This window comes from Mangrovicoccus sp. HB161399 (assembly GCF_013184745.1).
GTDB lineage: Bacteria > Pseudomonadota > Alphaproteobacteria > Rhodobacterales > Rhodobacteraceae > Mangrovicoccus.
Genome location: NZ_JAATVU010000018.1, coordinates 57250 through 113110, shown reverse-complemented (window position 1 = coordinate 113110; position 55861 = coordinate 57250). Strand labels below are relative to the sequence as shown.

Genomic DNA, 55861 nt, shown 5'->3' with positions numbered 1-55861 from the left:
GGGCGCCTCGATCCGCAGATGGCCGGACGCGCCCGGCCCGGCGAACTGCCCGAACGTGTCCTCGACCTCGGCCAGGATCGCCCGGGCGCGGCGGTGGAACTCGGTTCCCTCCGGCGTCGGCGTGACGTGGCGCGTGGTGCGCGCCAGCAGCCTGACCCCGGCCTCGCGCTCGAGCTGGTTGATCGCATGGGTGGCGGTCGAGCGCGCGACCTGCAGCTCGCGTGCCGCGCGGGCGAAGCTGCCGCCTTCGACGATGCGGGCGAAAAGTTCCAGCCGGTCCAGCCTGTCCATGCGGCATTGTTAGCCTCAGCCGAATTGTCATGTCAATCGCCGCCGGATTGTTATGGCTGACCGGTCTGTCTACCTCCCTTCCAAACGAAAGGGACCCAACATGACCCAGGATAACCGAACGGCCATCGTCACCGGCGCCTCGCGCGGGATCGGCGCCGAAATCGCCCGCCAGCTCGCCGCAGACGGCTTTGCCGTGGCGGTCAACTATTCCAGCAGTCCCGAGGCTGCAGAAGCTGTGGCCGCCGGGCTGCGGTCGGCAGGCGGACGGGCGGCGGCAATCCGCGCGGATCTGGCAGACCCGGATGCCCCGCGGGCGCTGTTCGACGCGGCGGAGGAGGCGCTCGGCCCGGTCGGCGTGCTCGTGAACAATGCCGGGGTGATGAAGCTCGCGCCGGTCGCCGCCTCCGACGATGCCCTGCTCGACGTGCATCTCGCGCTCAACCTCGCCGCGCCTCTGCGGCTGATGCGCGAGGCGGCGGGCCGCATGGCGGAAGGCGGGCGGATCGTGAACCTGTCCTCCTCGGTGGTCGGGCTCAACCAGCCGGGCTACGGGGTCTATGCCGCGACCAAGGCCGGGATCGAGGCTCTGACCCGGGTGCTGGCGAAGGAACTGGGGCCGAAGGGCATCACCGTCAACGCCATTGCGCCCGGCCCGGTGGGGACCGAGCTGTTCCTGGAGGGCAAGAGCGAAGAGCTGGTCGGGCGGATCGCGGCCATGTGCCCCTTCGGCCGGCTCGGCACCCCGGACGACATCGCGCAGGTCGTGGGGTTCCTGGCCGGTCCGCAATCCGGCTGGATCAGCGGCCAGGTGATCCGCGCCAATGGCGGGCTGATCTGACCGCAAGGCCGCTGCCGAACCCGCGCGGCAGTCCGGCGACGGCTGCCGCGGCACTGGTTTCCGGGCCGGACGTGTCTACGGAGCGGTACGGCCGCAGGAGATGGTCCCGGCCGGGCGGTGCCGTCGCCATCCCGGAGGGCTCCGGCGGCGGCTCAGCCGGTTCCCTGCCGGAGCGCCGTCCGCCTGCCGCGGCTCAGCCGGTGACCAGGGCCGCGAGCCAGAGCCCGATGCCGAAGGACAGATGCGCCGAGACGGTCTTGGCCATGCCGGGCCAGGGGTTGGCCGCCTTCAGCCCGAAGACGCCGCCGCCCATCGCGGGCTTCATCAGCAGCATCGGTCCGGCCAGGGTGGCGATGCCGAATAGGACCGCCGCGCCGAACGAGCTTTCAAGCCCGAGAAGCGCCAGCATCCAGCCGTAGAGGAGGCCGTAGCCCGCTCCCACGAGATAGTGGAAGGCCCAGCCTGCGGCGTTCTCGTTCGGGCGCGCCGGGCGGGATTTCAACGCGGTGTCGACGAGGCGCCCCTCGGCAAAGCCCAGCACCCAGCGGCCGACCGATCCCCAGCCGGGGGCAGGCTGGCCGAGGGCGCGCAGCACGGCGCGCTGCCAGAGGTCGGAGACCGCCGTCGCGGCGATCCCCCAGAGGAGGAAGACGGCGATCTCAGACATGGGCCAGCGCCCAGTCCCAGTCCGGCGACGCCATCTGCCGCCGCCCGCGCAGCAGCAGCAGCCGGGAATACTTGGCGAAATCGAAGGGCACGTCGGAATTCACGCTCTGGTAGACCGCCCAGAAGCCCCAGCGCACCATCGCCACCCCGACATAAAGATAGGTCCGTGCCACGGTCTCGGTCCGCGCCGCGCCCTCGTACATCTCCAGCAGCGACGCCACCCCGCGGCGGTCGTCGAAGAAGCTCTCGATCCCGAACATGGCGATGTCCCAGTAGGGATCGTTCATCGCCGCATATTCCCAGTCGATGATCCGGATCCGCCCGGCATCGTCGCGCATGTAGTTGGAGATGTAGCTGTCGTTGTAGCAGCCCTTCAGCTCTACCCCCGCGGCCTCGATCGCCCGCGCGGCGCGGCGGCCGTTCCAGATCAGCTGTTCGGCGTCGCGCGGCAGCAGCGCGCCGCAATCCGCGACCTTGGCCGCGAAATCCTCGAATTGCGACAGGCCGGTATTGGCCGCGTCCAGCCGCAGGCTGTCATGCACGCCCTTGTAGGCCGCCATGATCCCGCCCCGCACCCGGTCGTCCTGCACGTCATGCAGCCCGCAGCTGCGGAAGCCTTCCAGGAATTCGTGCACCTCGATCCCGGCGGCCTCGTCGTAATGGATCACCTGCGGACCGACGCCGCGTTCCGCCGCGATCTCGCCCGCGATCTTCGCGGTGGCGCGGTCGATGAACGCCTCGGTGCCGGCGCCGTGGAGCTTGACGAAGAAGGTCTCGCCCGTGGCCTTGTCGACGACGCGCCAGTTGATGTTGGTGATCCCGCCGTTGATGCGGTGGGCCTGCATCTCGCGCCCGGCGAAATGCGGGACGCTGGCGATGGCCTCGTGAATGCCGGTCATGCCCCGCGGACCTCCCTGAGAAGCTGCGCCATGTCGAAGAGCGACAGGTGGAACCGGAACCGGACCAGCCGGTTGCAGGCGTATTTGTAGAGCTCGGGGCCCTTGCGGTCCTCCGACGCCTCGCCTGCCAGCGCCCAGAGCGCCCAGATCGCGTCCTCCAGGAGGGCAAGGAGCTTCATCCGCGCCAGATCCGCCCTTGCCGGCGCGTCGCCGGTCCAGGCGGCGAGCAGCGCGCTGCGATCGTCGTCGTCGACGCAGAGCTCCAGCGACAGCGAGGCGAGGTCGCGCATCGGGTCGCCCATCGCCGCGCGGTCGAAATCCAGGAGTTTCAGCGCGCCGCCGCCATCCAGCATCGCGTTGGAGACCATCAGCTCGCCATGGAGCAGCACCGGTTCCGCCGGGGCCGCGTCGAGCGCATCGCAGATCCGCGCGACCCAGTCGCCGAGCTGCGCCAGGCCGAACCCGGCCGTGGCGGGCAGCGCCAGCATTCCGGGCCGCGCCGCCGCTTCTGCCAGCCGAGAGAAGTCCGCGCGGGGATCGGAGACGGCCGCAACAGCGCCCGCCCCGTGCCAGGCCTTCAGCGCGGCGAGAAGTCCGGGGAGCTTTCCGCCGGTGACGAAATCCGGCACCATCGCCGGGCGCCAGCCGTCGCCGAGCCGCTCCGTGGCCAGCGTCGCCGTGGCCGCGTCCGCGGTCAGCAGCCGCGGGCCGATCCCGGTCTCCGAAGCCAGCGCATGCGCTTCCGCTGCCGCGGCGAAGCCGCCCGGTCCCAGCGCATCGCGGTGGAAGGTCTTGACCGCGGCCGCCGCGCCTTCGAGCGAGGCAAAGCTCACCCGCCCGTCGAGCCCGCAATGCGACGGCATCGCGAGCGGCGGCACCGCTGCGGCTTCGGCCGCGCCGAGGGCCTCCAGCGCCGCGGCATGGCGTGCGCGGGAGTCCAGCGCGAAGGGGTCGACCGCCGCCCTCATGCCGGCACCGGGATGTCGGCGAGCTCCGGGAAGGCGGTTCCGGCGCCCTGCGCGGCCTCGAAGGCCAGCGATGCCCGCAGCAGGTCGATGTCGCTGCCCGCGGGGCCAATCAGCTGCAGCCCGACCGGCGAGGTCCCGGCGAAGCCGCAGGGCAGGGTCGCGCCGGGCTGGCCGGACTGGTTCAGCAGGGCGGTGAAGCCGACATGGTCATGCGGATGCGCGGGATCCGCGCCCGCCGCCTCGGCCGGGTAGTTCGCCACCGGCATGGTCGGCGCCAGCACGAAATCGTAGGCATCGCAGGCGCGGGCGAAGAGCCGCTGCGCCTTGTCGACGGTGGACATGGCAGAGGCGAAGTCCAGCGCGGTCATCGCCTCGCCCGCATCGCAGCAGGCGGTCAGGACGGGCAGCATCTGGTCCCGGCGGTCTTCGGGCAGGGAGGCGCGCTCGCCCGCGGCCTTGACCGAGAAATAGGCCGAAAGCTTGCGCAGGAACGGGAAATCCAGCGCCGCGGGCATCTCCGAGACCTCGGCGCCGAGGCTGCGGAAGGCCTCCGCCGCCCTGCGGATCAGCGCCTCGACCTCCGGCGCCACCGCGGGGCCGTCGCCGACCGAGAGCAGGAGGCCGATGCGCTTGCCCGCCAGATCGAGCGGCGCGAGCGCGGCGGGCATATCGGCGCCGGGCTCGAAGGCCGCCGGGTCGGGCTGCGACAGCACCGACATCAGCAGGACCGCATCGGCGACGGTGCGGGTGATCGGCCCGGCGACGCGGTCGCGGCTATAGGGCAGGTGCGGGATCACGCCCGCAGTAGGCTTCAGTGCCACCAGTCCGCAATGCGAGGCGGGCAGGCGCACCGAGCCGCCGACGTCGCTGCCGATGGCGATGGGCGCGATGCACGCGGCGACGGCGGCGGCGGAGCCCGCCGAGGAGCCGCCGGTATTCAGCGACAGGTCCCAGGGATTGCGCGTCACGCCATGGCCCGAGCTCAGCCCGGAGCCGAGAAAGCCCATGTCCGGCATGGTCGACTTGGCGAAGAGGATCGCCCCGGCCTCGCGCAGCCGCGCCGCGGGCGGGCTGTCTTCGGCATCTGGACCGGCGTCATGGCGCGCGGCGAGCCCGCGCAGCATGCGCATGCCCTTCACCGCGATGGAGTCCTTGACGATGCAGGGCACGCCGTCGAGCGGCCCCATCGGTTCGCCTGCTTTCCAGCGCGCCGCCGCGGCCTCCGCCGCCGCCATCGCGCCCTCGGCGTCGATGTCGTAGAGCGCGTTGATCGCCGGGTTCAGCTCCGCCGCGCGCTCCAGCGTGCAGCGCATCACATCGACCGGCGACAGCGTCCCGGCGCGGTAGGCCTCGATCAGCTCGGTTGCGCTGAGTTTCCACATGGGTCCGACCCTTCCTCTGGTCACGTTCCTGTGCGGCTCTCTGGCCGCTTCGGTCACTTCAGTCCGCGGATGGCAGCGTTGCCTGCCCGCGTTCGTCCTTCAATGCCACGCCGGTGGCGCCGATCTCCAGCGCGCGGCGCGCGAGATAGGCGATCAGGTCCGCCGCGGCGGCGTGCGGCAGCCCGCCATTGCCGTGGATGTTCGACACGCAGTTGCGCGCGGAATCCGTGGTGCCGATGCGGGGCGCGAAGGTCAGGTAGGCGCCGAGGCTGTCGGAGACCGAGAGCCCGGGCCGCTCGCCGATCAGCATCAGGCAGAGCCGCGCGCCCATCGCCTCGGCCACCTCGTCGCCCGCCGCCACGCGGCCCTCGCGGACCAGGGCCACGGGACCGATGGAGAAGCCGGTCAGGGCGGCGGCCACCGCCTCGACCATCGGCGCCGCATGGGCGGCGACGGCCGAGGCCGAGAGCCCGTCGGCGATGACGATGGCCAGGTCCGGCGCGCTCCGCGGGATGCGGGCGAGGCTGTCCGGCGCCAGGCGGCGGCCCAGATCGGGGCGGCGGATATAGGTGTCGCGGTCCGGCGCGCGGCTTTGCAGCTCGATCGCCTCGCGGGGGGCAAGGGCGGCCTTCACCGCCTGCCAGTCCACGGGCAGGCGGATCGCGTCGCGCGCGCGGGCATGGCAGAGCTGGAAGTCGAGCACCGAGGCAAGCGGCGTCGCGCCGCCTTCGGGGTCGAGCCGGACGCGGGCGGGCGTCAGGGCACGCAGGCGGCGGCCGAAGGGATCGAGGTCGCGCGTCATGCCGGGATCCCCATGCGCCGGGCCAGATCGGGCAGGGCGCGCGGGCCGGAGGCCAGCTGCATCTGCGCCAGCCATTCCTCGAATTCCGGGGCCGGGCGCTTGCCCATGGTGCGGCGCAGCCAGGCGGCATCCTCGAAGGCCAGCGTCTGGTAGCTCAGCATCACGTCATCCGCGCCGGGCACGCAGATCACGAAATTCACCCCTGCGACGGCGAGCAGCGTCATCAGCGTGTCCATGTCGTCCTGGTCGGCTTCCACGTGGTTGGTATAGCAGACGTCGACCCCCATCGGCAGGCCGAGCAGCTTGGCGCAGAAATGGTCCTCCAGCCCCGCGCGGATCACCTGCTTGCCGTCATAGAGGTATTCGGGGCCGATGAAGCCGACGACGGTGTTGACGAGGAACGGGTCGAAGGCGCGGGCGACGCCATAGGCGCGGACCTCCAGCGTCTGCTGGTCGACGCCGTGATGCGCATCCGCCGAAAGGGCCGCGCCTTGCCCGGTCTCGAAATACATCACGTTGTCGCCGACCGTGCCCCGGTGCAGGCTGCGCGCGGCGTCATTGGCCTCCTTCAGCACGGCGAGGTCGACACCGAAGCCGCGGTTCGCCGCTTCGGTTCCGGCGATCGACTGGAAGGGCAGGTCCACCGGCGCGCCGGCCTCGATCATCCGCATCGTGTTGGTGACATGGGTCAGCACGCAGCTCTGCACCGGCATGCCGAATTCCAGCCTGAGCCGGTCCAGCGCCTCGACCAGCCGGGTGCAGTTCGGGATGCTGTCCGAGGCCGGGTTGATGCCGATCACTGCGTCGCCCGTGCCCTGCAAGAGCCCGTCGAGCACCGCGACCGCAATTCCCGCCGGATCGTCCGCCGGGTGGTTCGGCTGCAGCCGCGTGGCCAGCCGTCCCTCGAGCCCCAGCGTGGTGCGGAAGCGCGAGACCACGCGGGCCTTCTGCGCGACTCCGATCAGGTCCTGGTTGCGCATCAGCTTCGACACCGCGGCGACCATCTCTGGGGTCAGGCCGGGCGCCGCGGAAGACAGCGCCTCCGCGCCGGCTGACGGGGAGAGCAGCCAGTCGCGGAGGTCGCCGACCGTCATCGCCCCGAGGGGAGCGAAGGCGCGACGGTCATGGGTGTCGAGGATCAGCCGCGTGACCTCGTCGGACTCGTAGGGCACCACGGCCTCGTTGAGGAACTCGGCCAGCGGCAGGTCGGCCAGCGCATAGCGCGCGGCGACGCGGTGCGCCTCGGTCTCGGCGGCGATCCCGGCAAGCTGGTCGCCGGAGCGCGCGGGCGTGGCCGCAGCCATGAGCGCGGCGAGGGTGCCGAAGCGGAAGGTCTCGCCCCCGGCAGTGGCGCTGTAGACGGGCATGTCGGATCCTCAGGCGTTGCGCAGATGGGTGGCCCAGGCCGGGTCGCCGGTGATGGTGCGGAACCGCATGAGTTTCCACATGCCGTATTTGTGGAAGTCGAAGTCGAGCCGCGACACCTTGAGCTGCACCATCGACCACCAGGCCCATTTCACGTCGGCCAGCGCCTTGTGGATGGTCACGCGGGCGACGAGCTGCGGGGTGACCGTGCCGAAATATTCCTCGATCATCTCGGCCTCCTGCTCGGCCGTGAAGAACATCTCGCCGAACCAGATGCCCAGATCGTAGCAGCGGTCGTTCATCGAGGCGTATTCATAGTCGATCAGCATGATCGAGCCGTCCTCGCCGATCATGAAATTGCCCGGCATGGGATCGTTGAAGGAGGGCACGAGGTCGAGCCCGGAGGCCGTCAGCGCCTCGCGCGCCATCTTGTCGTTCAGCCGCACCCAGTCCGCGTCGCGCGGCCAGGGCGAGCCCAGGTCGCGCATCTGCGCCTCGTGCTCGTCGATCATGTCGAAGACCGTCTTGGTCAGGCCGAGCGCAGGCAGCGAATGCATCCGCCGGTAGGTGGCCATCGCCTCCATCCGCAGGTCGCGCGCGGCGAAGTCGCTGTGGGTGGAGGGCCGCCGGTCGGGGATGAAGTCGTTGATCTCGATGCCGTGATGGGCGAGGTCGTCGAAGACCGCCGGGCCAAGTCCGGCCGCGGCCGCCTTCTGCGAGGCGTCGAGCGCGGCCTTGCGGTCGATGAACATCTCGGTGCCGTTGCCCGGCAGCTTCACGAAATAGTCCTTGCCGCAGGCGAGCTTCACCCGCCAGTTCGAGTTGCTGATCCCGCCCGAGACCGGGGCGTAGCCCGCGCCCTCGCCGCCTTTGAAGAGCGCCGCCTCGCGGATCGCGGATTCCAGCGTGTGTTCCTCGGGCGAGACTGCCTGTCCGAGCGTCTTCATGCCATTCCCCCGGCGATCCGGATCTTTTCCTCGAATTGCGGATGATTGAGGCCCAGACGGGCCCGCATGATCCGCCATTCGGAATATTTCAGCCATTCCAGTCCCTTGCGGACCGATTTTGCGCCGGTCACGCGTGCCTCGACGCAATGCATCACGTCATCGACGACCGACCAGAGCCGCGCGCGGGCGAAGGCCGCGGGATCGAACCCGCCCATGTAGAGCGTCGCGGGCGCCACCATGTCGGCCTCGAAATCGGTGATCTCGGCCAGCAGGACGCCCAGGTCGAACATCGGGTCGTTCATGCCCGCGCGGTCGTAATCGACGAGCAGGACGTCGCCGCGCTCGGGTCCGGCCAGCAGGTTCGAGCAGGAGCCGTCATTGCGGCAGGGCACGGTCGGCGCCGCAAGCAGCAGCCCGCGCAGGGGCGCGAGCAGCGACAGCACCCAGCCGATATCCTGCGGCAGGGCAATGCCCGACTCGTGCGCCTCGGCCACGGCGCGGTCGATCGCCGCGAAGGGGTCGAAGCGGTGGGCGAGCGGCGCCGCGCCATGCAGGCGCTTCATCGCGCAGATCGCGGCGGCGGCGAAATCCGGGTCCTGCAGGCGCCACTGGCGGCAGGCGGCCCAGTCGGGGCCCGGATCCTTCATCAGGATCGCGCCGGTCTCCGTGTCCGACCACAGCACTTCCGGCCCGGCGCCGAGACGCCCTGCCTCCGCTGCCAGCTGCATGGCGGCGGCCATGTCGTAGCCTGCGCGCATCTCGGGATGCATCGCCTTGAGGAACAGCCCGCCCCCGGGCGCCGCGATCCTGGCGGAACGGCTGTCGAGGCCCAGATAGCTGGGCGAGGCCAGCGCAGCGGGACCTGGGGCGACCGCCTCAGGCGCAGTTCCGGGGCAGGCCGCGGCGAGCACGGCGGCGAAATCGGTGTCGGAAACCAGCGCTGTCTGCATTACGCCTCCACGGCCTTGTCCAGGTCGCCCGCCGCCGCGTCGATGCGGCGGATCATGCCGAGCAGAACGTCGCCGCCTGCCGCCAGATCCTCGGGCGAGGTGTATTCGTCATGGCGGTGGATGACGCCGCCGACCGACGGCACCGCGACCACGATTGCCGGGCAGCGGGTCAGGACCGGGATGGCGTCATGGCCGCCGATCGTGTCGAGGTCCATCCGCTTCAGCGCGAAGCCGTCGGCCTGTTCCTCCGCGAGCTGGATCAGCCGCGGGTCGAACTTGCCTGCCGGGCGGCGGTCGATGGAGACGATCCCGGCCTCCACGGACGCCTTCGCGGCGAGGCCGGGCAGCGCATCCTTCAGGCCAGTCTCGGCCCAGTCGAGCGTCGTTGGCTCGGGCGCGCGCAGCTCGGCGAAAAGCACCGCCTTGCCCGGCACGATGTTGGGCGAGTTCGGGCTGATGTCGACGCGGGCCACGGAGGTGAACAGCGTATCTGGTGCGGTATCGGCCAGGCGGCGCACCTCGGCGATGATGTAGGCCGCGCCCAGAACGGCGTCGCGGCGGTCCTCCATCGGCGTCGGGCCGGTGTGGTTCTGCTGGCCGGTCACCTCGATCTTCACCTTCAGCGCGCCCCAGTGGCGGCGGAAGGGCGCGATGCGGGCGCCGGATTTCTCCATCTTGTCGTCGCCCTCGATGTGGAACTCGAGATAGACATCGGGAATGCCGACCTTGTCGGTGCCGTCATAGCCGATGCGCTTCAGCTCGTCGCCCACGCTGCGGCCCTCGCGGTCGGTCCGCGCCAGCGCGAAATCCAGCTCCAGCATCTCCGCGAAGACCGAGGAGCCCAGCAGCGACGGCTGGAACCGCGCGCCTTCCTCGTTCATCCAGTCGGCGATGACAAAGTTGCATTGCGGCTCGGTGCCCGTCGCCTCGCATTCCGCGCGGTAGCTTTCCACGGCAGTCAGCGCCGCGATCACGCCGTAGGCGCCGTCGAAGCGTCCGCCCAGCGGCTGGCTGTCGAGATGCGAGCCGACCATGACGGTGCGGGCATTGCCGCCCGCCAGATCGATCCGGCCGAAGACGTTGCCGATGGCGTCGACCAGAACGTCGTAGCCGCGCGCCTTCATCTCGGAGCAGAACCAGTCGCGCGCCGCCTTGTGGTCGTCGGTCAGCGCCATCCGGTCGACCCCGCCCATCGGCGTCGCGCCGAATTCCGAAACCTTCGCCATCAGGCGCTCGAACAGGGCTGCGTCGAAGCCGGCGCGAAGGACAGTATCAGGCATGGGAAGTCTCCGGTGTCGTCAGGACCGCGGGGGCATCCTCGCCCCGGCGCGGGTTCAGGAAGCAGGCGGCCAGGGCTCGGCCGCCGCGGGCGGTGAGGCCCGGATTCTCCGACCGGCAGCGGTCGAAGGCATGCGGGCAGCGGCTGGCGAAGGCGCAGCCGGGGGGCAGGTCGATGGGCGAGGGCGGCTCGCCTTCGAGCAGGCAGTCCTCGGGCAGGTAGCGGCGCGGTTCCAGCGTCGGGGCCGCAGACAGCAGCGCGCGGCTGTAGGGATGGCCCGGATCGAAGAACAGGCGTTCGTTCGGCGCCACCTCGACCGTCTCGCCGAGATACATCACCGCGATGCGCGAGCAGACGCGGCGCACCATCGCAAGGTCGTGCGAGATGAAGATGTAGGTGAAGCCGTGCTGGGCTTGCAGCCGCTCGAAGAGGTCGAGCATCTTGTGCTGCTCGGTCTGGTCGAGCGCCGAGAGGGTTTCGTCCATGATCAGCAGCCGCGGCTCCAGCGTCATGGCGCGGGCGACGTTCAGGCGCTGGCGCTGCCCGGCGGAGAGTCCGTTGGGCAGCTCCTCGTAGAGCGCTTCGGACAGCCCCACTTCGGACATGACCGCGCGGGCGCGCTCGCGGCGTTCCTTGCGGTCGCCGATCCTGTGGATCTTCAGCGGCTCCTCGAGGATCGCGCCGATGGATTTCTGCGGTGGCAGCGAGCCGTAGGGGTCCTGCAGCACCAGCTGGAACTTGCGGCGCAGCTCGCGGATGCGGGCCGGGCGGGCGGAGCCGATGTCTTCGCCCTCGAACAGGATCGTGCCGGCATCGGGGCGTTCCAGCCCCGTGAGCAGCCGCATCAGCGAGGACTTGCCGCAGCCCGACTCGCCCACCAGCCCGAAATTGTCGCCCTGGAAGACGTCGAATTCCACGTTGCGCACCGCCTGCACCACGTTGGTGCCGCCCTGGGCGCGGTTCTTGGCGGTGTAGTGCTTGGCGACGCCGCGCACCGACATGATCGGCCGGGGCTCCCCGCGCTCTTCCTGCGGGGCGGCCTCGGCGGTGTCCCAGAGCTTGGGCAGCTCGCGGATCAGCTGGGCGGTGTAGCCGTGCTGCGGGGCGGAGACCAGCTGCTCCGGCACCTGGCGCTCGACCACGCGGCCCTTGTTGAGCACCAGCACCTCGTCGGAGGCATCGCAGGCCACCGGCAGGGATGAGCAGATGAACAGCACGGCAGTGTCGAAGCGCCCCGTCAGGTCGCGCATCAGCTTGAGGATCTGCGCGGCGACGGTCACGTCGAGCGGCTGGGTGATGTTGTCGGCGATCAGCAGCGCAGGGTCGGAAATCAACGCGTCGACGATCATCGCCCGCTGCATCATGCCGCCCGAATACTGGAACGGGTATTCGTGGAAGCGCTGCGCGGCAGACGGAATGCGCACCGCGTCGAGCAGCTCGATGGCCTTCTGCTTCGCCTGGGCCGCCGGGATCTCGGGGCGCACGGCGCGGAGCTTCTCCACAAGCTGCGCGCCCACCGTCATGGTCGGGTCGAGCGCGCCCGCGGGGTTGCCGCCGACATAGGCTATCTCGCGCCCGGCCAGCTTGCGGGCCGCGGCAGCATCCTTGATCAGGTCGGTGCCGCGGAACTTCGCGCTGCCGCCGGTGACCTTCAGCGGGTCGGCAAGCCAGCTAGCCAGCGTGCGCGCCAGCACGGTCTTGCCGGCGCCGCTTTCGCCGATCACCGACAGGATCTCGCGCGGGCGGAGGCTGAAGGAGACATCCTGCAGGATCGGCTTCATGCCCTCGGGCAGGTCGGCGCCGACCGAAAGGCCCTCGACTTCGAGAACGGGCGCCATGGCCGTGTGGTCGTACATCTCACGCCCCTCCGTAGACTTTGTTGCGGGCCCGCTCCAGCGAGGCGCCCATCAGGTTGATGCTGGTCAGCGTCAGGCAGAGGAAGACGCCGGGCATGGTGGCGACCCACCAGGCATTCAGCAGGTACTTGCGGCCGTCGGCGATGATGTTGCCGAAGGTCGGGGTCGGCGGCTGCACGCCGAGGCCGAGGAAGCCCAGCACGCTTTCGAAGATCATCATCCGGGCGACATCGAGCACGGCGACGAAGGCCATCGGCGGCAGCACCAGCGGCAGCAGCAGCAGGACCATGATCCGGAAATCCGTGGCGCCCAGCACCATCGCGCCGCGGACGTATTCCTTCTTGCGCTCCGCCATGATGGTCGAGCGCATGACCCGGGCATAGACCGGCCAGCCGGCCAGGCCGAGGACGATGATGATCGAGGGGATGGTGGGCCGCGACACGCCGAGGATGGTGATCGCGAGGATGATCATCGGGATCGACAGCTGCGCGTCGGTCAGGCGCATCAGCACGGTGTCGACGGACTTGCCGTAATAGCCCGCAACCAGCCCGATCAGCGCGCCGACGGCCAGCATCAGCACGGTGGTCGTGACGCCGATCAGGATCGAGTAGCGCAGGCCCACCAGCACGCGGGCCAGCATGTCGCGGCCCAGCTGGTCGGTGCCCAGCGGATGCGCCCAGTCCCAGCCCTCGCCCATGAAGAGCGGCGGCGTCATCTTGGCGCGGATGTTCATCTTGGTCGGGTCGATGCCCGACAGTTCGGGATACAGCGCCGCGGCAAGCATCAGGATCGCGAAGACCGCGAGGCCGATCTTGAATTCCGTGGAGGCGAAGGCCATCCGCCAGATGCGCGAGGAGATGGAGCGGCTCTCGGCCTTGGAAAGCTTCGGCGCTGCCATGGTGTCGATGCTGGTCATCAGTATTCGAGCCTCGGATCGATCAGGGTGGACAGGAGGTCGACGACGATGTTGATCAGGACGAAGGCCGCCGCGGTGACGATGGCGATGCCCTGGATCAGCGGGAAGTCGCGCTGCATCACGGCGTTGATGGTCAGGAGGCCGAGTCCCGGATAGTCGAAGATGAACTCGACCACGAGCACGCCGCCCAGCAGCATCGAGAACTGCACGCCGAGGAGGTTCAGGAGCGGCACGGCCGCGTTCTTGGCGCCGTGGCGGAAGATGATCTGGTTGCGGCTGAGCCCGCGGACGCCGGCGATGTCGATGAAGTTCTGGCCCATGATCTGCGCCACCGACACGGTCAGCGAGCGGATGATGAAGGGCGCGATCTCGATGGCCAGCACCAGCGCGGGCAGGATCGTCCAGGCGAAGCCGCCATAGCCGATGGCCGGAAGCAGCTTCAGCTTCACCGACAGGAGCAGCGCCAGCATGATGCCGAGCCAGAAGTTCGGCAGCGAGACGAAGACGGACGAGCAGTAGAGCGCTATGCGGTCGGGCCAGCCGCCGGGATGTAGCCCGCCCCAGACGCCGATCGGGATGGCGATCATCAGCGCGAAGACCATGGCGAGGCAGGCGAGCTGGATGGTCTTGGGCGCGGTCTCGGCGATCAGGTCCCAGACCTCGGCGCGGGCCGAGCGGGTGCTGTCGTCGAAGCTTGCCCCGCCGACCGCGGCGCCGTTGGCCGGGCGGACGAAGGACTGGCCCAGGTCGCCCTGGACGACGCCGGACATGTAGCGGGTGAACTGCACGGGGATCGGGTCGCGCAGGCCCATGTCCGTGGCGATCTGCTCGATCAGCGCCTCGGGGGCCATGCCGCCGGCCATCAGCCGCACGGGGTCGCCGGGCACGACGCGCAGCAGGGTGAAGATCAGCGCGGAGACGAGGAAGATGATCAGCGCGCCCTGGGCAAGCCGGCGCAGCAGGAAACGGAGGATGAACATGGCGGTCCCTTCCGGGGCAGGGGCTGCGGGGCGGCCCGGAGGCCGCCCCTGTCGCGGGGTCAGGCGGCGGAGGTCACCTTGGAGGCGTCCATCAGGCCGTCGGCATAGATGAAGAGCCCGTCATACTCGGAACGCATCGCGTGGATCATCACCGAGGTGAAGAGCGACAGGGCCGGCACCTTGTCCGCCAGAAGCGGCATCAGGTTGGTGGCCAGGACCTCCTTGCGGGCCTCGAGCGAGGGCGCGTTGCGCTCCGCATCCAGCGCCGCGTCGATCTCGGGATCGACGATGCCGCAGATCCGCTTCGACGAGGAGTGGAAATGCGTGCGCAGCACCAGGTCGGGCTCGGGCGAGCCGGCCATCCAGCCGCAGTCGATCATGTGGCCCGGGCCGCCGCCGGGACGGTCGTAGAGCCGCTCGTTCCAGGCCGCGACTTCCATGACGTTCAGCGTCACCGGGAAGCCCTGCTCCTGCAGCAGCGCGGTGATCACCTCGCCGTATTCCTTGGTCTTCGGGTAGAAGCCGGTGGAGGTGATGTATTCCAGCTCCGGCAGGCCCTCGCCGTTCGGATAGCCCGCCTCGGCCAGCAGGCGCTGGCATTCCTCCGGGTCGTATTCCGGGTAGTTGTCGAGCTCGACATAGCCGAACTTGATCGGCGAGATGAAGTTCGAGTTCGGCGCGCCGGCATCGCCCAGCACCTCGAGCAGCAGCTCGCGGTCGATGGCATGGGCCGCGGCCTTGCGCACCAGCGGGTTGTCGAAGGGCGGCTTCGAGCAGCGGAACCACAGGTACTTGTTCTCGACCGAGACCAGCTTCGACAGCTTGATCTCGTCATTGCCGACCAGCGTCTCCAGCTGTTCGGGTTCCAGCCGCTCGATCACGTCGGCCTGGCCGTTCAGCAGCGACAGCATCCGCGTGGTGGCGTCGCCGACGAAGGAATAGACCACGCCCGGCACGGTGACATCGCCTTTCCAGTAGGTCGGGTTGGCTTCCATGACGGTGTCGTTGCCGCGCTGTTCGACGAACTTGAACGGGCCGGTGCCGTTCAGCCGCTGGGTCAGCGCGCCCTTCGGGCCTTCGGCAATGTCCTTGGCGGACATGATCGGCAGATAGGCGGTCAGGAAGTAGAACATATGGGCGCCGTAGCCGCCCTTCGTCGTGTCGACGATCACCGTGTAATCGTCGGGGGTCGTCACCTCGAAGCTGTCGGTCGGGCCGGGATACCACTGGGCCGGACGGTCGGGCTGGGCGCCGTATTCGAAGGTCGCCTTGACGTCCTCGGCGGTGAAGGGCTTGCCGTCATGGAAGGTGATGCCTTCGCGCAGCTTGATCTCGAAGCGGTGGGCGTCGAGCAGGTTCAGCTCGGTGGCCAGCTCCATTTCCATCGCCTGCGGGTCCTCGGGACGCATCGGCGCGCGCGCCAGGTAGCCCATGACGAAGCCCTGGATGGTGGTCTGGGACAGCGTGGTATGCGCGGTCGGGTCCCAGTTGCCGGTGATGTTCTCGGCCGACAGGAAAGTCATCGGCTTGGTCACGTCGGCGCGCGCGGTGCCGATGAAGAAGTCGGGATTGACGCGGTTCATGAGGACGCCCGCGCCCGCCATGCCGGCATAGTTCAGGAAGGACCGTCTGTTCAGCACTTTAACTCTCCTGTCGGGAACTGTTTTCTTGCTTGGTGTCGTGTCAGGCGGGCACGGCGGCGCGGGTCTGCGCCAGCCGGTCCAGCATCTTGCCGTGAAGTTCGGGCGTGGCCGAGGCCAGCACGTCGCCGCGCGAGTCCAGCCCCAGCGGCTGGCCGTCCCAGTCGGTGATCACGCCGCCCGCGCCCTCGATCACCTGCACCAGCGGCAGGTAGTCATAGGGCTGCAGGCCGATCTCCAGCACCAGGTCGCAATGGCCCGAGGCCAGCAGCCCGTAGTTGTAGCAGTCGCCGCCGAAGCGCAGCAGCCGCACCGAGCGGCGCAGCAGGTCGTAGACCTTGAGGTCGTCGCCCTCGAACAGCATGGGGTCGGTCGTGTAGGCCAGCGCGGCGGACAGCTCGGTGCAGCTGCTGGTGCGGCAGGGGGCGCCGTTGAACAGCGTCGGCTGCCCGGCCGCGCCCTGCCAGCGCTCGCCGAGTGCGGGCATCTCGATCTGGCCCAGCACCGGGCGGCCGCCCTTCAGCAGCGCCATCAGGTTGCCGAAGAGCGGATGGCCGGTGACGAAGGACTTCGTGCCGTCGATCGGATCCACCACCCAGATCTCGGAGGCCTCGAGCCGCTCGGGATCCTGTTCCTCGCCGAAGATGCCGTGGCCGGGGAAGGTCTCGGCGATGCGGGCGCGCATGTAGGCCTCGATCTCGCGGTCGGCGACCGTCACGGGCGAGCTGTCGGCCTTGTCGTCAACCGCCAGCGGGCGCCGGAAGTAGCTCAGCGCCATCCTGCGGGCGCCGTCGGCCACGTCGGCGGCCAGATCGATCTCCGGAGATGTTGTCATTGTGTGTCATATCCTGCGCTTTTGGGGAATCTTTCGTCCGGATCGGTGGCTGTGGCAGCATAAAACACGCGAAAGCACACCTAAATCCACGAAAAAGCACGCACTGCCCAATTAATATGCGCAAAATTCCCCAAAATGCCACGAATCTGGGCGGATCCCCACGCAGATGTGCAGGTTGCGTGCCAGGTCAGGCTAGAATCTCCACGCAATGACACATGCGATGTGGACTTTCCCCTCCTGTCCCCGCAAGGAAGACGGGACAGAAGGAGAGCCCCATGTGGTCACATGAACGCCAGGCGCAGATTCTCGCGCTGATCGGCCAGGACGGGAAAGTCTCGGCGAACGGTCTGGCCGCGCGGTTCAGCGTCTCGCGCGAAACGGTGCGGCGCGATCTCCTGGAGATGGAGGAGGCGGGGCTGCTGCAGCGGGTCCATGGCGGCGCGGTCGGCTCGGCGGCGATGGAGCCCGAGCCCGCCTTCGCGGCGCGTGCCTCGCAATTCTCCGCGCAGAAGCGCGCGATTGGGCGGCGGGCGCTGGAGCTGATCCCGGCGGGCGCCACCTGCTTCGTCGATGCCGGCACCACGACTTCGGCCTTCGCCAGCGCGCTGGCGGCGCGCGGCAATGTCCGCGTGATCACGAACTCCCTGGAGATCGCCACGATCATGACCAAGGGCGCCGATTGCGACACGCTGCTGCTGGGCGGGCGGCCGCATGCCGACGTCCCGGCGGTGCATGGCGAGCTGACCCTGTCCGAGATCGACCGCTTCCGCGCCGATTTCGCGGTGATCTCGCCGGTGGCGGTCGACCGCCAGCGCGGCCCGACCGATTACGAGCTGCACGAGGCCGAGGTAGCGCGCGCGATGATCCGCTGCTCGGCCGCCTGCATCATGCTGTGCCATTCCGAGAAGCTCGACACCGAGAGCCGCGTCTCGATCTGCCGGCTCGACGAGATCGACCATCTGGTCACCGACGCCCTTGCCGAACCCTTCGACCTGCCGCGCGGCACCACCCATTACGCCGAGATCGGTCCGGACTAGGCCGCCCGGAGGCGCCAGTACCGCCGCGCGACGTCTTCCCGGCCGGGGCCGGACTGTCGACCGGGCCGAGGCGGCAGAGGGGTCGCATCGCGCGGCGCGTCCGGGGCGGCAGTTCCCGGCATCCGCGGGTCGCTGGAGCAGTCCCGAAGGTCTTGCAGGCCGCGGAGCCTGTCATTCGCGTGGCATGGCCGCGCGCGTCTGCCGGGGGCTGCGGAGTTTCAGGGCGCTGCCGGAAGCTTTTGGCGTCGCTCACAGACTTGCGGCTGGGCCACCGCGCCCGGCGCGCGATCGGAATGCCGGCCACGCAAGCGAGCCGCCCCGTGGGCCCGCCGCCTGCGGACAGAGCCGGGATCGGGGGTGCGGGCCGGCGCCGGGGCGGGCGCAGATTCGGCTCTGAGCCGGAGGGCCTGCAGCCTTTGCCGCCTGTCTCGCGCCCCCGCGCGTACCGAAGTTGCAGGAAGAAATCCCGGATTTCTCGGCGGAAATCGCAATGTCGGAGATGCCCGATGGCGGTGCGGGATCTCGCTGAGCGGCTGTTGGGCATGCCCGTTTGGCCGGGCGCTGCATGCCGGGAGTCGCCGGATGGCTAGTGCCCGCCGTACTGCCGGAGCGGCAGAGGCCGCCCGCTTGCCTTGAAATCCGTTCCGGCCGTCGGCCGGAGACGCGGGGAACATCCCCGCGGTCCTCATCCCGTGGACTGGAGAATGCCCGAAGGCACGCGGGCGGCGGTCCGTTTGCGCAGGGGCAGGGACCGCCGCGCGGCGCTCAGTCGAGCGCCTTGTCGCTGGCATCGGCCTGCCCGGCGGTCCAATAGCCGGCCGCCTTCAGCCATTCGCCCGGATGGCCGCGATCCTGCAGCATGTGCTGTTTCAGCGCCCGCGCCACCCCAGCCTCGGCCGCGATCCAGGCGAAGCCCTTGCCGTCGGGCAGATCCAGCGCCCAAAGCGCGTCCAGCAACGGCGCCGGATCGGCTGCTGCTCCGGCCGGGCGGTGCACCCAGTGCGTCTGCTGCGCCGCCGGGCTGTCCCAAGCCTGCTCCTCTTCCGGGCCGGTGACCGCGGCGAGGGTCACGGCGGTGACGCCTGCAGGCAGCTCCTCCACCCGGCGGCCGATCGCCGGCAGCGCCGTTTCGTCGCCGACCAGCAGGTACCAGTCGAAGACCGGCGCGATCACCTGCGAGCCGCGCGGCCCGCCGATCCGGAGCGTGTCGCCGGCAGCAGCGTCGCGGGCCCAGTCCGTCGCCGGACCGGCCTCGTGCATCGCGAAATCGACGGTCAGGCGGCCTCCGCCGAAGGCCCGGGGGGTGTAATCGCGCATCTCGGGCTTCCCGGCGCCCGTGTCGAAGAACAGCTTGATGTGGTCATCGAAGCCGAGGCTGGAAAAATCGTCCAGCTCAGGGCCTTCCAGCACGATGCGGCGCATGTTGGGCGTCAGGTCGGCGGCCTCGCGGACGGTCAGCTCGCGGCGGCGGAGCTCGTGGCGGTGGCGGGTGATGATCTGGGTCATGTCGGTGTCCTCTGCGGGGGCGGAAACGGGGGATGTGTCCAGTCCCTCGATGGTTTCGGCAGCGGCGGCGATCGCCGTCGCCGCGCTGCGGATGGCCTGCTCTGCAGGGGCTGCATCCAGGAAGCTGTGGCGCAGCGCCGCTTTCAGCCGGTCCATCGCCGCGACGATTTCCGGCGGTGCGCCGCGGCGGAAGCGGTGCCCGCCGCCGCGGCTGTCATGGGCGGCCCGTGCCTCCAGCGCGGCGGCGTTGAGCTTCAGGTGCTGCTGCCCGAGCGGGGTGATGCTGCACAGCTTGCGCCGCCCGCCATCGGCCGCGCAGGCGATCAGCCCGTCCTCTTCCAGCGCGGAGAGGTTCGGGTAGAGCACCCCCGGGCTGGGCCGGTAGGCGCCGGCGGTGCGGGCCTCCAGCTCCGTCATGATCTCGTAGCCGTGGCGCGGCTGCTCGCCGATCATCTGCAGGATCAGCAGGCGCAGCGTGCCATTGTCGAAGGCGCGCCTGCCATGGCGTCCCTTTCCGCGTCCGCGCTCTTTCCGGCCTGGGTCCTGCGCGGCCGGTCCGCGTTTGTCTCCGTGTCTCATGCAGCGGAGTTAAGAATAGATATAACGAAAGTCAAGATATATCGTTGTAAACGATATATCGAAAGAAGCCTGCGGCGGGAACGGCCGGGGCCGGTCTAGGCGCGGCTGCCGCTCTGCTGCCGGTCCGGGTGGCGCGCGGCCCTGCTCCAGGCGACGATCTCAGCCAGTACGGACAGCGCGATTTCCCTCGGATCGACCGCCCCGATATCCAGCCCGGCCGGCGACTTGAGCTGTGCGATCCGCGCGGGGTCGAGCCCGGCCGCGGCAAGCTTCGCCGCCAGCGCCGCCGCCTTGCGGCGCGAGGCGATCATCGAGACGCGGCCCGCGGGGCTGCCGAGCGCCGCGCGCAGGCAGGCGAGATCCTGCACGCCCTGGCTGGCCACCACGGCGAAGTCGCGCGGTCCCAGCGGCAGGGCCGAGACATCCGCGCCGGGAAAGCGCAGCGCATCCGGCGGCCCCTCCGTGCCTTCGGACAGGGCCGTCCGGAAGCCCAGGAGACGCGCCTGCGCCGCGATCGCCCGCGCCACCGGCGTGGCGCCGAACACGGCGACCACCGGCGGCAGTTCGTAGGGTTCGATCAGCAGGTCGACCGTGCCGCCCGAAGGGCAGCCGCTCTTGAACAGCTGCGCGCCGTCGGCGTCGGTCAGCGCGACCACGGTCTCGGAGGGCTTCACCCGGATCAGCCGCGCCTCTCCGGCGGCCAGCGCCTCCGCTGCGGCGCGCAACACGGCGCGGGTCACGCAGGCGCCGCCGAGATGGCCGAGGATCTCGGCCTCCGCCGTCACCACCGCCTTGGCGCCGGCCTTTGCCGAGGTGACATCGGCCGTGCGCACGACGGTTGCGATGCAGAACGGGCGGCCGGAGCGGCGCTGGCGGTCGATCTCGTCGAAGATGCCGAAGGTTTCCATGGGTCCTCCCTTTCAGAGCCGGGCGAGGTCTGGTTCGAGCGCGGCCAGCGCCGCGAGCGTGTTGGCAGGCAGATGCGCATCCAGATGGGGCAGGGCGGCCGCCATCGCCGCCGCGACGGGCGCGTAGCCCTGCCAGCCCAAGAGCGGGTTCAGCCAGATGATCCGCCCGGCGCGGCGGCGGATCCGCGCGAGCGCCGCGGCCAGACGCTCCGGCGCGCCGGTGCAGTAGCCGTCCGACAGGATCAGCACGGCAGAGCGGCGGGTCAGCGCCTTCGCGCCGCAGGTTCCGGCGAAGGCCTCCAGTGCGGCGCCGATATCGGTGCCGCCGCCGAAGCCCTGCGCCATCAGGCTCAGCCGTCCGGCCGCGCGCAGCCTGTCGCGGTCGCGCAGCGCGGCGGTGACGCGGATCAGGCGGGTGTGGAACAGGTAGGCGTCGGTGGCAGTGTCGGCATCCGCGAGACCCTTGAGGAAGGCGAGGAAAGGCCGTGCATAGGGCTGCATCGAGCCCGAGACATCGCAGAGCGCCACGATCCGCGCAGGCCGGTCGGGGCGGGCGCGGCGGAAGAGGTCGATCGGCTCGCCGCCGCGGGCCAGGCTTGCGCGGATCGTGCGGCGCAGGTCGGGCAGGGCCCCGCGCAACGCCTGCCGCCGCCGCCGCGAGCGGCGGTCGCGGATGGCCCGCGCGATGGCCTCGGCGGTGCGTTCGGCCTCGCGGCGGGTCGCCTCGTCCATCAGCTCGCGCAGGTCGCGGCGCATCAGGCTGTCCCGGCGCGTGGCGATCAGCCGGCCCTCGGCGCCCTCGGCCTCTCCGCCGCCGTCATCCGCTTCGGGCTGGCCCCCGCTTTCGTGGCCGTCGCCCTCATCGAGGTGCCCCTGCCAGAGCCGGGGCCGCGCGGTTTGCACCTGGACATGGGCGCTCTGCGTGCCTGTCCGGGTCATCCCGGCATTGAACCAGAAGGCATCGAAGAGATCGTCGAACCTCTCCCATGCCTCGGCATCCCCCGCCGCCGCGACCTTCAGCGCCAGCCGCGCCTCGGCGGGATCGGCGGCCTTCACCGCGGCCAGCGCGGCCAGGGCCTCGGGCAAGGGGCAGGGGGCCAGCCCGTTCATCCGCAGATGCGCGAGAAAGCCCGAGAGCCGCTCGGCAGGACCGGAGGCGCGGGCGGGGAAGCGCGTCGCCCGCATCACGCCACCCTGCCGATCAGCCGGTCCATCACCTCGGGCGGCATGGCATCGCGGTCGGCTGCTGTCTTCAGCAGGCAGGCCAAGGTCGCCTGGACCGCCGTCCGGTCGGCCGCGAGATCGTTGATGCCCAGCCCCGAGAGCGCGGCGGCCCAGTCCAGCATCTCGGCAATGCCCGGCGCCTTCTCCAGATCCTCGCGCCGGAGCGCCTGCACCGTGCCGACGATCTGCCGGGCCAGCCGGGGCTCCAGCCCGGGCGCGCGTGCCGCGAGGATGGCGAGCTCGGTTTCCGTATCCGGGTAATCGAGATGGCAGTAGAGGCAGCGGCGGCGCAGCGCGTCCGACAGGTCCCGCGTGCCGTTGGCGGTCAGGATCACCACCGGGCGGGCCGTGGCCGCGATGGTCCCCATCTCCGGAATGGTGATCTGGAAATCCGACAGGATCTCCAGCAGGTAGGCCTCGAACTCCTCGTCGGCGCGGTCGATCTCGTCGATCAGCAGCACCGGCGGCGCGTCCTGGGTGATCGCCTCCAGGAGCGGCCGCTTCAGCAGGAACCGCTCGGAGAAGAGGTCGGCCTCGGCCATGCCTTCCGCCCGGATTGCCAAGAGCTGCCGCTGGTAGTTCCATTCGTAGATCGCGTGCGACGCATCCAGCCCCTCGTAGCATTGCAGCCGGATCAGGCGCGCGTCCAGATGCGCGGCCAGCGCCTTCGCGACTTCGGTCTTGCCCACCCCCGCCGGTCCCTCGACCAGCAGGGGCCGCCCGAGCGACAGCGCCAGGTGCAGCGCCATCGCCAGCGCGTCGCCCGCGACGTAGCCCGATGCCGCAAGCGCGGCCTTCAGCGTGCCGGGGTCCCCCGCCATCGCCTAGCCGTGCAGCCCGAGATCATGGGCGATCTTCCAGACCCGCCACTGGTCATGCGGCATGTGGCTGTGCACCAGCCCGAAGGGCCGGAACGCGTCATGCACCGCGTTGGAGAAGCAGGGCACCGAGCCGACATTGGGGCTTTCGCCCACGCCCTTCGCCCCGATGGGGTGATGCGGGCTGGGGGTGACGGTGAAGTCGGTCGTATAGTGCGGCGTTTCCCACGAGGTCGGCACGAAGAAATCCATCAGCGTTGCCGTCTTGTGGTTGCCCATCGCATCATAGGCGATTTCCTGTCCCATCGCGATCGCATAGCCCTCGGTCGCGCCGCCATGGACCTGTCCCTCGATGATCATCGGGTTGATCCGCGTGCCGCAATCGTCGAGCGCGTAGAAGCTGCGGATGTCATGGTCGCCGGTATCGACGTCGATCTCCATCACGCAGATATAGGCGCCGAAAGGATAGGTCATGTTGGGCGGGTCGTAGTAGCTGACCGCCTCCAGCCCCGGCTCGATCCCCGGAATGGCCTGGTTGTAGGCGGCGAAGGCGATCTCCTTCATCGTCTTGAACCGCTCCGGCGCGCCCTTCACGGCAAAGCGGTCGATGTCGAATTCGACGTCGTCGTCATGCACTTCCAGCAGGTAGGCCGCGATCATCTGCGCCTTGGCGCGGATCTTGCGCGCCGCCATCGCCGTGGCCGCCCCCGCCACCGGGGTGGAGCGGGACCCGTAAGTGCCGAGGCCATAGGGCGCGGTGTCGGTATCGCCTTCCTCCAGCGTGATGTCGTCGGCGGGAATGCCGATCTCGCTGGCGATGATCTGGGCGAAGGTGGTGGCGTGGCCCTGTCCCTGGCTGATCGTGCCGAGCCGCGCGATGGCCGAGCCGGTGGGATGGATGCGGATCTCGCAGCTGTCGAACATGCCGAGGCCGAGGATGTCGCAGTTCTTCACCGGGCCGGCGCCGACGATCTCGGTGAAATGCGTCAGCCCGATGCCGATCAGCTTGCGGGTCTTCCCGGCCCGGAAGTCTTCCAGCCTCTGCGCCTGCTCGGCCCGCAGCGCGTCGTAGCCGACCGCCTCCAGCGCCTTGTCCCAGGCCCGGTGGTAATCGCCGCTGTCGTATTCCCATCCCAGAGCCGACTGGTAGGGAAACTGGTCGGCGCGGATGAAGTTGATGCGCCTGAGTTCGGCGGCGTCCATGCCCAGCTTGATGGCCAGCACCTCGATCATCCGCTCGATGAAATAGGCGGCCTCGGTCACGCGGAAGGAGCAGCGGTAGGCCACGCCGCCCGGCGCCTTGTTGGTATAGACGCCGTCGACCTCCAGATAGGCGACCGGGATGTCGTAGGAGCCGGTGCAGATGTTCATGAAGCCGGCCGGGAACTTGGTCGGGTCGGCGCAGGCGTCGAAGCCGCCATGGTCGGCGGTGACATGGCAGCGCAGCCCGGTGATCTTGCCGTCCTTCGTGGCGGCGATCCGGCCCTTCATCCAGTAGTCGCGGGCGAAGGCCGTGGACATCAGGTTGTCCATCCGGCTTTCCACCCATTTTACCGGCCTGCCGGTGACGATCGAGGCGACGATCGAGCAGACATAGCCGGGATAGACGCCGACCTTGTTGCCGAAGCCGCCGCCGATATCGGGGCTGACGATGCGGATGTTGTGCTCGGCGATGCCCGAGATCAGCGAGGCGACGGTGCGCACCGCATGCGGCGCCTGGAAAGTGCCCCAGACGGTCAGCTTGCCGGTGACCTTGTCCATCGAGGCGACGCAGCCGCAGGTCTCCAGCGGCATCGGATGGGTGCGGTGGTAGTGGATCATCTCCTCGGCCACGACCTCGGCCTCGCCCAGCACCGCCTCGGTCGCCTCGCGGTCGCCGGCCTCCCAGGTGAAGATGTGGTTGTGGTGGCGCCGGGCCCCGTGCGCGCCCTCGGTCTTGCCTTCCAGATCCTCGCGCAGCACCGGCGCGTCGGGATCGAGCGCGCGGAACGGATCGGTGACGACCGGCAGCTCCTCGTACTCGACCTCGACCGCAGCCACGCCGTCGGCGGCGGCATAGCGGTCGGTGGCGACGACGAAGGCGACCTCCTGGCCCTGGAACAGCACCTTGCCGTCGGCCAGCACCATCTGCCGGTCGCCCGCCAGAGTCGGCATCCAGTGCAGTCCCAGCGGCTCGAGATCCTGCGCGGTCAGCACGGCCAGAACGCCCGGCACGGCCAGCGCGGCATCCTTGTCCACCGAAACGACCCGCGCATGGGCATAGGGAGACCGGACGAAATCGCCCGACAGCATGCCCTTGAGCTTGATGTCGTCGACGTAATTGCCGCGGCCCTGCGTGAAGCGGACATCCTCGACGCGCTTGCGCGAGCAGCCCAGGCCCTTCAGCCCGGCGCTGCGGTCTGCGGGGGCGGTTGCATCGTCCTTCATTCCGCGGCCTCCTTCGCTGCGTTCAGCTCGGCCGCCGAGGCGAGCACCGCCTTGACGATGTTCTGGTAGCCGGTGCAGCGGCAGAGGTTCCCGGCCATGCCGAAGCGGACCTGCTCCTCGCTGGGGTTCGGGGTCTCCTGCAGGAGCCGCCAGGCCCGGGTGATCATCCCCGGCGTGCAGAAGCCGCATTGCAGCCCGTGATGTTCTCGGAACATCTCCTGGATGACGCCCAGCGTGCCGTCGGGGTTGGCCAGGCCCTCGACCGTGACGATCTCGGACCCGGAGGCCTGCACCGCGAAGAGGGTGCAGGACTTGACCGAGCGGCCGTCCATGTCGACGGTGCAGGCGCCGCAATGGCTGGTCTCGCAGCCGATATGCGGGCCGGTGACGCCCAGCGTCTCGCGCAGGAAGTGGATCAGCAGCATCCGCGGCTCGGCGAGGCCTTCGACGGTCTCGCCGTTCAGGGTGAACGTGACGGGGATCTTGTCCATCTCTGCCTCCTCCTCAGGCCCGGCGCGCCAGTGCGGCGCCGATGGCGCGGCGCAGCACCACCGCGGCGACGTGTTTCTTGAAGGGGATCGGCCCGCGCATGTCCTCCTGCGGGTCGATCGCGGCCAGCATCGCCTCGACGCAGCCCTCGACATGGCCCGCGGCCAGCGCGGCGCCTGCCTCCGCCGACCAGACGGGGGTGTCCGAGAGGTTGGTCATCGCCACCGAGGCGCTGTCGCGCCCGGCAATGACGGCGGCCGCGGCGGTCGCGTAGTCGCCGATCTTGCGCTTCTGCTTCACATAGGCCTGTCCGGTGCCCTCGGGCGGGAGCGGGATCAGGATCCGCGACAGGATCTCCTCCTCGGCGCGGGCAGTGAAGAAGGCAGCCTCGTAGAAGTCCCGCGCCGCGACCTCGCGCTCGCCCTCGGGTCCGCAGAGCCGGAAGCGGGCGCCGAGGCACTGCATCACCGCGGGCATGTCGTTGCCCGGATCGCCGTTGGCGACATTGCCGCCGATCGTGCCGAGATAGCGCACCTGGGGATCGGCGATCTGCAGCGCCGCCTCGCGCAGCACCGGCAGCGCGCTGGCCAGCCCGCCATGGCCGATCAGCTCGTGCTGGGTGGTCATGGCGCCGATCTCGGCGGTCCCGCCGGCGATGCCGATGCCCCGCAGCTCGCCGATGTCGCGCAGGTCGACAAGATGGCCAAGCTCGGCCATGCGCAGCTTCATCATCGGAATCAGGCTGTGCCCGCCCGCGACCACCCGCGCCTCGTCGCCATGCTGCTGCAGGATGCCGATGGCCGCTGCCAGATCGGCAGGCCGGTGATACTCGAACCCGGCTGGTATCATGGTGTTCCTCCCTGCGGCATCCTCCCCGATGCCTCGGGCGGACTGTCGGACAGGGCGGGGGCGGCGCCAAACGGGCGGTCGCGAATGCCGGCGGGTTCTGCACGAAATGCGAATGGCCCGCACGAACTGCGGTTCAGACGCCAAGTGCCTCGCGCACCTGGGAAAGCCGCGAGCGGCTGACCGGCGCCTTGGCCAGGGACTCGGTGTTGCGGAAGAAGCAGACGCCGGTGTCCTTGGTGCGCTGGAACTCGCTGACGAAGGCGGGATTGACCAGGTAGGAGCGGTGCACGCGGATGAAGCGGTGCGGCTCCAGCCGCCGTCCGGCCTCGGTGATCGACCAGGGGCAGAGATGGCGCTCCTTGCCGGCATAGAGCAGCGTGTAATGGCCCTCGGCGCGGATCGCCGCGATTTCGGCGGAGGCGGCGAAATGGGTGCTGCCCTCGCGCTCGTAGGGCACCGGCAGAGACGACGCGGGCGGTTCGGGCAGCGGCTGCGGCGCGGCGGATGGCTGCGGGGCTGCGGGCGCCTGCGGGGCTGTGTCCTCCATGTCTGGCGCCGCAGCGGAGTCGGAACCCGGAGCCAAGAAGGACACGCCGCTGAGCAGCGCGAGTCCGCTGATGATGAAGGAGGAGAGCGCGACCACCATGGCCAGCACCGCGTTGCCGAGCACGGGCCCGGCCGTCTGCGTGGCATCGGCGAGCCGGAACTGCGTGCCGGCCATGGCGATGAAATGCATCGAGACGACCGCCGCGGCGAAGCACAGCGTTCCGGCCAGGATATGCAGGCGGCTGCGCGATCCGTAGGCGGCGCGGACCGCCAGGGTCGACAGCGCCAGCGCCGCCGCCAGCGCGACGGCCACGCCGGACGGGCTGAAGACCGGCGCGCAGAGTTCCATGCCGAGCATGCCGATATAGTGCATCCCCGCGATCCCCGTGCCCATGATGCAGCCCGCCAGGGTGAGGTTCGCCGGGCAGCGCCGCCCGAAATGCAGCACCAGCAGCGCCAGCCCCACCATGAGGATGGCCGCCAGCGCCGAGACCAGCGTGGTCAGCCCGTCATAGTAAAAGAGCGCGGGCAGCTGCAGGCCGAGCATCGCCACGAAATGCATCGACCAGATGCCGCCGCCCAGCACGATGGCGGCCACGGCGACCAGCAGCTTGCGCTGGCTCACCGGCAGGCGCGAGGCGCCGCGCAGCAGCGACAGCCCGCTGAAGCCCGCGGACAGGGCAACGGCAAAAGAGGCCACAACCATCCATGGATTGTGAGTGAATTCCAGCAACCTAGGCGCTCCTCCCGGCAGGGGCAGCCTAGCAAAGAAATCCGGCGGCGCAATTCCGGACAGCCTGCCCTGACGCGGAGGGAGGGCCGGATCGGCTGACGGCGGCGGCCAGCCGGGCCAGCAAGGACATGACGCCGGTCTCGAAATCGCCGATCTCGACCGGCGCGCGGTCCGGCCCGATCTCCGGGCAGACGCGGAGGCCGGGGCTGTCGGGACGGGCATTGATGCGCGCTGCCTCGGCGCCGGAGCGGTCCTCGAGGATGGGGGCTTCATCGGCGGTGATGGCGAAGTCCTCGGGGCGGCCGGTCGGCGGCCAGCAGCGCGTCGCTTGCGAAGGTCGCGGGCCTCGCGCGCTGCTCCAGCGGATAGGCTGCGTTCATGACGCGCTGCAGCTCGATCTCCCGGGCGGTCAGCGAGCGGTTGGCTCTGGCCCGGACCTGCGGCATGCACCCGAGCCCCGGAAGGCCGCGGAAGAACAGCCCGGCCAGCCGGTCGAGGTTCCTGCCGCAATGCACCAGATGCAACCGGTCCGGACCGAAATGCCGGTCGAGCGCCCGCAGCCGGACCGGGCAGTTGGGGGGGCAGTCCCCGAGGAACGTGCGGAACTCCTGCGCGGCGCTCTGCCGCTTGACGGGCTGGCCATAGGCGGAGCGCGCGCATTCCCCGCAGTCGCGCATCGCGAGGATGGCATGCGGCTCCAGCCCTGCCGAGCGCATCGCGCCGAGCGCTGTGCGCCGCCGAAATGGATGGCTTCTGCCGAACAGAGCAGGCTGCTGCCGGGATGCGCGGCGAATTCCGCGCGAAACCCGTCCATTATCTCCTCCCGGTCCATGTCCCTTGGCATCATCGAGGGGCTGAGATGGCGCGCGATCACCACGCCGTTCCCGCCGGTCACGATGCCCTTGCGCGCCGGTCCTGCACCGGAACCCAGGGGTGGACCAGGCCGTTCCCCCGCATCCGATCCGCATGCCGGGCGAAGAGGCACTGAAGGTAGGACGTTCCGGTCCTCGGTGCCCGGGCATGGATGAAGACCTTGCGCATTTCTGCTCTTCCGCGGTCCCGATCTTTTGCCCGGGCGGACCGGGACCGTCCGGCAACGTGCCGGAAAGTCCCGCGAAATGGCAATGCGGCACCAGTGCCGCGGCGGCCGTCAGCCGGCGGCGACGGCGGTCTGGCGCTGGCGGCCGAGGCCGTGGACCTCGATCTCCATCACGTCGCCGGGCTTGAGGAAGCGCTGCGGCTTCATCCCCATGCCGACGCCCGAGGGCGTGCCGGTGGAGATGATGTCGCCCGGCACCAGCTTCATGAACTGCGACAGGTGGGACACGATCTGCGCGACGGTGAAGATCATGTCGGAGGTCGACTCGTCCTGCACGGTCTCGCCGTTCAGGTCGAGCGAGACGCGCAGCGCCTGAGGATCCGGCACCTCGTCGGCAGTGACGAAATACGGACCGATCGGCCCGAAGGTCGGCGCCGACTTGCCCTTGACCCACTGGCCGGAGCGCTCGATCTGGAAGGTCCGCTCGGAGAGGTCGTTGATCGTGCAGTAGCCTGCGACATGCGACAGCGCGTCCTCCTCGGAGACATAGAGCGTGTCCTTGCCGATGATCACGCCCAGCTCCACTTCCCAGTCGGACTTCACGGAGTTGCGTGGGATGATCACGTCGTCATATGGGCCCGAGAGGCAGGAGGTCGCCTTGTTGAACACCACCGGATGCTCGGGCACGGCGAGGCCGGATTCGGCGGCGTGCTTGGCGTAGTTGAGGCCGATGCACCAGAAATTCGGCACCGATGCGAGGCAGGAGCCGATGCGGCCGGGCGCCTCGACGACGGGCAGGGCCGCGATGTCGAGCGCGCGGATCGCCTCCAGCGCCTCCAGCGAGACGGCCGCGCCTGCCAGCACCGGAACCGCGCCGGAAAGATCGCGGACATTGCCGTCCGCGTCGAGAATGCCGGTCCGTTCCTGGCCCTCGGGGCCGAAGCGCAGAAGTTTCATGGGGGTCCTCCCTTGGAATGATCGTCACTGTTTGGTGGATGGGCGTCAGGACGCGTCTTCGGATGCGTCCTGTTCGTACTTGGCGCGGATGTTGTCCTCCAGCGCCTCGAGATGGGCGCGCATCGCGGCGGCCACCTTGTCCGGGTCACGCGCGACCAGCCCCTCGACGATGTCGCCGTGCTGGCGCAGCACCCGGTCGCGGCTGCGCCGCTGGCTGGCCGAAAGGTAGCGCGCGCGCCAGAGCCGCTCCAGGTAGGCGCGGTAGGTGCCCAGCAGCGCCGGGTTGTGCGCGGCCTCCACGATGGCGGTGTGGAAGCCCATGTCGATCTCGAACAGGTCGACGGTGTCGAGCGTGTCGTATTCGGCGGCCATCTTCTCCTGCATGGCGGCAATCCGCGCCAGGTCTCCGTCGCTGGCGCGGCGGCAGGCCAGCTCGCCCGAGAGCAGCTCCAGCGCGCGCAGAACGTCGATCGCGTCGGCGATGTCCTGCAGCGAGGGATCGGCGATGACCGGGCTGCGCGCGGGGCGCAGAATCACCAGCCCTTCCTTCGAGAGGATGCGAATCGCTTCGCGCATCGGGGTGCGGGACACGTCCATTTCCAGCGCCGTCTCGCGCTCCTTCAGCGGCGAGCCCGGGGCAAAGCGCCCCCTGAGGATGTCCCGCCGGATCTGGTCCGCGATCTTCTCGGGCAGCGTCTTGTCCGTCATGTCCCTGTCTTTCCTCGCCCTGCGCGTGCCGCCGGACGGCCTTTCAACTTTGGTATACCAAAAAGAGTTGATTGTCGAGCGCCGCCGCGCTAGCGTGCCTCCAGAATGGTATACCATTCCGGCGGGCGAGGAGGTCCGCCGAAAAAATCTAAGGCGGCGCCAGGCCGCTCGGGAGGAAGACCACATGACCCTGTCCAGGATTCTCGGAAGCACCGCGCTTGCGCTCTTGGTGGCCGGAGCGGCCCAAGCCCAGGAAGTGACGCTGCGCATCCAGACGCATTACAACCCCGAACAGACCTCGGGCCAGCTTGCCACCCAGTTCGTCGACGACGTGGAGACCATGTCGGGCGGCGCGATCGACATCGAGATGTTCTACGCCTCCTCGGTGGTGGCGACGGTGGAGACCTTCGACGCGGCGGCCAACGGGATCATCGACTGCGACATGACCGGCGGCGCCTACCAGACCGGCAAGAACCCGGCCTTCCAGTTCGTTGGCGACATCATGGGCGGCTACGACACGCCCTACCAGCAGCTGAGCTGGCTGTATTACGGCGGCGGGATGGAGAAGGCCCAGAACCTCTACAACGAATTCGGCATGCAGCTGATCGGCTGGTGGGTCTACGGCCAGGAATCGCTGGTCTCCTCGACCCCGATCGCCGGGCCGGAAGATCTGAAGGACTGGAAATTCCGCTCGCCGCCCGGCATGGAGACCGAGATCTTCGCGAACCTGGGCGCCTCGCCGATCGTGATGGACTTCACCGAGGTCTTCACCGCGATGGAAACCGGGATCATCGAGGGCACCGACTATTCGGGCCTGGCCAACGACGAGTCGATCGGCCTTTTCGACCTCGCCAAGCATGCCACCTATCCGGGCTTCCACTCGATGCCCTCGGACCACCTGGCCTGCAACAAGATGGTCTGGGACGGGCTGACCGACCAGCAGCGCCGCATCATCGAGGTGGCGATGGAGAAGCTGGCCCTGCGCTCGGCGCTGTATTTCGAGAAGGCCAATGCCGAGGCGTCGGCGCGGCTGACCGAGCAGGGCGTGACGCTGCATGACTGGTCGACCGAGGACCGCGCGACCTTCCGCAAGGCGGCGCAGGCGGCCTGGGATGTCTGGGCCGAGAAATCGCCCGAGGCCAAGGAGCTGGTCGAGAGCCACAAGGCCTACCTCGCCCAGCTCGGCCTGATCGCGAACTGATCCCGGCTTTCCCCGGCGGGAGGGGGCCGTCCCCTCCTGCCGCATGTGGAGTTCAACTGCCATGACGCAGCAAAGCATCTGGCTCGGTCCCCTGCGGCGGCCGGTCGGTCTCGGCGCGCTTGCCGCCTGCGGGATCGCGGGCCTCACCTTCCTGTGGCTGATCCTGCAGCAATTCACCGCCGCCGAGCCCATCGGCATGTACGACATGCTGCGCCCGGCGGGCCGGCTTTCCGTGCTTCTGATGCTCTGGTCGCTCCTCGCGGCCGTGCTTCTGGGCGCGGCCTGGCTTTCGGACACGGTGGCGCCTCTGGAGACGCCGCCGACCGGTCCCTTCGACATCCTGTCGCTGGTCTGCGCCCGCGTCGCGATGATCGGCATCGTCGGCATCGTGGTCGCGATGTCCTACGAGGTCGTGGCGCGCTACGTCTTCGAGAAGCCGACGCTCTGGGCCAACGAGCTGAGCCTCTGGATCGCGGGCTTCGTGTTCCTGCTGGCCGGGCTCTATGCCATGCAGCAGCGCACCCACATCCGCATCTTCGTCATCTACGACCTGCTGCCCCACTGGGCGCGCAAGGCGTCCGACGTGCTGTCGGTGGTGCTGGTCTGCTTCTTCGCGCTCTGCATGGTCTGGGGCGGCTGGAACGAGGTGGTGACCAAGCTGGCGCGGATGGAGACCTTCGGCACCGCCTGGGATCCGCCCATTCCCTCCACGGTGAAGGCCGCCATCCTGATCAACATCGTGCTGGTGGCGGTGCAGGCCGTGTCGAACCTGGTGGCCGACTGGCACAAGGCGCCCGAGCACCATTCGCCCATGGACGACATCGACGAGGCGGAGATCGAGAACATCCGCCGCACCCTAAAGGAAGACTGAGATGGAGTTCCTGCACCTCTTCGCCTGGATGAAGGTGACCGATGTCGGCACGCTGTCGCTGATCGTCCTCGGCATGATGTTCGTCCTGCTCGCGCTCGGCATGCCGCTGGGCTTCGCCTCGGCCTTCCTCGCGGTGGCGACGCTGATCATGAAGTTCGGTCCCGAGCTGCTCTTCGCCAATTTCGGCCGCGGCCCCTTCGCGGTGCTGGGCCAGGCGATCTACCGGCAGATGACGAACTACGTGCTGATATCGATACCGCTGTTCATCTTCATGGCGGCGCTGCTGGAAAGGTCGGGCATCGCGCGGGACATGTATTCGTCGCTGAATGTCTGGCTGTCCCGCACCCGCGGCGGGATCGCCATCGTCACCTCGATCATGGCCGTCATCATGGCCGCCATGTCGGGCATCATCGGCGGCGAGGTGGTCCTGCTGGGCCTGATCGCGCTGCCGCAGATGCTCCGCCTGGGCTACAACCAGAACCTCGCCATCGGCACGATCTGCGCGAGCGGCAGCCTGGGGACGATGATCCCGCCCTCGATCGTGCTGATCTTCTACGGGCTGATCACCGAGACCTCGATCAAGGCGCTGTTCACCGCGTCCTTCCTGCCGGGTTTCATGCTGGCCTCGTTCTTCGTGATCTACATCCTGGTGCGCACCCGGCTGAACCCGGAGATGGCGCCGCTGCCGCCGGAGGATCCGTCCGCGCCGAAAGGCAGCGAGAAGGGGCTGATGTTCCTCGGCTTCCTCTGCCGCCTGGGCATCTGGATCGGCGGCGTGCTGTTCCTGCGCGCGCTGTTCTTCACCGTCACCGGCGCCAACGCGATCCGCGAGGGGGTCGACCCGATCTTCCTCGGCATGGTCTCCGACCTGCCCTGGATCGGCGGCTTCGTGGCGCTGGCGGCGGTGCTGATGTTCTTCGTCGTCGGCCGCGCGCGGACGGCGCAGGGCTGGGAGATGGGCAAGGGCCTGGTCTCGCCGATCATCGTCATCGGCGTGGTGCTGGGGTCGATCTACGGCGGCATCACCGGGATCACCGAGGCGGCCGGCATGGGCGTGGTCGCGGTATTCGTGATCGGGCTGGTGCGGCGCGAGATGACCTTCGAGATCGTCTGGGACAGCCTGCTGCGCACGCTGCGCTCGACCGGCACGATCATCTGGGTGACGATCGGCGCGGCCGCGCTGGCGGCGGCCTACACCCTGGCGGGCGGACCGACCTATGTCGCCAACGCGATCGTCGGCAGCGACCTGCCCACGATGGGCATCATCCTGGTGATGATGGCGATCTTCCTGGTGATGGGCATGTTCATGGACTGGGTCGGCATCGTCCTCTTGATCATGCCGGTCTTCCTTCCGATCGTGCTCAAGCTTCCGGTGGAAGAGCTCGGCGTCTTCGGCTCGCTGAACCCGAGCCATGTGGCGATCTGGTTCGGCGTGGTGTTCTGCATGAACATGCAGGTGAGCTTCCTGTCGCCGCCCTTCGGCCCCGCGGCCTTCTACTTGAAATCGGTGGCGCCGCCGCAGATTTCTCTGACCGACATCTTCAAGGGGTTCCTGCCCTTCATCGCGCTCCAGCTGACCGCGCTTGCCGTCCTGCTGGTCTGGCCCTCGATGGTGTCGATCTTCCTGTGACCAAGGCAAGGGGGGACGGAGCTCCCCCCTTGCACCCCCCAGCCGCCCTGTCCGGAGCCCCTTCCCCATGAGCACCGTCCGCCTGTCCGACGCCGACAATGTCGTCACCGCCATCCGTCCGCTGGAGCCGGGCGAGGAGGGGGCTACCCAGCTGATCCCGCGCGGCCACAAGCTGGCCGCGCGGGCTATCCCGAAAGGCGAGGCAGTGGTCAAGTATGCCCAGATCATCGGCTATGCGGCGGAAGACATTGCCCAGGGCGCGCATGTCCACACCCATAACTGCGAATTCCGCAATGTCGATCACGCGCATCATTTCGCCTCGAATCTGAGGGTTCCACCGGAGCCGGCACAGCGCGACACCTTCATGGGATACCGGCGGGCGAACGGGAAGGTCGGGACGCGCAACTACATCGCCATCCTGACCTCGGTGAACTGCTCGGCCACGGCCGCGCGCCGGATCGCGGAGCATTTCACCCCCGAGCGGCTGGCGGCCTATCCCAATGTTGACGGCGTCACGGCCTTCGTCCACGGCACCGGCTGCGCCATGGGCGGCGACGGCACCGGCTTCGAATTCCTGCAGCGCGTGCTCTGGGGCTATGCCCGCAATCCCAATGTCGGCGGCGTGCTGATGGCGGGGCTGGGCTGCGAGAGCATGCAGATCGGCTGGCTGCTCGAGGCCTACGGCATAACCCCCGGCCCGCAATTCCAGGTGATGACGATCCAGGAGGAAGGCGGGCTGCAGAACACCATCCGGCACGGCATCGAGATGGTCGAGGCGATGCTGCCCGAGGTCGACAAGGCGCGGCGCGAGGAATGCCCGGCCTCCGAGCTGACCGTCGCGCTGCAATGCGGCGGCTCGGATGCCTGGTCGGGGATCACCGCCAACCCGGCCGTCGGCCATGCCTGCGACCTGCTGGTCGCGCAGGGCGGCACCGGCGTTCTGGCCGAGACGCCGGAGATCTACGGCGCCGAGCACCTCCTGACCGCGCGTGCCGTCGACGAGGGCGTGGGCCGCCGCCTGATCGGATTGATCGAATGGTGGCAGGACTATACCTCCCGGGCGGGCGGGAACATGGACAACAACCCCAGCCCCGGCAACAAGAAGGGCGGTCTGACGACCATCTTGGAGAAGTCGCTGGGCGCCGCCGCCAAGGGCGGGACGACGCCGCTGACCGGGGTCTACAAGTATGCCGAGCCGGTGACGGCGAAGGGCTTCGCATTCATGGACAGCCCGGGCTACGATCCGGCCTCGGTGACGGGGCAGATCGCCGGCGGCTGCAACCTGGTCTGCTTCACCACCGGCCGCGGTTCGGCCTTCGGCTCGAAGCCGTCGCCGACGGTGAAGATCGCGTCCAATACCGAGATGTACCGGCGGATGACCGGCGACATGGACGTCAATGCCGGACGGATCCTGACCGAGGGCGCCTCGGTCGAGGAGGTCGGCCGGGAAATCTACGAGATGTGGCTGCGCGTGGCTTCGGGCGAGATGTCGAAATCCGAGGCGCAGGGCCTGGGCGATTACGAGTTCGTGCCCTGGATGGTCGGCGCGGTGATGTGAGGGACGAGGAGACACCCATGAGACTTGCAGGCAAGAAGGCCTTCGTCACGGCGGCGGGGCAGGGGATCGGCCGGGCGGTGGCCGCGGCCTTCGCCGCGGAAGGCGCCGAGGTGACGGCAACCGACCTGAAGCCGGAGCTGCTGGAGGGTCTGGAGGTTGCCCATGCCTTCGCGCTCGACGTGCTCGACAAGGCGGCGCTGGCTGCGGCGGTCCGGGCGGCGGCACCGGACATCCTGATGAACTGCGCGGGCTTCGTGCATGCGGGCAGCATCGCCGAGGCGACGGATGCCGATTTCGACTTCGCCTTCGGGCTGAACGTGCGGGCGCAGTTCCACGCGATGCAGGCAGCGCTGCCCGGCATGGTCGAGCGCGGCGGCGGCTCGATCATCAACGTGTCGTCGGTGGCCAGCTCCATCATCGCGGCGCCGGGCCGGTTCATCTACGGCGCGTCCAAGGCGGCGGTGATCGGCATGACCAAGTCGGTCGCGGTGGACTACGTGACCAAGGGCGTGCGGGCGAACTGCATCTGCCCTGGCACCGTCGACAGCCCGTCGCTGCACGAGCGGCTGCGCGCCACCGGCGATTACGAGGGCGCGATGAAGGCTTTCGTCGCCCGCCAGCCGATGGGCCGGATCGGCACGCCGGAGGAAATCGCGCATCTGGCGGTCTATCTCGGGTCCGACGAGTCTAAATTTACCACCGGCCAGGCGCATGTGATCGACGGCGGCTGGGCCGCGGCGTGAGCCCGGCCATCGTCGCCCCCAAGGAGGAGCGCACGCTTCTCGGCGTCATCCTGATGGCGGTCGGGGTGACGTTCATGACCTGCATCGACACCTCGGCGAAGTGGCTTCTGCTCGCCGGGGTGCCGGTCGTGCAGATCGTGTTCATGCGCTACGCGGTTGCGCTGGTGCTGGCGCTCGGCTGGTTCCTGCCGCGCGAGGGGACGTCGGTGCTGCGGTCGCGCAGGCCGGTGCTGCAGTTCCTGCGCTCCGCCGCGCTGCTGACCAGCACCTGCTGCAACTTCGCCGCGCTGCAGTTCCTGCCGATCACCATGACCACGACGATCATGTTCGCCGGTCCCATCGCTGTGACGCTGCTGGCGATCCCGATCCTCGGCGAGAAGGTCGGCATCCGGCGGCTGGCGGCGGTCTGCACCGGGTTCTTCGGCGTGATGGTGGTGGTCCAGCCCTGGGGGGCGGAGTTCGATCCGGCGGTGTTCCTGTCGGTCGGCGCGATGCTTTCGGCGTCGTGCTATTTCATCATCACGCGGATGATCGCCGGGGCGGAAAGCACCGCGACCAGCCAGGTCTGGAGCGCGGGACTGGCCAGCCTCGCCTTCGCGCCCTTCGCGCTGGCGCACTGGTCCTGGCCGGAGGCCGCGGGGACCGGGGTGGTTCTGGTGCTGGTCGGGGTCTTCGGCGGCACGGCGCATACGCTGGCGACGGTGGCGCACCGCTACGCCGATGCCTCGATCCTCGCGCCGGTGGTCTATGTGCAGATCGTCGAGGCGGCGATTGCCGGCATCCTCGTCTTCGGCACCTGGCCGACGCAATGGACGCTGCTGGGCGGAGCGATCATCGCGGGATCCAGCTGGTACATCATCCAGCGCGAGCGCGCGGCACGGCGCGGGGGCTGAACAGCCAGGGGTCGCGCGCCCGAGGCACGGAAAGACCGCCGGGTCCGCAATGGCCGTGAAACGGTGTCCGGCGGGCGTCCCGCAATGGGCTGCCGCGCGGCGGAGCCGACAGCGCCCGGGGCGTGCGTCCCGTACTCCTGGCGCAGCCCCCCCCCGCGCGTGGTGCCTGTCAGGTTCTGCCTCGGCGTTCCGTCGGCGGGCGCTCGATGGCGCCCCCGCCAGGGTAATGCGCAAAGGCTCGCGTAGCGATCCGGCTTGGCGGCCCCTGCTGCCTGCGCGCGCAGCTTGCCGTGCGGCCGGTCGATGCGCTGAGGTCCTATCCAGTTCCCCATCGGAGGGCGAACCGGCCGACGCAGGATTGCCGGACCTGGCTGAGGCGGCCCGTCTCGATGCAAGCGCAGGACCGGAGTCCGGGGGCACGGAGGCCGGCGCGTGGCGCTCCGCTCTCCGAGCCCGTCCCGGGCGACCGGCGGTCCCCCGGAAATCCACGCCGCCTTGGGACCGCCCGCTCATAGCCTCCGGGAGGAGGGCCCGATGAACGGTCCTCAGCCCCGGCCGACATAGGGCATGGCGGTGGCCATTACCGTCATGACCTGGACATTTGCCTCGAGCGGCAGCGACGCCATGTGAAGCACCGATTTCGCCACGTTCGAGACATCCATCACCGGCTCCACCGCGATGGAACCGTCGGCCTGCGGCACGCCCTTGGTCATCTTCTCGGCCATGTCGGTCAGGGTGTTGCCGATGTCGATCTGGCCGCAGGCGATGTTGAAGGGCCGCCCGTCGAGCGAGACCGTCTTGGTCAGGCCCAGCACCGCGTGCTTCGACGCCGTGTAGGCCGCCGAGCCCCAGCGCGGGACATAGGCCGAGACCGATCCGTTGTTGATGATCCGCCCGCCCTGCGGGTCCTGGTGCCGCATGATCCGGAAGGCCGCGCGCGCCGCGATGAAGGCGCCGGTCAGGTTCACGTCGATCAGGTTGCGCCAGTCATCGACCGGAATCTCGTCGATCGGCGCGCCCTTCAGCGAGACGCCGGCATTGTTGAAGAGCGCGTCGAGATGGCCCCATTGCGCCGCCGCGCCGTCGAAAGCCGCGTCGGTCGAGGCCTCGTCGGTCACGTCGCAGGGCAGGATCAGCGCCTTGCCATGGCCACCGGCGGTTTCCTCCAGAGTTTCCCTGCGGCGCCCGGCCAGAGCCACGTCCCAGCCGGCCTCCAGGAAGGCGCGGGCGGTGGCACGGCCGATGCCGCTGCCGGCACCGGTGATGATGATGGATGGCATGTCTCGTTCCTCAGTGGTTGTCGCGCGGCAGGTCGTTGCGGACCTTCTGGTAGGCCGTCGCCAGCTCCAGGCAGCCGCCATCGGCCAGCTGTCCGACATGGCGGCGGTAGATTTCCTGCCAGGGCGTCTGGCTGCGGATCTCGGGAGCTTCCCAGGCGTCGATGCGCGCCTGCCATTCCCCGGGCTCGACAAGCGCATCCATGCGGCTGGCATTGAGGTCGAGCCGCACCGTGTCGCCGGTCCTCAGATGGGCGAGCCCACCGCCGACCACTGCCTCGGGCGAGGCGTTGAGGATCGAGGGGCTTTCCGAAGTGCCCGACTGCCGCCCGTCGCCGACGGTGGGCAGGTGGTGGATGCCCTGCTTCAGCACCGCATCCGGCGGCTGCATGTTCACCACCTCCGCCGAGCCGGGATAGCCGACGCAGCCGACGCCGCGGATGAACAGGATCGTCCGGTCGTCGATGCCAAGGGACGGATCGTTGATCCGGTCGTGGTAGTCCTCCGGCCCTTCGAAGACCACGGCGCGGGCCTCGTAGATGCCCTCGCTGCCCGGTTCGGACAGGTAGCGGGCGCGGAAATCCTCGGAGATCACGCTGGTCTTCATCAGCGCCGAATCGAAGAGATTGCCCGAGAGCACCTTGAACCCGGCATGCGGGCGCAGCGGCTCTGCCACGGTGAGGATGACGTCCGGATCCTGGCTTTCCCAGCCCTCCAGCGCCTCGGCCACGGTCTTGCCCGAGGCCGTCATCGCGCCGTCATGGAGCAGCCCGGCCTTGCGCATCTCGCCCATCACCGCAGGCACGCCGCCCGCGCGGAAGAAGCTTTCGCCCAGATAGGTCCCGGCGGGCTGCATGTTCACCAGAAGGGGCACGTCATAGCCGACGGTCTGCCAGTCGGTGACATGCAGCTCGACGCCGACATGGCGGGCGATGGCCTGCAGGTGCGGCGGCGCGTTCGTGGACCCGCCGATGGCCGAGTTCACCTTGATGGCATTCTCGAAGGCCGCGCGGGTCATGATGTCCGACGGCTTCAGATCCTCGAGGACCATGCCGACGATGCGCTTGCCGGTCTCGTAGGCCATGTTCATCCGCTCGCGGAACGGCGCCGGAATCGCCGAGCTGCCGGTCAGCGTCATCCCGAGCGCCTCGGCCATGGCGTTCATCGTCGAGGCGGTGCCCATCGTGTTGCAATGCCCGAGCGAGGGCGCGGAGGCGCAGACCCGGCTCATGAACTCGTCATAGTCGATCTCGCCCTCGGCCAGCAGCCGGCGGCTTTCCCAGATGATCGTGCCCGAGCCCGCACGCTTGCCCTTCCACCAGCCGTCCAGCATCGGCCCGCCATTGAGCGCGATCGCCGGAATGTCGACTGTGGCCGCGCCCATCAGCATCGCGGGCGTGGTCTTGTCGCAGCCGGTGGTCAGCACGACGCCGTCGATCGGATAGCCGTGCAGCACCTCGACGAGGCCCAGATAGGACAGGTTGCGGTCGAGCGCCGCCGTGGGCCGCTTGCCGGTTTCCTGGATCGGATGGACCGGGAATTCCATCGGGATGCCGCCCGCGTCGCGGATGCCCGCCTTGATCCGGTCCATCAGGAAGATGTGGATCTTGTTGCAGGGCGCGAGGTCGCTTCCGGTCTGGGCGATGCCGATGACGGGGCGGTCGCCCTGCAGCTCGCCGCGGGTGAATCCCTGGTTCTGGTAGCGCTCGACATAGAGTGCCGTCATGCCGGGATTGTTTGGGTTGTCGAACCATTCCTGCGAGCGGAATCGCTTGTTGGCGCGGGTGTCGCCCATGTCGCTGTCTCCTCCGGACCGGCGGGGCCGGCGCATTTTCCGCGCTCCGGCAACTCTCCGCCTTTGACAGTCATGCGAAATGGTATACCAAAAAGCAAGGGACAAATTTGGCCTTTGGGAGGAGCGTCGAGTCCATGACCCAATCCGCTGCAGGCGGGCAGCCCGGCCGTGCCTTCTGGCGCGGCTACAGGGACTGCGCGCCCTTCATCCTGATCGTCGTGCCCTTCTCGATGCTGTTCGGCGTGGTCGCGCGCGATGCCGGTCTGGACGTGCTGCAGACCATGTCCATGGCGGTGCTAGTGATCGCCGGGGCCTCGCAGTTCACCGCCGTCGCGCTGCTGCAGGACCAGGCGCCGGTCTTCGCCGCGCTGGCCGCCGCGCTGGTGGTGAACCTGCGCATGGCGATGTATTCCGCCGCGCTGGTGCCGCATCTGGGCCATGCGCCGCTGGGGATGCGCGCGCTGATGGCCTATCTGATGGTCGACCAGGCCTTTGCCGTGGCCGCGCGCACCTACGAGGACGAGCCCGGCATGTCCCGCGCCGAGAAGGTCGCCTACTACATGGGCTGCATGATGCTGATCTGCCCGTTCTGGTACGGCTTCACCCTGGTCGGCGCGCTTGCGGGCAACTTGGTCCCGGCCTCGCTGGAGCTCGATTTCGCCGCCCCCGTCTGCTTCATCGCGCTTTCCGCGCCGCTCTTGCGCAGCGCCGCGCATGTGGCGGCGGCCTGTGTCTCGGTGGCGGCGGCGATCCTGTTCCACGGGCTGCCCTGGTCGCTGGGGCTCTTCGCTGCCGCGCTCGCCGCGATGGTGGCCGGGGTGCAGACGGAACTCTGGCTGAAGCGGAGGGCCGCCGCATGATCGAAACGGGCGATTTCTGGCTGCTGACCGTCCTGCTGGGCGCCGGCACCTTCCTGATCCGGTTTTCCTTCCTCGGCTTTCTCGGCCGCAGCGAACTGCCGGAATGGCTGCTCCTGCACCTGCGCTATGTCGGCATTTCGGTCTTTCCGGCGCTGGTGACGCCGATGCTGCTCTGGCCCGCCGCGACCGGCGGCCAGACCGACTGGATCCGAGTGGCTGCGGGGGCTATCGCTTTCGCAGCCGGAATGAGGATCAGCGTGATCGGCGCGATCCTTGCCGGAATGGGCGCCTTCTATGGATTGCGCGCCCTGGAGACCCTGTTCTGAGGAGAACGACATGCTGGAAACCCCGCCGCTCCTGACCATCCGCCGCCCGGTCCGCCGCCCGGCCCAGGCGCAGATCGACGCCTTCCGCGGGGTGCCCGCCAGTTTCGTCGCGGATGCGATGGGCGGCACCGGCACGCTCGACACCGCGATCGCGCCGCCCGGGCTGGGCCGCGACATTCCCGCCCATGCCGTCGGGCCGGCGCTCACCGCCGAGAACTGGGCGGGCGACCTGCTGGCGACGGTGGCGGCGCTGCGCGTGCTGCAGCCGGGCGACATCCTGATGGCCGGGGTGGGCGGCTACCAGGGCTGCGCGGCGGCCGGCGACCTGGTGGTCGGCATGACCCGCAATGCCGGGGCCGCGGGCTTCATCACGGACGGGCCGCTGCGCGACTACGCGGCGCTGATCGGGGTCGGGCTGCCGGTCTGGTGCAGCGGGCTGAACCCGGCCTCGCCCTCGGCGAAGGGGCCGGGCAAGGTCGGCGGGCCGCTGATGATCGGCGGCCGCCAGGTGGAAACCGGCGACATGATCGTCGCCGACCGGGACGGCGTGGTGGTGGTGCCCTTCGACCGGATCGACGCGGCGATCGCGGCGCTGGAATCGGTGAAGGAACTGGAGGCCGGGACCGAGGCCGCGGTCGAGGCCGGCGCGACCTCGCTTGCCGCCATCGACCACATCATCGACGGGCCGCAGACCGTCTGGATCTAGCGGATCCGCCTATCCCGGGCGCTGGCGGGGGCCGCCCTGCCGGCGCTTGCGAAAGGATGCCGTGGGGGCCGCCGTCCTGCCCCGGCAAGGCAGGCCCGGCGCGCCATCCGCAGAGCCGGTGCGGTCCTGCCCGGAAAGGCTGCAGTTGGCAGGGCACACCGTCGTGGATGGCCGCTGCCGACGGTTCCGGCAGGACAAGCAGAGCGGGCCGGGTGCCGCGGACGGGCCTTCGCCGCCATGCCGCTGCCGGACCGCGGACGGGCACGGGCCCTGCGCGGCGCCTCCGCGCCGGAAGTCCGGGCGCCCCGGTGCGGCATTCCTCCCGGCGAGGGCGCGCCGTCCCCGCCCGCGGTTCCGGCGATCGCCCAGCCGGGACTTCGGGAGGGCCGCGGCGGCTAGCACTTGGAGGCCTCGGACTCCATGTCCACGCCGTTCAGCGCGCCGATGATGTCTGTCATCATCGGCACGTAGTCCGCCCCGCGTCCGGTTGCCTCGGCATGCGTGAAATAGTGCTTCACTGCCGCGCCCATGATGTTGACGACATCCGCATCCGCCGCCATCGCCGCTGCATAGCGCACGTCCTTCGAGGCGTTGGCGATCGAGAAGACATGGGCATTGCGGTCGCGGTCGACGGCGTATTTCATGAAGGTCTCGAAGAAGCCGTTCGACAGCCGCGACGAGCCGATCACCTGCCGCACCGCCGCGGGCGGCAGCCCGACCTTGGCCGCCATCACCACCGCCTCGCCGTAGAGCGCGGCATAGCCCATCGAGATGAAGTTCATCACCAGCTTCATCTTGTGGCCCGCGCCGGTCGGGCCGACATGGCTGATGTTTCCTGCCCAGCACTCGATGACCGGCTTCACGCGGGCGAAGACCTCGTCAGAGGCGCCGACCATCGCGTCCAGCGTGCCGGCCTCGGCCTCCTTCGGAGTGCGGCCCAGCGGCGCGTCGACCAGCACCATGCCCGCCGCCTCCAGCTCCGCCGCCAGCGCCGCGGTCGAGACTGGATTCGAGGTGGAGCAGTCGATTACCGTCAGTCCCGCGCGCCCGGAGGCGAGGATGCCGTCCGCGCCGCGGACCGCCGCCTCCACCTGGTCGCTGTTCGACAGGCAGAGATGGACGATGCTGCAGGCCTCCGCCATCGCGCGCGGGCTGGCGGCCTCGGTGGCGCCCTGCGCCAGCAGGTCCTCCACCGGCGCGCGGTTGCGGTTGCCCTTGACCACCAGCGGATGGCCCGCCTTCAGGATGTTCGAGGCCATGCCGTGGCCCATCGGACCGACGCCGATGAAGCCGATGGTTTCCTTGCCGCTCATGGGGGTCTCCTTCCGCGGGTTCACAGGCAGGCGGTGATGCCGCCGTCGACGAAGAGGGTGTGGCCGTTGACGAAGCTCGAGGCCGGGGCGGACAGGAAGACGGCGGCGCCGACCAGTTCCTCGATCCTGCCCCAGCGGCCCTGCGGCGTGCGCTTCGCAAGCCAGGCGCTGAACTCGGGATCCGCGACCAGCGCGGCGTTCAGCGGCGTGTCGAAATAGCCCGGCGCGATGGCGTTGCAGTTCAGCCCCAGCGGCGCCCAGTCGGTCGCCATGCCCTTGGTCAGGTTCGCCACCGCCCCTTTGGTCGCGGTGTAGGGCGCGATGCCCGGCCGGGCCAGCGCGGTCTGCACGCTGGCGATGTTGATGATCCGCCCCTCGCCGCGGGAGATCATGTGCCGCGCGCAGGCCTGGCCGACATGGAAGACCGAGGCGATGTTGGTCTGCAGCAGCCGCTCGAACGCGTCCGCGGGGAAGTCCTGGAGCGGCGTGCGGTGCTGCATCCCGGCATTGTTGACGAGGATGTCGATCGGTCCGACGGCCTCCTCGAACCCGTCCACCGCAGCGCGGACGCCCTCGTGATGGGTCACGTCGAAGGGCAGCGTCGCGACCTCGTGGCCTTCGGCGCGCAGGGTCCCTGCGGCCTCCTCCAGGCGTTCGGCATTGCGCGCGTTCAGGACCAGCGCGGCCCCGGCCTCGGCCAGGCCGCGCGCCAGCGCCATCCCGATCCCCATGGAGGACCCGGTCACGAGCGCCCGGCGCCCGCTCAGATCAAAGAGTTTCATGTCCCCTCCCGTAATGGCTTTTGACAAGCCGCGGCTGTTGTGCCTAGAAAATGGTATACCATTTAGCGCCCGATGCAAGGGCGCATGGCGCATGCCTGCAGAGGAGCGGGCGGCACGGGAGGACGGACATGAAGGCGCTCTATGCCCACGGGGCGAGGGATCTGCGGCTGGCGGACTGCGAGGCCGGGCCGCCCGGGCCGGGCGAGGTCCTGCTGCGGGTCCGCCGCGGCGGGATCTGCGGATCGGACCTGCACTACTACAACCATGGCGGCTTCGGCGCGGTCACGCTGCGCGAGCCGATGATCCTGGGCCACGAAATCGCGGCCGAGGTCGCGGAACTGGGCGCGGGCGTTTCCGGGCTGGCGGCCGGCGACCTGGTGGCGGTCTCGCCCTCGCGTCCCTGCGGTGCCTGCCGCCATTGCCTGAAGGGCCTGCCGAACCAGTGCGAGAACATGCGATTCTACGGCTCGGCCATGCCCTTCCCGCATATCCAGGGCGCCTTCCGGCAGGAAATCGTGGCGCTGGCGTCGCAATGCGTTCCGGCCGGGGGGCTGGACGCCGCCCGCGCCGCCATGGCCGAGCCGCTTTCGGTCGCGCTGCACGCCGTGCGGCGGGCGGGGGACCTCCTGGGCCGCCGCGTGCTGGTCACCGGCTGCGGGCCGATCGGGGTGCTCGCCATCCTCGCCGCCCGTGCCGCGGGCGCCGGAGAGATCACCGCGGTCGATGTCGCCGACCGGGCGCTCGGCTTCGCGGAACAGGCCGGGGCGGCGCGGCTGCTGAACACCGCCGCCGACCGGGACGCGCTGGCGGAGGACAGCCGCGGCAAGGGCAGCTTCGACGTGCTCTTCGAATGTTCTGGCGCGGCCGCGGCCCTGGCTGCCGGAATCGGCGCGCTGGCGCCGCGCGGCGTGATCGTCCAGCTCGGCATGTCGGGAGAAATGACCCTGCCGATCCTGCCCGTCATCGCCAAGGAGCTGGAGATCCGCGGATCCTTCCGGTTCCACGAGGAGTTCGCCGTGGCGGTCGCGATGATGCGGGACGGACGGATCGATCCGGGCTTCCTGCTGACCGACACGATGCCGCTGGCAGAGTTCGGCGCGGCCTTCGAGACCGCCTCGGACAAGAGCCGCGCGATGAAGGTGCAGCTGGACTTCGCCGGATGATCGCCTTCGCCGCCGCCGTCTTCCTGCTGATCGCGACCCCGGGACCGGGGGTGCTGTCCTGCGCGGGGGTGGGGGCGGCCTTCGGATTCCGCGCCGGGCTGCGCTACGTGGCGGGGCTGAACCTGGGCAACAACCTGGTGATCGCGGCGGTGATCACGGGGCTGGCGGCGGTGATCCTCGCCGCGCCGGTGGTGCGCGGCGTGCTGCTGGCGGTGTCGGCGTGCTACCTTGCCTGGCTGGCGCTGCGCATCGCCGCGGCGGGCAAGCGGCTGGCCTTCGGCGAGGCCGACCGCGCGCCGGGCCTGCGCGACGGGATCCTGCTGCAGGCGGTGAACCCCAAGGCCTATGTGGTGAGCACGACGCTGTTCACCGGCTTCCCCTATGCGCCCGACAGCCTGCTGTTCGAGACCGTCACGAAAATCCTGATCTTCAACGCGATCTGGCTGCCCCTGCATTTGGGCTGGCTCTGGGCGGGGGGCGTGCTCCACCGGCTGGATCTTCCCGAGCGGGCGCATCGCCGGATCAACCTGGCCATGGCCGCGGCGATGATCGCCGTCGTCGCCCTGGCGCTGTTTTCCATGGGCGGCAGCACGTCCGCCGAACCGGGAGGAACTCCATGACCGCAACCGCATATGCCGGCATCTGGCCGGTGGCGCCGACGCCGTTCCACGATGACGGCACGCTCGACCTCGAGGGGATGAAGCGCGTGCTCGACTGCCTGGTCGACATGGGGGTCGACGGCATCTGCATCCTCGCCAACTTCTCCGAGCAGTTCCTGATCTCGGATGCCGAGCGCGAGACGCTGACCCGGCTCTGCCTCGAGCACGTCGCCGGCCGGGTGCCGGTGATCGTCACGATCAGCCATTACGCCACGCAGATCGCCGTGGAGCGCGCGCAGCTCGCCAAGGATTGCGGCGCCTCCATCGTGATGATGATGCCGCCCTATCACGGCGCGCTGATGAAGGGGACGCCCGAGCAGACCTTCGAGCAGTTCGCCGCCGTGGGCGAGGTCGGCATTCCGATCATGGTGCAGGACGCGCCGCTCTCCGGCGTCAACCTGCCGGTCCCGCTGCTCGTCAGGATGGCGCGCGAGATCGAGATGCTCAAGCTCTTCAAGATCGAATGCCCGCAGGCGGCGGCCAAGCTGCGCGCGCTGATCGCGGAGGGCGGCGATGCGATCGAGGGGCCGTTCGACGGCGAGGAGGCGATCACGCTGCTCGCCGATCTCGATGCGGGCTGCACCGGCACGATGACCTCGGGGATGATTCCCGACCTGATCGGCCCCATCGTCCGCGACTTTCTGGCGGGCAACCGGCAGGCGGCGATCGACGGCTATGCCCGCGTCCTGCCCGCGGTGAACCACGAGAACCGGCAATGCGGCTTCCGCTCCTGCAAGGCGGCGATGGTGGAGGGCGGGGTGATCAGGTCCGAGTTCTCGCGCCACCCGATCGCGCCGCTGCACCCCGACACCCGCGCCATGCTGATCGAGCTGCTCCGCCCGCTCGATCCCATGGTCCTGCGCTGGGGCAAATGATGGGCGTCGCAGAAGCCATCGCCGAATTGCAGCCGGTCCTGGGCGACCGGCTTGCCACCTCGCAGGCGCTGCGCGCCGCCCATGGCGGCAACGAGACCTGGTTTCCCGAAACCCTGCCGGATGCCGTGGCCTTCCCCGAAAGCACCGGCGAGGTGTCGGCCATCCTGAAGGCCTGCAATGCCCATGGCTGCCCGGTCACGGCCTTTGGTGCGGGCACCTCGCTGGAAGGCCACCATCTGGCGGTGCGCGGCGGGATCAGTCTGGACATGGGCCGGATGGCCCGGGTTCTGGCGGTGAATGCCGAGGACCTGAACGCGGTGGTGCAGCCGGGGCTGACCCGCGAGGGCCTGAACGAGGAGCTGCGCGCGACGGGGCTGTTCTTCCCGGTCGATCCCGGCGCGAATGCGTCGCTGGGGGGCATGGCGGCGACGCGGGCCAGCGGCACGACCGCCGTGCGCTACGGCACGATGCGCGAGAACGTGCTGGCGCTGGAGGCGGTGATGGCCGACGGCACGGTGATCCGCGCGGGCAGCCGGGCGCGCAAGTCCTCCACCGGCTACGACCTGGCGCATCTGCTGATCGGCTCCGAGGGCACGCTCGGCATCATCACCGAGCTGACGGTCCGGCTTCAGGGCATCCCCGAGGCCGTCTCCGCGGCCACCTGCCGCTTCGACAGCGTCGAGGATGCGGTGAACTGCGTGATCCTGACCATCCAGTCGGGCATTCCGATGGCGCGCATAGAATTCGCCGACGAGATGATGGTGCGCGGCTTCAACAACCTGGCCGATGCGGGCCTGCCCGAGAAGCCGCATCTCTTCGTCGAGTTCCACGGCTCGCCTTCGGGCGTGCGCGAACAGGCGGAAAGCTTCGGCGCGATTGCCGAGGAATTCGGCGCGGAGGCCTTCCGCTGGACCGACCGCGCGGAAGAGCGCAACGCGCTGTGGAAGATGCGCCACAACGCCCATTACGCGACCGCCACGCTGGAACCGGGCAAGCGCACGGTCAGCACCGATGTCTGCGTGCCGATCTCGCGCCTGGCCGAGGCGGTCACCGGCGCGCAGGCCGACCTGGCGCGGCTGGGGCTGGTGGCGACCATCGTCGGCCATGTCGGCGACGGCAATTTCCACTGCTCGGTCCGGTTCGATCCGGACGACCCCGGGGAGGTGGCCCAGGTCCATGTCTTCACCGATGGGCTGGCGCGGCAGGCGCTGGCGCTCGGCGGCACGGTCTCCGGCGAGCACGGCATCGGCCAGGGAAAGATCAAGTTCATGAAGGCCGAGCACGGACCGGCCCTGGGCTTCATGCGCGCCATCAAGGCGGGGTTCGACCCGCAGAACATCCTCAATCCCGGCAAGATCCTGCCGGAAGACGTCTGACGGAGGCTCCATGCTGCCCTTTTCCAATCCCGATCCTTCCGCCATCTTCGCCGGCCGGATCTGGCGTCCGGGCATCGGCCCGGCGCTGGTCGCGCTGCGCGGCGGCGAGGTCGTGGACATCACCTCGCGCGAGGCGCCCACCATGCGCGACCTGCTGGAGCTTGACGATCCGGCCGCCCATGTCCGCGCGGCGACGGGCGAAACCGTCTGCACGCTGGACGATCTCGCCGCCGGTGCGGCCGGCACGGACGATCTGCGGCTGCTGGCGCCGCCGGACCTGCAGGCGGTCAAGGCCTGCGGCGTGACATTCGCCGAGTCGATGGTCGAGCGCGTGATCGAGGAACAGGCGGCCGGCAATGCGGACCGGGCGCAGGAGATCCGCGCCAAGGTCGGTGCCGTGATCGGCGACAGCCTGTCGGGGATCGAGCCGGGCTCGGCGGCGGCGGCGGAAGTCAAGCGGGTCCTGCAGTCCGAGGGTCTCTGGTCGCAATACCTGGAGGTCGGCATCGGCCCGGATGCCGAGGTGTTCTCCAAGGCGCAGCCGATGAGCGCGGTGGGCTGGGGCGCCGATGTCGGGCTGCACCCGGTGTCGACCTGGAACAATCCCGAGCCCGAGATCGTGCTGGCCGTGTCGAGCCGCGGCCGCATCCTGGGCGCCACGCTCGGCAACGACGTCAACCTGCGCGATGTCGAGGGCCGCTCGGCACTGCTGCTCGGCAAGGCCAAGGACAACAACGCCTCCTGCGCCATCGGGCCGTTCCTGCGGCTCTTCGACGGCAGCTTCTCGATGGCCGATGTCGAGACCGCCGAGCTGGACCTGAAGGTCGAGGGCGAAGACGGCTTCGTGCTGGACGGCCATTCCTCGATGTCGAAGATCAGCCGCAGGCCGGCGGACCTGGTTGCCCAGACCATCGGGCGCCACCACCAGTATCCGGATGGGTTCTTCCTGTTCCTCGGCACGCTCTTCGCGCCGGTGCAGGACCGCGACGCGCCGGGCCAGGGCTTCACCCACAAGCAGGGCGACGTGGTGACGATCTCCGAGCCGAAGCTCGGCGCGCTGCGCAACACCGTGCGGCTGTCGACCGACTGCCCGGAATGGACCTTCGGGACGGCGGCGCTGATGCGCAACCTCGCGGGCAGGGGGCTGCTGTGACAGCGTCCGGGCTGGCCGGGCGCAGCGTGCTCGTCACCGGCGGCGCCTCGGGCATCGGCGCGGCCATCGTGCGCGCCTTTGCCGCCGAGGGCGCGGCGGCCGGCTTCCTCGATTTCGACCGGGAGGCGGGCACGGCGCTGGCAGCGGAGACCGGCGCCGCCTTCGAGCCCTGCGACCTGCGCGACATCGGGGCGCTGAAGGCCGCCATCGCGCGGATGGCCGAACGCTGCGGTCCCGCCACCGTGCTGGTCAACAACGCGGCGCGGGACGACCGGCACGACTGGGCCGAGGTCACGCCGGACTACTGGGACGAACGCATCGCCACCAACCTGCGCCACCAGTTCTTCGCGATCCAGGCGGTCGCGCCGGGGATGATCGCGGCGGGCGGCGGCTCGATCGTCAACATTGGCTCGGGGTCCTGGATCCAGGGCACGCCGCGCCTGCCGGTCTACGGCACGGCGAAGGCGGCGCTGCACGGCCTGACCCGGACCATGGCGCGCGAACTTGGCGCCCACCGGATCCGCGTCAACACGGTGGTGCCGGGCTGGGTGATGACCGAGCGGCAGAAGGACCTGTGGGTGACGCCGGAGAAGCTGGACGCGCTGCGGCAGAAGCAGTGCCTGCCGGATCTGCTGCAGCCCGGCGATCTGGCGGCGGCGGTGCTGTTCCTTGCCTCGGACGCGGCGAAGATGGTCACCGCGGCCGATCTGATGGTGGATGCGGGCGCGCTCTAGGCGCGCTCAGTTCACCGGCGTTTCCAGCGGCTTGCCCGCAAGGAAGGCGGTCACGTTGGCCAGCTGCAGCCCAAGCATGGCGCGGCGCGTCTCGACCGTGCCCGAGCCCTGGTGCGGCTGGAGCACGGCATTGGACAGGCTGCGGAAGCGCGGATCGATGTCAGGCTCGTTCAGGAATACGTCGAGCGCCGCGCCGCGGATCGTGCCGGCCTCCAGCGCATCGAGCAGCGCGCCCTCGTCCACCGTGCTGCCGCGCGAGATGTTGACCACCACGCCCTCCGGCCCCAGCGCCGCCAGGGCCGCTGCGCCGATGTAGTTTTCGGTCTCCGGGCCGCCGACCAGCGCGACCACAAGCCAGTCGACCTCGGCCGCCAGCGCCACCGGATCGGCATGCCAGGTCCAGCCGGGAGTGTCCTTCTCGCTGCGCGAATGATAGTGGATCTCCATCTTGAAGGCGGCCAGCCGGTCGGCGATCTCGCGCCCGATCCGGCCCAGCCCGACGATCCCCGCCTTGCCGCCCGAGAACTTGCGGTTCAGGGGCAGCGCCCGCTGCGCCCATTCGCCGGACCGCACCAGCCGCGCGCCCTCCTCCAGGTCGCGCGACAGCGACAGCATCATGCCCAGTGCCAGATCGGCGACATCGTCGTTCAGCACGCCGGGCGTGTTGGTGACCTTCGCGCCACGCGCCGAAGCTGCGGCGACGTCGATCGCGTCATAGCCGACGCCGTAATTCGCGATCAGGCCGAGCGCAGGCAGGGCGTCCATCTCGCCGCCGCCGAACGGCGCATGGCCCTTGTAGGCGACCGCGCGGATCCCGGCGCGGAGCGCGCCGGGCAGGGCGGCAATCTCCGCCGGCGAGGCGGCCGCTGCCGAAGGGTGGGCGGCTTCGAGACGGCTGCGCTCCTCGTCGGTGAAAGGGCCGCAGATCAGCAGGACAGCATCGCTCATGGGGTTTCCTCCGTTGCCATGGCCCGCGCGAGGCGCGGCAGGAACAGCACTATCCGAAATGGTATACCATTTTCAAGACTCTCCGGCCCTGGCCGCGGATTCGCAGGTGGCGGCGCGGGCGCGCCAGTCCGTGCAGGTGGAACGGTCGTCACAGATATTCACGTCAACCTGCAAGCATTTGTTAAACATGGCCTGAATTGGCGTTCATGTGAGCAAATGCGTGACAGCATGTGAAGAACTGTTAAAAAATCTTTGCAATGGTGAAATTTGTGTTATCTCCTGTGCCGAACCAATCAGCCACTGGTGGAGAAAAAGACATGGACGTGCCTTCCGGATACCGCGCTTGCGTCGTCGGCCTGGGATCGATGGGAATGGGCGCCGCGCTGTCCTGCGTGAAAGCCGGGATCGCCACCTGCGGCATCGACCTCTCCGACGCGCGCCGCGCCGAATTCGCAGCCGCCGGTGCCGAGGCCGTCGGAGCTTCGGTTGCCGAGTTCGAGGGCGAGTTCGACGCGATGATCGTGCTGGTCGTGAACGCCGCACAGGCCCGCATGGTGCTGCTGGGCGAGACCGGCGCGGCCACCAAGGTGAAAAAGGGCGGCGCCGTCATGGTCAGCTGCACCCAGTCGGCCGAGGATGCCAAGGCGCTGGCCGCGGAGCTGGAGGCGATGGGCGTGACGATGCTCGATGCGCCGGTCTCGGGCGGGGCGGCCAAGGCGGCGGCGGGCGAGATGACCGTCATGGCCTCCGGATCGCAGGCAGCCTTCGACGCGCTGGCCCCGGTGCTCGATGCGGTCGCGGTCAAGGTCTACAACATCGGTCCGGAAATCGGCCAGGGCGCGATGGTCAAGGTCATCCACCAGCTTCTGGCGGGCGTGCATATCGCCGCCGGGGCCGAGGCAATGGCGATGGCCGCGCGCGCGGGCATCCCGCTGGGCACCATGTATGACGTCGTGACCAACGCGGCGGGCAACTCCTGGATGTTCGAGAACCGCATGAAGCACGTGGTCGAGGGCGACTACACGCCGATGTCCGCGGTCGACATCTTCGTCAAGGATCTGGGCCTCGTCACCGAAACGGGGCGCAGCCTGAAATTCCCTCTGCCGCTGGCCTCCACCGCCTTCGCAATGTTCCAGGAGGCTTCCAACATGGGCCATGGCAGCGAGGACGACAGCGCGGTCATCAAGACCTTCTCGGGCATCGAGCTGCCGAAGAAGGAGGGCTGAGACATGCTGATCGGCGTCATCGCGGATGATTTCACCGGCGCGACCGACATCGCGGGCTTCCTCGTGGCGAACGGGCTGGCCACCACGCAGATGATCGGCGTGCCCGAGGCGGGCACCCAGATCGAGGGCGACGCGGTGGTCGTGTCGCTGAAGTCGCGTTCGAACCCGGCGGCGGAGGCGATTGCCGACAGCCTCGCCGCGCTGGAGTGGCTGCAGTCGATCGGCTGCAAGCAGATTTTCCAGAAATACTGCTCCACCTTCGACTCTACCGCGAAGGGCAATATCGGCCCGGTGGCGGACGCCCTGATGGAAGCGCTCGGCACCGACATCACCGTCATCTGCCCGGCGCTGCCGGTCAACGGCCGGTCGATCTACAAGGGCTATCTCTTCGTCGGCGACGAGCTGCTGGAAGAGTCGGGGATGCGCAACCATCCGATCACGCCGATGACGGACTCCAACCTGATGCGCCTGATGGACGGCCAGTCCAAGGGCCGTTCGGGCGTCGTCACCGTGACCACGATCGAGCAGGGCGCGGAAGCGGTGAAGGCCGAGATCGAGCGGCTGCGCGCCGCGGGCATCTCCTATGTCGTGCTCGATGCCGTCACCGATGCCCATCTCGACGTGCTGGGCGAGGCCGTGGCCGAGATGAAGCTGGTCACCGGCGGCTCGGGCCTCGGCGCCGGGATCGCGCGGGCCGTGGCCTCCGACGCCCCCGGCCGGATCGAGGAACTGGGCAAGGCCGCCGCCGAAGCGGGCGCGCCGCTCGCGGGCCGCGGCGTGGTGATCTCGGGCTCCTGCTCGGTGATGACCAACAAGCAGGTTGCGGCCTACCGCAAGATCGCCCCGGCCTTCGACGTCGACGTTGAGCGCTGCCTCGCCGATGCCGAGGGCTATGGCGCGGAGCTCGCCGCCTGGGCGCTGGAACAGCCGCATGGCGCGGGCATCCCCGCGCCGATGATCACCGCGACGGCCAGCCCCGAGGTGCTGAAGGCGGTCCAGGCCAAGCACGGATCGGCAGCCTCCGAGGCGGTCGAGCATGCTTTTGCCGCTGCGACCCGCAAGCTGGCCGAGGGCGGCATCGCCCGCTTCGTGGTGGCCGGCGGCGAGACCTCCGGCTCCGTCACCCAGGCTCTGGAGGTCACCGGCTTCGCCATCGGTCCGCAGATCGCGCCGGGCGTGCCCTGGGTCCGCGCCGTGGACCGGCCGCTGTCGCTGGCGCTGAAATCCGGGAATTTCGGTGCCGAGGGGTTCTTCCTCGACTGCCAGCCCGATGACGTCCGTGCCGCAGCCATGGAGACGCAAGCATGAACGACGCACAGAAGGCGGAGCGCATGGTGCTCCTGTGCAAGAGCCTGTTCGACCGGGGATACTCGGTCGGCGGCGCGGGCAACGTTTCGGTGCGTTCCGACGAGGGCGGCTTCCTCGTCACGCCGACCGGCAGCTGCCTCGGCCGGCTCGATGCAGGGAACCTGACGGTGATCGGCGCCGACGGCGAGCCGAAGCCGGGCCCGAAACCCTCGAAGGAATTCGCCTTCCACCGCAAGCTCTACGAGGTCCGTCCCGACGCGGGCGCCATCGTGCACCTGCATTCGACCTACCTGACGGCGCTGAGCTGCCTTGAAGACCTGCCGCGCGGCAACGCGATGCGCCCCTTCACGCCCTATTACGTGATGCGCATCGGCTACATGCCGGTGATCCCGTACTACCGCCCCGGCTCCGCGCAGATCGGCGAGGACCTCGCCGAGGCCGCGGCAAAGCACAAGGTGCAGGCTTTCCTGCTGGCGTCCCACGGGGTCGTGGTGCTGGGCAAGGACATCGACGACGCGGTGAACAATGCCGAGGAGCTGGAGGAGACGGCGAAGCTGCTGTTCCTGCTCAAGGGAGAGAAGCTGCACTACCTGACCGAAGACGAGATCGCCGAACTGGGCGGAGGATACTGAGATGACGCGCCTTGCCGCAAACCTGTCGATGCTGTTCACCGACGCCCCCTTCCTCGACCGGTTCGACCGGGCGGGCGCCGCGGGCTTCGAAGCCGTCGAGTTCCTCTTCCCCTATGACCACGCCATTGCCGAGGTGAAGGCGCGGCTCGACCGCAACGGCCTGGGCCTGACGCTGATCAACGCCTTCGCCGGCGACTGGGCCGGGGGCGAGCGCGGCTTTGCCGCCCGCCCGTCGAAGACGTCGGAATTCGACGCCTCTATCACCCAGGCGATCGACTACGCCACCGGGCTGGGCTGCCCGCGCATCCATGTCATGTCCGGCATCACCAAGGACGAGCCCGACATGGCCGCCTGCGAGGCGATCTGGATCGAGAACATGCGCAAGGCCGCCGACCAGGCTGCCAATGCCGGGCTCGACATCTCCATCGAACCGCTGAACTCGCGCGACATGCCGGGCTATTTCATCGCGCACCAGGACCCGACGCTGGAACTGATCGGCAAGCTGGAGCGCAAGAACGTCTTCCTGCAGTTCGACGTCTACCACGCGCAGATCATGGACGGCGACATCATCCGCCGGATCGAGCGGCTCAAGGGCGCCTATGGCCATGTCCAGATCGCGGGCGTGCCCGACCGGCACGAGCCCGACGAGGGCGAGCTGAACTATGCCGCGATCTTCGAGGCCTTCGACCGCACCGGCTTCTCCGGCTACCTCGGCTGCGAGTACAACCCGCGCGGCAGGACCGAGGACGGTCTCGGCTGGGCGGCGCCCTACCTGCCGAAGAAGGCCGCCTGATCCATGATCCCCGCCGAACGCCAGCATTTCATCCTGTCCTGCCTCGCCGAGCGGGACGTGGTGAGCATTGCCGAGCTGACGGAACGGCTGGGCGTGTCGCACATGACGGTGCGGCGGGACATCCAGTCGCTGGAACGCACCGGACGGGTGACCTCGGTCTCCGGCGGGGTGCGGCTCAGCCAGCGGCTGGAGACCGAGCTGCCGCACCTGCAGAAGAGCGGCATCAACACGGGCGAGAAGCAGGCCGTCGGGCGGGCGGCGGCCGCGCTGGTGAAGGACGGCATGGTGGTCTATCTCGACGCCGGGACGACCACGCTGGAAATCGCCCGCGGCATCGCGGACCGCGAGGGGCTGACGGTCGTGACCAACGATTTCGTCGTCTGCGCCTACCTTTCGCAGCATTCGCGCTGCACGCTCTACCATTCCGGCGGGCTCGTGGAGCGGGACAACCAGTCCTGCATCGGCGAGGCCGCCTCCGAGACGCTGGCGCGGTTCAACTACGACATCGCCTTCATCTCGACCTCCTCCTGGACGATCACCGGCCTGTCCTCGCCCTCCGAGGCGAAGCGGCCGGTGAAGAAGGCCGTGGTCGGGCGCGCCCGCCG

Annotated in this window: 53 protein-coding genes (2 of these 53 running past the window's edge); 22 read left to right on the top strand and 31 right to left on the bottom strand. The window is 69.4% G+C overall.

Going from position 1 to position 55861, the window contains the following annotated elements; translation table 11 throughout:
- On the bottom strand, positions 1-291 hold the 5' portion of the coding sequence (locus HCC78_RS12665; protein ID WP_172329140.1) for a LysR family transcriptional regulator. Its footprint begins 642 nt before the window's first position; only the first 291 of its 933 coding nucleotides appear in the window; it begins with the start codon at positions 289-291; its stop codon lies beyond the left edge, outside the window.
- 100 nt (positions 292-391) lie between these two features.
- On the opposite strand from HCC78_RS12665, the gene HCC78_RS12660 reads away from it, so the two are divergent.
- Positions 392-1129: an SDR family oxidoreductase gene (locus tag HCC78_RS12660; RefSeq protein ID WP_172329139.1), complete on the top strand. Its 738-nt coding sequence runs from the start codon at positions 392-394 to the stop codon at positions 1127-1129.
- A 193-nt stretch (positions 1130-1322) separates the two neighbouring features.
- Here HCC78_RS12660 and HCC78_RS12655 read toward each other — a convergent pair whose 3' ends face one another.
- The 14 genes from HCC78_RS12655 to hisN are packed head-to-tail and all read right to left on the bottom strand — an operon-like array spanning position 1323 to position 16614.
- Complete coding sequence (locus HCC78_RS12655; RefSeq protein WP_172329138.1) at positions 1323-1796, bottom strand: DUF2938 family protein; 474 nt, start codon at positions 1794-1796, stop codon at positions 1323-1325.
- On the bottom strand, positions 1789-2694 hold the full coding sequence (locus HCC78_RS12650) for a choline/ethanolamine kinase family protein (protein WP_172329137.1): 906 nt from the start codon (positions 2692-2694) through the stop codon (positions 1789-1791). Before HCC78_RS12650 ends, HCC78_RS12655 begins: the two co-directional genes overlap by 8 nt.
- Positions 2691-3662, bottom strand: a complete 972-nt coding sequence (locus HCC78_RS12645) for a phosphotransferase family protein (RefSeq protein ID WP_172329136.1) — start codon at positions 3660-3662, stop codon at positions 2691-2693. Before HCC78_RS12645 ends, HCC78_RS12650 begins: the two co-directional genes overlap by 4 nt.
- Complete coding sequence (locus tag HCC78_RS12640; protein ID WP_172329135.1) at positions 3659-5044, bottom strand: amidase; 1386 nt, start codon at positions 5042-5044, stop codon at positions 3659-3661. The genes HCC78_RS12645 and HCC78_RS12640 overlap by 4 nt, the downstream gene beginning before the upstream one ends.
- 58 nt (positions 5045-5102) lie before the next feature.
- The gene (gene eutC, locus HCC78_RS12635) at positions 5103-5846 is read right to left on the bottom strand and encodes an ethanolamine ammonia-lyase subunit EutC (protein ID WP_172329134.1); all 744 of its coding nucleotides are present in this window, start codon (positions 5844-5846) and stop codon (positions 5103-5105) included.
- A complete protein-coding gene (locus HCC78_RS12630) occupies positions 5843-7213 on the bottom strand; it encodes an ethanolamine ammonia-lyase subunit EutB (RefSeq protein WP_172329133.1) in 1371 nt (456 codons plus the stop codon). Before HCC78_RS12630 ends, eutC begins: the two co-directional genes overlap by 4 nt.
- Before the next feature lie 9 nt (positions 7214-7222).
- Positions 7223-8158: a choline/ethanolamine kinase family protein gene (locus HCC78_RS12625; protein ID WP_172329132.1), complete on the bottom strand. Its 936-nt coding sequence runs from the start codon at positions 8156-8158 to the stop codon at positions 7223-7225.
- The gene (locus tag HCC78_RS12620) at positions 8155-9108 is read right to left on the bottom strand and encodes a phosphotransferase family protein (protein WP_172329131.1); all 954 of its coding nucleotides are present in this window, start codon (positions 9106-9108) and stop codon (positions 8155-8157) included. The genes HCC78_RS12625 and HCC78_RS12620 overlap by 4 nt, the downstream gene beginning before the upstream one ends.
- A complete protein-coding gene (locus HCC78_RS12615) occupies positions 9108-10388 on the bottom strand; it encodes a Zn-dependent hydrolase (protein WP_172329130.1) in 1281 nt (426 codons plus the stop codon). Before HCC78_RS12615 ends, HCC78_RS12620 begins: the two co-directional genes overlap by 1 nt.
- Positions 10381-12243, bottom strand: coding sequence for an ABC transporter ATP-binding protein (locus HCC78_RS12610; protein ID WP_216671135.1), 1863 nt, complete (start codon positions 12241-12243; stop codon positions 10381-10383). Before HCC78_RS12610 ends, HCC78_RS12615 begins: the two co-directional genes overlap by 8 nt.
- 1 nt (position 12244) lies before the next feature.
- On the bottom strand, positions 12245-13159 hold the full coding sequence (locus HCC78_RS12605; RefSeq protein WP_172329129.1) for an ABC transporter permease: 915 nt from the start codon (positions 13157-13159) through the stop codon (positions 12245-12247).
- Positions 13159-14139: an ABC transporter permease gene (locus HCC78_RS12600; protein ID WP_172329128.1), complete on the bottom strand. Its 981-nt coding sequence runs from the start codon at positions 14137-14139 to the stop codon at positions 13159-13161. The genes HCC78_RS12605 and HCC78_RS12600 overlap by 1 nt, the downstream gene beginning before the upstream one ends.
- Positions 14140-14198: 59 nt before the next feature.
- Complete coding sequence (locus tag HCC78_RS12595; protein WP_371743825.1) at positions 14199-15779, bottom strand: ABC transporter substrate-binding protein; 1581 nt, start codon at positions 15777-15779, stop codon at positions 14199-14201.
- Positions 15780-15822: 43 nt separating this feature from the next.
- On the bottom strand, positions 15823-16614 hold the full coding sequence (gene hisN, locus HCC78_RS12590) for a histidinol-phosphatase (protein WP_172329127.1): 792 nt from the start codon (positions 16612-16614) through the stop codon (positions 15823-15825).
- 275 nt (positions 16615-16889) lie between these two features.
- On the opposite strand from hisN, the gene HCC78_RS12585 reads away from it, so the two are divergent.
- Positions 16890-17651, top strand: coding sequence for a DeoR/GlpR family DNA-binding transcription regulator (locus HCC78_RS12585; protein WP_172329126.1), 762 nt, complete (start codon positions 16890-16892; stop codon positions 17649-17651).
- A gap of 765 nt (positions 17652-18416) precedes the next feature.
- Here the strand turns inward: HCC78_RS12585 and HCC78_RS12580 are convergent.
- The 11 genes from HCC78_RS12580 to HCC78_RS12530 all read right to left on the bottom strand — a co-directional run bounded on the left by HCC78_RS12580 (position 18417) and on the right by HCC78_RS12530 (position 30434).
- Positions 18417-19736 (bottom strand): SIP domain-containing protein, encoded by a 1320-nt coding sequence (locus tag HCC78_RS12580; RefSeq protein ID WP_172329125.1) that lies wholly within the window; start codon positions 19734-19736, stop codon positions 18417-18419.
- A gap of 95 nt (positions 19737-19831) precedes the next feature.
- Positions 19832-20644, bottom strand: a complete 813-nt coding sequence (locus tag HCC78_RS12575; RefSeq protein ID WP_172329124.1) for an XdhC family protein — start codon at positions 20642-20644, stop codon at positions 19832-19834.
- Between the two features lie 12 nt (positions 20645-20656).
- The gene (locus HCC78_RS12570; RefSeq protein ID WP_172329123.1) at positions 20657-21829 is read right to left on the bottom strand and encodes a VWA domain-containing protein; all 1173 of its coding nucleotides are present in this window, start codon (positions 21827-21829) and stop codon (positions 20657-20659) included.
- Entirely contained in the window at positions 21829-22689 is an 861-nt protein-coding gene (locus tag HCC78_RS12565; protein ID WP_172329122.1) for a MoxR family ATPase, read from the bottom strand. The genes HCC78_RS12570 and HCC78_RS12565 overlap by 1 nt, the downstream gene beginning before the upstream one ends.
- A 3-nt stretch (positions 22690-22692) precedes the next feature.
- On the bottom strand, positions 22693-25113 hold the full coding sequence (locus HCC78_RS12560; RefSeq protein WP_172329121.1) for an aerobic carbon-monoxide dehydrogenase large subunit: 2421 nt from the start codon (positions 25111-25113) through the stop codon (positions 22693-22695).
- Entirely contained in the window at positions 25110-25604 is a 495-nt protein-coding gene (locus HCC78_RS12555) for a (2Fe-2S)-binding protein (protein WP_172329120.1), read from the bottom strand. Before HCC78_RS12555 ends, HCC78_RS12560 begins: the two co-directional genes overlap by 4 nt.
- 13 nt (positions 25605-25617) lie before the next feature.
- Positions 25618-26451 carry a xanthine dehydrogenase family protein subunit M gene (locus HCC78_RS12550; RefSeq protein WP_172329119.1) on the bottom strand — a complete coding sequence of 278 codons (834 nt, stop codon included), beginning with the start codon at positions 26449-26451 and terminating at the stop codon, positions 25618-25620.
- Positions 26452-26584: 133 nt separating this feature from the next.
- Positions 26585-27730 carry an MHYT domain-containing protein gene (locus tag HCC78_RS12545; protein WP_172329118.1) on the bottom strand — a complete coding sequence of 382 codons (1146 nt, stop codon included), beginning with the start codon at positions 27728-27730 and terminating at the stop codon, positions 26585-26587.
- Between the two features lie 269 nt (positions 27731-27999).
- Positions 28000-28446 carry a hypothetical protein gene (locus HCC78_RS12540; RefSeq protein WP_172329117.1) on the bottom strand — a complete coding sequence of 149 codons (447 nt, stop codon included), beginning with the start codon at positions 28444-28446 and terminating at the stop codon, positions 28000-28002.
- Positions 28447-28880: 434 nt separating this feature from the next.
- Positions 28881-29726: a fumarylacetoacetate hydrolase family protein gene (locus tag HCC78_RS12535; RefSeq protein ID WP_172329116.1), complete on the bottom strand. Its 846-nt coding sequence runs from the start codon at positions 29724-29726 to the stop codon at positions 28881-28883.
- Positions 29727-29771: 45 nt separating this feature from the next.
- Positions 29772-30434 carry a GntR family transcriptional regulator gene (locus tag HCC78_RS12530; protein ID WP_172329115.1) on the bottom strand — a complete coding sequence of 221 codons (663 nt, stop codon included), beginning with the start codon at positions 30432-30434 and terminating at the stop codon, positions 29772-29774.
- A gap of 184 nt (positions 30435-30618) precedes the next feature.
- Here HCC78_RS12530 and HCC78_RS12525 point away from each other — a divergent pair, with 184 nt between their 5' ends.
- The 6 genes from HCC78_RS12525 to HCC78_RS12500 all read left to right on the top strand — a co-directional run bounded on the left by HCC78_RS12525 (position 30619) and on the right by HCC78_RS12500 (position 37330).
- Entirely contained in the window at positions 30619-31635 is a 1017-nt protein-coding gene (locus tag HCC78_RS12525; protein ID WP_172329114.1) for a TRAP transporter substrate-binding protein, read from the top strand.
- Between the two features lie 61 nt (positions 31636-31696).
- Positions 31697-32506 carry a TRAP transporter small permease subunit gene (locus tag HCC78_RS12520; RefSeq protein ID WP_172329113.1) on the top strand — a complete coding sequence of 270 codons (810 nt, stop codon included), beginning with the start codon at positions 31697-31699 and terminating at the stop codon, positions 32504-32506.
- A 1-nt stretch (position 32507) separates the two neighbouring features.
- Positions 32508-34136 (top strand): TRAP transporter large permease subunit, encoded by a 1629-nt coding sequence (locus HCC78_RS12515; RefSeq protein ID WP_216671134.1) that lies wholly within the window; start codon positions 32508-32510, stop codon positions 34134-34136.
- A gap of 67 nt (positions 34137-34203) precedes the next feature.
- Positions 34204-35694 (top strand): UxaA family hydrolase, encoded by a 1491-nt coding sequence (locus tag HCC78_RS12510; protein WP_172329112.1) that lies wholly within the window; start codon positions 34204-34206, stop codon positions 35692-35694.
- 17 nt (positions 35695-35711) lie between these two features.
- Positions 35712-36437 carry an SDR family oxidoreductase gene (locus HCC78_RS12505; protein WP_172329111.1) on the top strand — a complete coding sequence of 242 codons (726 nt, stop codon included), beginning with the start codon at positions 35712-35714 and terminating at the stop codon, positions 36435-36437.
- Complete coding sequence (locus tag HCC78_RS12500; RefSeq protein WP_371743823.1) at positions 36434-37330, top strand: DMT family transporter; 897 nt, start codon at positions 36434-36436, stop codon at positions 37328-37330. Before HCC78_RS12505 ends, HCC78_RS12500 begins: the two co-directional genes overlap by 4 nt.
- 545 nt (positions 37331-37875) lie before the next feature.
- Here HCC78_RS12500 and HCC78_RS12495 read toward each other — a convergent pair.
- Positions 37876-38610 carry an SDR family oxidoreductase gene (locus HCC78_RS12495; RefSeq protein WP_172329110.1) on the bottom strand — a complete coding sequence of 245 codons (735 nt, stop codon included), beginning with the start codon at positions 38608-38610 and terminating at the stop codon, positions 37876-37878.
- A gap of 10 nt (positions 38611-38620) precedes the next feature.
- Positions 38621-40402 carry an IlvD/Edd family dehydratase gene (locus HCC78_RS12490; protein ID WP_172329109.1) on the bottom strand — a complete coding sequence of 594 codons (1782 nt, stop codon included), beginning with the start codon at positions 40400-40402 and terminating at the stop codon, positions 38621-38623.
- Between the two features lie 134 nt (positions 40403-40536).
- On the opposite strand from HCC78_RS12490, the gene HCC78_RS12485 reads away from it, so the two are divergent.
- The 3 genes from HCC78_RS12485 to HCC78_RS12475 are packed head-to-tail and all read left to right on the top strand — an operon-like array spanning position 40537 to position 42294.
- The gene (locus tag HCC78_RS12485; protein WP_172329108.1) at positions 40537-41262 is read left to right on the top strand and encodes an AzlC family ABC transporter permease; all 726 of its coding nucleotides are present in this window, start codon (positions 40537-40539) and stop codon (positions 41260-41262) included.
- Positions 41259-41588, top strand: a complete 330-nt coding sequence (locus HCC78_RS12480) for an AzlD domain-containing protein (protein WP_172329107.1) — start codon at positions 41259-41261, stop codon at positions 41586-41588. Before HCC78_RS12485 ends, HCC78_RS12480 begins: the two co-directional genes overlap by 4 nt.
- 10 nt (positions 41589-41598) lie before the next feature.
- Positions 41599-42294, top strand: coding sequence for an RraA family protein (locus HCC78_RS12475; protein WP_172329106.1), 696 nt, complete (start codon positions 41599-41601; stop codon positions 42292-42294).
- Positions 42295-42689: 395 nt separating this feature from the next.
- On the opposite strand, the gene HCC78_RS12470 is transcribed toward HCC78_RS12475, so the two are convergent.
- Both HCC78_RS12470 and HCC78_RS12465 read right to left on the bottom strand, forming a co-directional pair.
- The gene (locus HCC78_RS12470; protein ID WP_172329105.1) at positions 42690-43607 is read right to left on the bottom strand and encodes an NAD(P)-dependent oxidoreductase; all 918 of its coding nucleotides are present in this window, start codon (positions 43605-43607) and stop codon (positions 42690-42692) included.
- Positions 43608-43627: 20 nt separating this feature from the next.
- The gene (locus tag HCC78_RS12465) at positions 43628-44389 is read right to left on the bottom strand and encodes an SDR family oxidoreductase (protein WP_172329104.1); all 762 of its coding nucleotides are present in this window, start codon (positions 44387-44389) and stop codon (positions 43628-43630) included.
- 128 nt (positions 44390-44517) lie between these two features.
- Between HCC78_RS12465 and HCC78_RS12460 the strand changes: the two genes are divergently transcribed.
- Genes HCC78_RS12460 through HCC78_RS12435 form a run of 6 tightly spaced genes read left to right on the top strand, consistent with a single transcriptional unit; the run spans position 44518 to position 50349 of the window.
- A complete protein-coding gene (locus tag HCC78_RS12460; RefSeq protein WP_172329103.1) occupies positions 44518-45552 on the top strand; it encodes an L-idonate 5-dehydrogenase in 1035 nt (344 codons plus the stop codon).
- On the top strand, positions 45549-46172 hold the full coding sequence (locus HCC78_RS12455) for a LysE family translocator (protein ID WP_172329102.1): 624 nt from the start codon (positions 45549-45551) through the stop codon (positions 46170-46172). Before HCC78_RS12460 ends, HCC78_RS12455 begins: the two co-directional genes overlap by 4 nt.
- The gene (locus tag HCC78_RS12450) at positions 46169-47086 is read left to right on the top strand and encodes a dihydrodipicolinate synthase family protein (RefSeq protein WP_172329101.1); all 918 of its coding nucleotides are present in this window, start codon (positions 46169-46171) and stop codon (positions 47084-47086) included. The genes HCC78_RS12455 and HCC78_RS12450 overlap by 4 nt, the downstream gene beginning before the upstream one ends.
- Positions 47086-48462 (top strand): FAD-binding oxidoreductase, encoded by a 1377-nt coding sequence (locus HCC78_RS12445; RefSeq protein WP_172329100.1) that lies wholly within the window; start codon positions 47086-47088, stop codon positions 48460-48462. The genes HCC78_RS12450 and HCC78_RS12445 overlap by 1 nt, the downstream gene beginning before the upstream one ends.
- Positions 48463-48472: 10 nt before the next feature.
- Positions 48473-49615 carry a fumarylacetoacetate hydrolase family protein gene (locus tag HCC78_RS12440; protein WP_172329099.1) on the top strand — a complete coding sequence of 381 codons (1143 nt, stop codon included), beginning with the start codon at positions 48473-48475 and terminating at the stop codon, positions 49613-49615.
- Positions 49612-50349 carry an SDR family NAD(P)-dependent oxidoreductase gene (locus HCC78_RS12435; protein WP_371743822.1) on the top strand — a complete coding sequence of 246 codons (738 nt, stop codon included), beginning with the start codon at positions 49612-49614 and terminating at the stop codon, positions 50347-50349. The genes HCC78_RS12440 and HCC78_RS12435 overlap by 4 nt, the downstream gene beginning before the upstream one ends.
- A gap of 6 nt (positions 50350-50355) precedes the next feature.
- Here the strand turns inward: HCC78_RS12435 and HCC78_RS12430 are convergent, their stop codons facing one another.
- Complete coding sequence (locus tag HCC78_RS12430; protein ID WP_172329097.1) at positions 50356-51297, bottom strand: 2-hydroxyacid dehydrogenase; 942 nt, start codon at positions 51295-51297, stop codon at positions 50356-50358.
- Positions 51298-51614: 317 nt separating this feature from the next.
- On the opposite strand from HCC78_RS12430, the gene ltnD reads away from it, so the two are divergent.
- The 5 genes in view from ltnD to HCC78_RS12405 are tightly spaced (at most 3 nt apart) and all read left to right on the top strand, a layout consistent with a single transcriptional unit that may run on beyond the window.
- A complete protein-coding gene (gene ltnD / locus HCC78_RS12425; protein ID WP_172329096.1) occupies positions 51615-52523 on the top strand; it encodes an L-threonate dehydrogenase in 909 nt (302 codons plus the stop codon).
- Positions 52524-52526: 3 nt separating this feature from the next.
- Complete coding sequence (gene otnK / locus HCC78_RS12420; protein ID WP_172329095.1) at positions 52527-53831, top strand: 3-oxo-tetronate kinase; 1305 nt, start codon at positions 52527-52529, stop codon at positions 53829-53831.
- A complete protein-coding gene (locus HCC78_RS12415) occupies positions 53828-54463 on the top strand; it encodes an aldolase (protein WP_172329094.1) in 636 nt (211 codons plus the stop codon). The genes otnK and HCC78_RS12415 overlap by 4 nt, the downstream gene beginning before the upstream one ends.
- Position 54464: 1 nt before the next feature.
- A complete protein-coding gene (otnI, locus tag HCC78_RS12410) occupies positions 54465-55256 on the top strand; it encodes a 2-oxo-tetronate isomerase (protein WP_172329093.1) in 792 nt (263 codons plus the stop codon).
- 3 nt (positions 55257-55259) lie between these two features.
- On the top strand, positions 55260-55861 hold the 5' portion of the coding sequence (locus HCC78_RS12405) for a DeoR/GlpR family DNA-binding transcription regulator (protein WP_172329092.1). Its footprint extends 214 nt past the window's final position; only the first 602 of its 816 coding nucleotides appear in the window; the start codon lies at positions 55260-55262; the stop codon falls past the right edge of the window.

Bases quoted from the DNA above. Each gene is read 5' to 3' on its own strand.
- HCC78_RS12495 (WP_172329110.1), bottom strand. From the start codon at position 38,610: ATGCCATCCATCATCATCACCGGTGCCGGCAGCGGCATCGGCCGTGCC.
- eutC (WP_172329134.1), bottom strand. From the start codon at position 5,846: ATGACGCGCGACCTCGATCCCTTCGGCCGCCGCCTGCGTGCCCTGACG.
- HCC78_RS12580 (WP_172329125.1), bottom strand. From the start codon at position 19,736: ATGAGACACGGAGACAAACGCGGACCGGCCGCGCAGGACCCAGGCCGG.
- HCC78_RS12625 (WP_172329132.1), bottom strand. From the start codon at position 8,158: ATGAAGACGCTCGGACAGGCAGTCTCGCCCGAGGAACACACGCTGGAA.
- HCC78_RS12660 (WP_172329139.1), top strand. From the start codon at position 392: ATGACCCAGGATAACCGAACGGCCATCGTCACCGGCGCCTCGCGCGGG.
- otnI (WP_172329093.1), top strand. From the start codon at position 54,465: ATGACGCGCCTTGCCGCAAACCTGTCGATGCTGTTCACCGACGCCCCC.
- HCC78_RS12440 (WP_172329099.1), top strand. From the start codon at position 48,473: ATGCTGCCCTTTTCCAATCCCGATCCTTCCGCCATCTTCGCCGGCCGG.
- HCC78_RS12520 (WP_172329113.1), top strand. From the start codon at position 31,697: ATGACGCAGCAAAGCATCTGGCTCGGTCCCCTGCGGCGGCCGGTCGGT.
- HCC78_RS12630 (WP_172329133.1), bottom strand. From the start codon at position 7,213: ATGCCCGTCTACAGCGCCACTGCCGGGGGCGAGACCTTCCGCTTCGGC.
- HCC78_RS12490 (WP_172329109.1), bottom strand. From the start codon at position 40,402: ATGGGCGACACCCGCGCCAACAAGCGATTCCGCTCGCAGGAATGGTTC.
- HCC78_RS12570 (WP_172329123.1), bottom strand. From the start codon at position 21,829: ATGCGGGCGACGCGCTTCCCCGCCCGCGCCTCCGGTCCTGCCGAGCGG.
- HCC78_RS12505 (WP_172329111.1), top strand. From the start codon at position 35,712: ATGAGACTTGCAGGCAAGAAGGCCTTCGTCACGGCGGCGGGGCAGGGG.
- HCC78_RS12650 (WP_172329137.1), bottom strand. From the start codon at position 2,694: ATGACCGGCATTCACGAGGCCATCGCCAGCGTCCCGCATTTCGCCGGG.
- HCC78_RS12455 (WP_172329102.1), top strand. From the start codon at position 45,549: ATGATCGCCTTCGCCGCCGCCGTCTTCCTGCTGATCGCGACCCCGGGA.
- HCC78_RS12415 (WP_172329094.1), top strand. From the start codon at position 53,828: ATGAACGACGCACAGAAGGCGGAGCGCATGGTGCTCCTGTGCAAGAGC.
- HCC78_RS12535 (WP_172329116.1), bottom strand. From the start codon at position 29,726: ATGAAACTTCTGCGCTTCGGCCCCGAGGGCCAGGAACGGACCGGCATT.
- HCC78_RS12480 (WP_172329107.1), top strand. From the start codon at position 41,259: ATGATCGAAACGGGCGATTTCTGGCTGCTGACCGTCCTGCTGGGCGCC.
- HCC78_RS12460 (WP_172329103.1), top strand. From the start codon at position 44,518: ATGAAGGCGCTCTATGCCCACGGGGCGAGGGATCTGCGGCTGGCGGAC.
- HCC78_RS12615 (WP_172329130.1), bottom strand. From the start codon at position 10,388: ATGCCTGATACTGTCCTTCGCGCCGGCTTCGACGCAGCCCTGTTCGAG.
- HCC78_RS12485 (WP_172329108.1), top strand. From the start codon at position 40,537: ATGACCCAATCCGCTGCAGGCGGGCAGCCCGGCCGTGCCTTCTGGCGC.
- HCC78_RS12640 (WP_172329135.1), bottom strand. From the start codon at position 5,044: ATGTGGAAACTCAGCGCAACCGAGCTGATCGAGGCCTACCGCGCCGGG.
- HCC78_RS12450 (WP_172329101.1), top strand. From the start codon at position 46,169: ATGACCGCAACCGCATATGCCGGCATCTGGCCGGTGGCGCCGACGCCG.
- HCC78_RS12575 (WP_172329124.1), bottom strand. From the start codon at position 20,644: ATGGAAACCTTCGGCATCTTCGACGAGATCGACCGCCAGCGCCGCTCC.
- ltnD (WP_172329096.1), top strand. From the start codon at position 51,615: ATGGACGTGCCTTCCGGATACCGCGCTTGCGTCGTCGGCCTGGGATCG.
- HCC78_RS12515 (WP_216671134.1), top strand. From the start codon at position 32,508: ATGGAGTTCCTGCACCTCTTCGCCTGGATGAAGGTGACCGATGTCGGC.
- HCC78_RS12530 (WP_172329115.1), bottom strand. From the start codon at position 30,434: ATGACGGACAAGACGCTGCCCGAGAAGATCGCGGACCAGATCCGGCGG.
- HCC78_RS12555 (WP_172329120.1), bottom strand. From the start codon at position 25,604: ATGGACAAGATCCCCGTCACGTTCACCCTGAACGGCGAGACCGTCGAA.
- HCC78_RS12430 (WP_172329097.1), bottom strand. From the start codon at position 51,297: ATGAGCGATGCTGTCCTGCTGATCTGCGGCCCTTTCACCGACGAGGAG.
- HCC78_RS12565 (WP_172329122.1), bottom strand. From the start codon at position 22,689: ATGGCGGGGGACCCCGGCACGCTGAAGGCCGCGCTTGCGGCATCGGGC.
- HCC78_RS12620 (WP_172329131.1), bottom strand. From the start codon at position 9,108: ATGCAGACAGCGCTGGTTTCCGACACCGATTTCGCCGCCGTGCTCGCC.
- hisN (WP_172329127.1), bottom strand. From the start codon at position 16,614: ATGACAACATCTCCGGAGATCGATCTGGCCGCCGACGTGGCCGACGGC.
- HCC78_RS12605 (WP_172329129.1), bottom strand. From the start codon at position 13,159: ATGACCAGCATCGACACCATGGCAGCGCCGAAGCTTTCCAAGGCCGAG.
- HCC78_RS12645 (WP_172329136.1), bottom strand. From the start codon at position 3,662: ATGAGGGCGGCGGTCGACCCCTTCGCGCTGGACTCCCGCGCACGCCAT.
- HCC78_RS12475 (WP_172329106.1), top strand. From the start codon at position 41,599: ATGCTGGAAACCCCGCCGCTCCTGACCATCCGCCGCCCGGTCCGCCGC.
- HCC78_RS12465 (WP_172329104.1), bottom strand. From the start codon at position 44,389: ATGAAACTCTTTGATCTGAGCGGGCGCCGGGCGCTCGTGACCGGGTCC.
- HCC78_RS12510 (WP_172329112.1), top strand. From the start codon at position 34,204: ATGAGCACCGTCCGCCTGTCCGACGCCGACAATGTCGTCACCGCCATC.
- HCC78_RS12550 (WP_172329119.1), bottom strand. From the start codon at position 26,451: ATGATACCAGCCGGGTTCGAGTATCACCGGCCTGCCGATCTGGCAGCG.
- HCC78_RS12585 (WP_172329126.1), top strand. From the start codon at position 16,890: ATGTGGTCACATGAACGCCAGGCGCAGATTCTCGCGCTGATCGGCCAG.
- HCC78_RS12470 (WP_172329105.1), bottom strand. From the start codon at position 43,607: ATGAGCGGCAAGGAAACCATCGGCTTCATCGGCGTCGGTCCGATGGGC.
- HCC78_RS12610 (WP_216671135.1), bottom strand. From the start codon at position 12,243: ATGTACGACCACACGGCCATGGCGCCCGTTCTCGAAGTCGAGGGCCTT.
- otnK (WP_172329095.1), top strand. From the start codon at position 52,527: ATGCTGATCGGCGTCATCGCGGATGATTTCACCGGCGCGACCGACATC.
- HCC78_RS12445 (WP_172329100.1), top strand. From the start codon at position 47,086: ATGGGCGTCGCAGAAGCCATCGCCGAATTGCAGCCGGTCCTGGGCGAC.
- HCC78_RS12600 (WP_172329128.1), bottom strand. From the start codon at position 14,139: ATGTTCATCCTCCGTTTCCTGCTGCGCCGGCTTGCCCAGGGCGCGCTG.
- HCC78_RS12540 (WP_172329117.1), bottom strand. From the start codon at position 28,446: ATGCGCTCGGCAGGGCTGGAGCCGCATGCCATCCTCGCGATGCGCGAC.
- HCC78_RS12525 (WP_172329114.1), top strand. From the start codon at position 30,619: ATGACCCTGTCCAGGATTCTCGGAAGCACCGCGCTTGCGCTCTTGGTG.
- HCC78_RS12655 (WP_172329138.1), bottom strand. From the start codon at position 1,796: ATGTCTGAGATCGCCGTCTTCCTCCTCTGGGGGATCGCCGCGACGGCG.
- HCC78_RS12560 (WP_172329121.1), bottom strand. From the start codon at position 25,113: ATGAAGGACGATGCAACCGCCCCCGCAGACCGCAGCGCCGGGCTGAAG.